Origin of the sequence: Variovorax boronicumulans (assembly GCF_019352895.1) — a bacterium.
GTDB lineage: Bacteria > Pseudomonadota > Gammaproteobacteria > Burkholderiales > Burkholderiaceae_C > Variovorax > Variovorax boronicumulans_A.
This window is the reverse complement of record NZ_JAAAFX010000007.1, coordinates 402,660-458,681: the sequence shown is the minus strand read 5'-3', so window position 1 is coordinate 458,681 and position 56,022 is coordinate 402,660. Positions and strand designations below refer to the sequence as shown.

General features: G+C 69.0%; 51 protein-coding genes (1 of these 51 cut by a window edge). 27 read left to right on the top strand and 24 right to left on the bottom strand.

The window, feature by feature from the left end; translation table 11 throughout:
• Positions 1 to 262: 262 nt before the first annotated feature.
• Together K0H49_RS17115 and K0H49_RS17110 are read right to left on the bottom strand one after the other, a co-directional pair.
• Positions 263 to 748 (bottom strand): metallophosphoesterase family protein, encoded by a 486-nt coding sequence (locus K0H49_RS17115; RefSeq protein WP_219214926.1) that lies wholly within the window; start codon positions 746 to 748, stop codon positions 263 to 265.
• Positions 749 to 836: 88 nt separating this feature from the next.
• The gene (locus K0H49_RS17110) at positions 837 to 1,460 is read right to left on the bottom strand and encodes a hypothetical protein (RefSeq protein WP_219214923.1); all 624 of its coding nucleotides are present in this window, start codon (positions 1,458 to 1,460) and stop codon (positions 837 to 839) included.
• A gap of 59 nt (positions 1,461 to 1,519) precedes the next feature.
• Here K0H49_RS17110 and K0H49_RS17105 point away from each other — a divergent pair, with 59 nt between their 5' ends.
• From K0H49_RS17105 to K0H49_RS17080, 6 genes are all read left to right on the top strand, one after another.
• Positions 1,520 to 2,455, top strand: coding sequence for a hypothetical protein (locus tag K0H49_RS17105; RefSeq protein ID WP_219214920.1), 936 nt, complete (start codon positions 1,520 to 1,522; stop codon positions 2,453 to 2,455).
• Positions 2,456 to 2,571: 116 nt separating this feature from the next.
• On the top strand, positions 2,572 to 3,048 hold the full coding sequence (locus K0H49_RS17100) for an FKBP-type peptidyl-prolyl cis-trans isomerase (protein ID WP_219214918.1): 477 nt from the start codon (positions 2,572 to 2,574) through the stop codon (positions 3,046 to 3,048).
• A gap of 40 nt (positions 3,049 to 3,088) precedes the next feature.
• Positions 3,089 to 3,343 (top strand): hypothetical protein, encoded by a 255-nt coding sequence (locus K0H49_RS17095; protein WP_183028609.1) that lies wholly within the window; start codon positions 3,089 to 3,091, stop codon positions 3,341 to 3,343.
• 11 nt (positions 3,344 to 3,354) lie between these two features.
• Positions 3,355 to 4,260, top strand: coding sequence for a hypothetical protein (locus tag K0H49_RS17090; protein ID WP_219214915.1), 906 nt, complete (start codon positions 3,355 to 3,357; stop codon positions 4,258 to 4,260).
• 11 nt (positions 4,261 to 4,271) lie between these two features.
• A complete protein-coding gene (locus K0H49_RS17085; RefSeq protein ID WP_219214913.1) occupies positions 4,272 to 4,814 on the top strand; it encodes a GNAT family N-acetyltransferase in 543 nt (180 codons plus the stop codon).
• A complete protein-coding gene (locus tag K0H49_RS17080; RefSeq protein ID WP_219214911.1) occupies positions 4,811 to 5,095 on the top strand; it encodes a cupin domain-containing protein in 285 nt (94 codons plus the stop codon). Before K0H49_RS17085 ends, K0H49_RS17080 begins: the two co-directional genes overlap by 4 nt.
• Before the next feature lie 30 nt (positions 5,096 to 5,125).
• On the opposite strand, the gene K0H49_RS17075 is transcribed toward K0H49_RS17080, so the two are convergent.
• Positions 5,126 to 6,520: an amidase family protein gene (locus tag K0H49_RS17075; protein WP_219214908.1), complete on the bottom strand. Its 1,395-nt coding sequence runs from the start codon at positions 6,518 to 6,520 to the stop codon at positions 5,126 to 5,128.
• A 334-nt stretch (positions 6,521 to 6,854) separates the two neighbouring features.
• On the opposite strand from K0H49_RS17075, the gene K0H49_RS17070 reads away from it, so the two are divergent.
• The 3 genes from K0H49_RS17070 to K0H49_RS17060 are packed head-to-tail and all read left to right on the top strand — an operon-like array spanning position 6,855 to position 12,795.
• A complete protein-coding gene (locus K0H49_RS17070) occupies positions 6,855 to 8,123 on the top strand; it encodes an efflux RND transporter periplasmic adaptor subunit (RefSeq protein WP_219214905.1) in 1,269 nt (422 codons plus the stop codon).
• 9 nt (positions 8,124 to 8,132) lie between these two features.
• Positions 8,133 to 11,309: an efflux RND transporter permease subunit gene (locus tag K0H49_RS17065; protein ID WP_219214903.1), complete on the top strand. Its 3,177-nt coding sequence runs from the start codon at positions 8,133 to 8,135 to the stop codon at positions 11,307 to 11,309.
• A gap of 1 nt (position 11,310) precedes the next feature.
• A complete protein-coding gene (locus tag K0H49_RS17060) occupies positions 11,311 to 12,795 on the top strand; it encodes an efflux transporter outer membrane subunit (protein WP_219214900.1) in 1,485 nt (494 codons plus the stop codon).
• Here K0H49_RS17060 and K0H49_RS17055 read toward each other — a convergent pair.
• Positions 12,792 to 13,388: a DNA-3-methyladenine glycosylase gene (locus tag K0H49_RS17055; RefSeq protein WP_219214897.1), complete on the bottom strand. Its 597-nt coding sequence runs from the start codon at positions 13,386 to 13,388 to the stop codon at positions 12,792 to 12,794. The genes K0H49_RS17060 and K0H49_RS17055 overlap by 4 nt on opposite strands.
• 53 nt (positions 13,389 to 13,441) lie before the next feature.
• On the opposite strand from K0H49_RS17055, the gene K0H49_RS17050 reads away from it, so the two are divergent.
• Together K0H49_RS17050 and K0H49_RS17045 are read left to right on the top strand one after the other, a co-directional pair.
• The gene (locus tag K0H49_RS17050; protein ID WP_219214894.1) at positions 13,442 to 13,690 is read left to right on the top strand and encodes a DUF3297 family protein; all 249 of its coding nucleotides are present in this window, start codon (positions 13,442 to 13,444) and stop codon (positions 13,688 to 13,690) included.
• Positions 13,691 to 13,819: 129 nt separating this feature from the next.
• Positions 13,820 to 14,875, top strand: coding sequence for a pirin family protein (locus K0H49_RS17045; protein ID WP_219214891.1), 1,056 nt, complete (start codon positions 13,820 to 13,822; stop codon positions 14,873 to 14,875).
• 13 nt (positions 14,876 to 14,888) lie between these two features.
• Here K0H49_RS17045 and K0H49_RS17040 read toward each other — a convergent pair whose 3' ends face one another.
• Together K0H49_RS17040 and K0H49_RS17035 are read right to left on the bottom strand one after the other, a co-directional pair.
• A complete protein-coding gene (locus tag K0H49_RS17040) occupies positions 14,889 to 15,278 on the bottom strand; it encodes a DUF1090 domain-containing protein (RefSeq protein WP_219214889.1) in 390 nt (129 codons plus the stop codon).
• A gap of 29 nt (positions 15,279 to 15,307) precedes the next feature.
• A complete protein-coding gene (locus K0H49_RS17035) occupies positions 15,308 to 16,213 on the bottom strand; it encodes a LysR family transcriptional regulator (RefSeq protein ID WP_219214885.1) in 906 nt (301 codons plus the stop codon).
• A gap of 111 nt (positions 16,214 to 16,324) precedes the next feature.
• On the opposite strand from K0H49_RS17035, the gene K0H49_RS17030 reads away from it, so the two are divergent.
• The 4 genes from K0H49_RS17030 (at position 16,325) to K0H49_RS17015 (ending at position 20,373) form a co-directional block, all read left to right on the top strand.
• On the top strand, positions 16,325 to 17,680 hold the full coding sequence (locus K0H49_RS17030) for an acyclic terpene utilization AtuA family protein (RefSeq protein WP_219214881.1): 1,356 nt from the start codon (positions 16,325 to 16,327) through the stop codon (positions 17,678 to 17,680).
• Between the two features lie 9 nt (positions 17,681 to 17,689).
• Positions 17,690 to 18,043, top strand: coding sequence for an AtuA-related protein (locus tag K0H49_RS17025; protein WP_219214877.1), 354 nt, complete (start codon positions 17,690 to 17,692; stop codon positions 18,041 to 18,043).
• 25 nt (positions 18,044 to 18,068) lie between these two features.
• Positions 18,069 to 19,040: a Bug family tripartite tricarboxylate transporter substrate binding protein gene (locus tag K0H49_RS17020; RefSeq protein WP_219214874.1), complete on the top strand. Its 972-nt coding sequence runs from the start codon at positions 18,069 to 18,071 to the stop codon at positions 19,038 to 19,040.
• A gap of 97 nt (positions 19,041 to 19,137) precedes the next feature.
• Positions 19,138 to 20,373 (top strand): MFS transporter, encoded by a 1,236-nt coding sequence (locus tag K0H49_RS17015; RefSeq protein ID WP_257624930.1) that lies wholly within the window; start codon positions 19,138 to 19,140, stop codon positions 20,371 to 20,373.
• Between the two features lie 3 nt (positions 20,374 to 20,376).
• Here the strand turns inward: K0H49_RS17015 and K0H49_RS17010 are convergent, their stop codons facing one another.
• On the bottom strand, positions 20,377 to 21,021 hold the full coding sequence (locus tag K0H49_RS17010; RefSeq protein WP_219214872.1) for a TetR/AcrR family transcriptional regulator: 645 nt from the start codon (positions 21,019 to 21,021) through the stop codon (positions 20,377 to 20,379).
• A gap of 100 nt (positions 21,022 to 21,121) precedes the next feature.
• On the opposite strand from K0H49_RS17010, the gene K0H49_RS17005 reads away from it, so the two are divergent.
• Together K0H49_RS17005 and K0H49_RS17000 are read left to right on the top strand one after the other, a co-directional pair.
• Complete coding sequence (locus K0H49_RS17005) at positions 21,122 to 21,529, top strand: VOC family protein (RefSeq protein ID WP_219214871.1); 408 nt, start codon at positions 21,122 to 21,124, stop codon at positions 21,527 to 21,529.
• 72 nt (positions 21,530 to 21,601) lie between these two features.
• Positions 21,602 to 21,910: a putative quinol monooxygenase gene (locus K0H49_RS17000; protein WP_183028578.1), complete on the top strand. Its 309-nt coding sequence runs from the start codon at positions 21,602 to 21,604 to the stop codon at positions 21,908 to 21,910.
• Between the two features lie 54 nt (positions 21,911 to 21,964).
• On the opposite strand, the gene gap is transcribed toward K0H49_RS17000, so the two are convergent.
• Positions 21,965 to 22,966: a type I glyceraldehyde-3-phosphate dehydrogenase gene (gap, locus tag K0H49_RS16995; RefSeq protein WP_219214868.1), complete on the bottom strand. Its 1,002-nt coding sequence runs from the start codon at positions 22,964 to 22,966 to the stop codon at positions 21,965 to 21,967.
• Between the two features lie 39 nt (positions 22,967 to 23,005).
• Entirely contained in the window at positions 23,006 to 25,057 is a 2,052-nt protein-coding gene (tkt, locus tag K0H49_RS16990; protein WP_219214865.1) for a transketolase, read from the bottom strand.
• A gap of 115 nt (positions 25,058 to 25,172) precedes the next feature.
• Between tkt and speD the strand changes: the two genes are divergently transcribed.
• Both speD and murU read left to right on the top strand, forming a co-directional pair.
• Complete coding sequence (speD, locus tag K0H49_RS16985) at positions 25,173 to 25,565, top strand: adenosylmethionine decarboxylase (RefSeq protein ID WP_219214863.1); 393 nt, start codon at positions 25,173 to 25,175, stop codon at positions 25,563 to 25,565.
• 23 nt (positions 25,566 to 25,588) lie between these two features.
• Positions 25,589 to 26,284, top strand: coding sequence for an N-acetylmuramate alpha-1-phosphate uridylyltransferase MurU (murU, locus tag K0H49_RS16980; protein WP_219215502.1), 696 nt, complete (start codon positions 25,589 to 25,591; stop codon positions 26,282 to 26,284).
• Here murU and K0H49_RS16975 read toward each other — a convergent pair.
• A complete protein-coding gene (locus tag K0H49_RS16975) occupies positions 26,281 to 28,167 on the bottom strand; it encodes a hypothetical protein (protein ID WP_219214861.1) in 1,887 nt (628 codons plus the stop codon). The two genes, murU and K0H49_RS16975, sit on opposite strands and share 4 nt — an antisense overlap.
• 278 nt (positions 28,168 to 28,445) lie before the next feature.
• Between K0H49_RS16975 and K0H49_RS16970 the strand changes: the two genes are divergently transcribed.
• The gene (locus K0H49_RS16970; RefSeq protein WP_219214859.1) at positions 28,446 to 29,840 is read left to right on the top strand and encodes an aminopeptidase P N-terminal domain-containing protein; all 1,395 of its coding nucleotides are present in this window, start codon (positions 28,446 to 28,448) and stop codon (positions 29,838 to 29,840) included.
• 72 nt (positions 29,841 to 29,912) lie between these two features.
• Here K0H49_RS16970 and K0H49_RS16965 read toward each other — a convergent pair whose 3' ends face one another.
• The 3 genes from K0H49_RS16965 to K0H49_RS16955 form a co-directional block, all read right to left on the bottom strand.
• Positions 29,913 to 30,962, bottom strand: a complete 1,050-nt coding sequence (locus K0H49_RS16965) for an AraC family transcriptional regulator (protein WP_219214857.1) — start codon at positions 30,960 to 30,962, stop codon at positions 29,913 to 29,915.
• A 131-nt stretch (positions 30,963 to 31,093) separates the two neighbouring features.
• The gene (locus tag K0H49_RS30985; RefSeq protein WP_219214856.1) at positions 31,094 to 32,050 is read right to left on the bottom strand and encodes a PDR/VanB family oxidoreductase; all 957 of its coding nucleotides are present in this window, start codon (positions 32,048 to 32,050) and stop codon (positions 31,094 to 31,096) included.
• On the bottom strand, positions 32,047 to 33,249 hold the full coding sequence (locus tag K0H49_RS16955) for a Rieske 2Fe-2S domain-containing protein (RefSeq protein ID WP_219214854.1): 1,203 nt from the start codon (positions 33,247 to 33,249) through the stop codon (positions 32,047 to 32,049). Before K0H49_RS16955 ends, K0H49_RS30985 begins: the two co-directional genes overlap by 4 nt.
• A 245-nt stretch (positions 33,250 to 33,494) precedes the next feature.
• Between K0H49_RS16955 and K0H49_RS16950 the strand changes: the two genes are divergently transcribed.
• On the top strand, positions 33,495 to 34,508 hold the full coding sequence (locus K0H49_RS16950; protein WP_257624929.1) for an ABC transporter substrate-binding protein: 1,014 nt from the start codon (positions 33,495 to 33,497) through the stop codon (positions 34,506 to 34,508).
• Positions 34,505 to 36,079 (top strand): carboxylesterase family protein, encoded by a 1,575-nt coding sequence (locus K0H49_RS16945; protein WP_219214852.1) that lies wholly within the window; start codon positions 34,505 to 34,507, stop codon positions 36,077 to 36,079. Before K0H49_RS16950 ends, K0H49_RS16945 begins: the two co-directional genes overlap by 4 nt.
• 19 nt (positions 36,080 to 36,098) lie before the next feature.
• Here K0H49_RS16945 and K0H49_RS16940 read toward each other — a convergent pair whose 3' ends face one another.
• The 8 genes from K0H49_RS16940 to K0H49_RS16905 form a co-directional block, all read right to left on the bottom strand.
• A complete protein-coding gene (locus K0H49_RS16940) occupies positions 36,099 to 36,740 on the bottom strand; it encodes a TetR/AcrR family transcriptional regulator (protein ID WP_219214850.1) in 642 nt (213 codons plus the stop codon).
• Between the two features lie 82 nt (positions 36,741 to 36,822).
• Positions 36,823 to 38,100 (bottom strand): flavin-dependent oxidoreductase, encoded by a 1,278-nt coding sequence (locus K0H49_RS16935; RefSeq protein ID WP_219214848.1) that lies wholly within the window; start codon positions 38,098 to 38,100, stop codon positions 36,823 to 36,825.
• 467 nt (positions 38,101 to 38,567) lie between these two features.
• A complete protein-coding gene (locus K0H49_RS16930) occupies positions 38,568 to 39,920 on the bottom strand; it encodes an esterase-like activity of phytase family protein (protein WP_219214846.1) in 1,353 nt (450 codons plus the stop codon).
• Between the two features lie 161 nt (positions 39,921 to 40,081).
• A complete protein-coding gene (locus K0H49_RS16925; RefSeq protein ID WP_219214843.1) occupies positions 40,082 to 41,677 on the bottom strand; it encodes an FAD-dependent oxidoreductase in 1,596 nt (531 codons plus the stop codon).
• Positions 41,678 to 41,679: 2 nt separating this feature from the next.
• Positions 41,680 to 43,236, bottom strand: a complete 1,557-nt coding sequence (locus K0H49_RS16920; RefSeq protein WP_219215497.1) for a polyamine aminopropyltransferase — start codon at positions 43,234 to 43,236, stop codon at positions 41,680 to 41,682.
• A 13-nt stretch (positions 43,237 to 43,249) separates the two neighbouring features.
• Positions 43,250 to 43,477, bottom strand: coding sequence for a DUF350 domain-containing protein (locus K0H49_RS16915; RefSeq protein WP_183028562.1), 228 nt, complete (start codon positions 43,475 to 43,477; stop codon positions 43,250 to 43,252).
• A gap of 42 nt (positions 43,478 to 43,519) precedes the next feature.
• Positions 43,520 to 45,007 (bottom strand): DUF4178 domain-containing protein, encoded by a 1,488-nt coding sequence (locus tag K0H49_RS16910; protein ID WP_219214842.1) that lies wholly within the window; start codon positions 45,005 to 45,007, stop codon positions 43,520 to 43,522.
• Between the two features lie 9 nt (positions 45,008 to 45,016).
• Positions 45,017 to 46,066, bottom strand: a complete 1,050-nt coding sequence (locus tag K0H49_RS16905; RefSeq protein ID WP_219214840.1) for an SPFH domain-containing protein — start codon at positions 46,064 to 46,066, stop codon at positions 45,017 to 45,019.
• Positions 46,067 to 46,295: 229 nt separating this feature from the next.
• On the opposite strand from K0H49_RS16905, the gene K0H49_RS16900 reads away from it, so the two are divergent.
• The 3 genes from K0H49_RS16900 to K0H49_RS16890 all read left to right on the top strand — a co-directional run bounded on the left by K0H49_RS16900 (position 46,296) and on the right by K0H49_RS16890 (position 49,757).
• The gene (locus tag K0H49_RS16900) at positions 46,296 to 48,653 is read left to right on the top strand and encodes an NADP-dependent malic enzyme (RefSeq protein ID WP_257624928.1); all 2,358 of its coding nucleotides are present in this window, start codon (positions 46,296 to 46,298) and stop codon (positions 48,651 to 48,653) included.
• A gap of 202 nt (positions 48,654 to 48,855) precedes the next feature.
• Positions 48,856 to 49,263, top strand: coding sequence for a ribonuclease domain-containing protein (locus K0H49_RS16895; RefSeq protein WP_219214838.1), 408 nt, complete (start codon positions 48,856 to 48,858; stop codon positions 49,261 to 49,263).
• A gap of 53 nt (positions 49,264 to 49,316) precedes the next feature.
• Positions 49,317 to 49,757, top strand: a complete 441-nt coding sequence (locus K0H49_RS16890) for a barstar family protein (protein ID WP_219215493.1) — start codon at positions 49,317 to 49,319, stop codon at positions 49,755 to 49,757.
• 304 nt (positions 49,758 to 50,061) lie between these two features.
• Here the strand turns inward: K0H49_RS16890 and rsmA are convergent, their stop codons facing one another.
• From rsmA to K0H49_RS16875, 3 genes are read right to left on the bottom strand one after another with little or no spacing between them, the layout of a single operon-like run.
• Positions 50,062 to 50,838 (bottom strand): 16S rRNA (adenine(1518)-N(6)/adenine(1519)-N(6))-dimethyltransferase RsmA, encoded by a 777-nt coding sequence (gene rsmA, locus K0H49_RS16885; protein WP_219214836.1) that lies wholly within the window; start codon positions 50,836 to 50,838, stop codon positions 50,062 to 50,064.
• Complete coding sequence (locus K0H49_RS16880; RefSeq protein WP_219214833.1) at positions 50,838 to 52,262, bottom strand: peptidylprolyl isomerase; 1,425 nt, start codon at positions 52,260 to 52,262, stop codon at positions 50,838 to 50,840. Before K0H49_RS16880 ends, rsmA begins: the two co-directional genes overlap by 1 nt.
• 11 nt (positions 52,263 to 52,273) lie before the next feature.
• Complete coding sequence (locus K0H49_RS16875) at positions 52,274 to 54,667, bottom strand: LPS-assembly protein LptD (RefSeq protein WP_219214828.1); 2,394 nt, start codon at positions 54,665 to 54,667, stop codon at positions 52,274 to 52,276.
• A gap of 211 nt (positions 54,668 to 54,878) precedes the next feature.
• On the opposite strand from K0H49_RS16875, the gene K0H49_RS16870 reads away from it, so the two are divergent.
• Both K0H49_RS16870 and K0H49_RS16865 read left to right on the top strand, forming a co-directional pair.
• Positions 54,879 to 55,973 (top strand): aminoglycoside phosphotransferase family protein, encoded by a 1,095-nt coding sequence (locus K0H49_RS16870; RefSeq protein WP_219214825.1) that lies wholly within the window; start codon positions 54,879 to 54,881, stop codon positions 55,971 to 55,973.
• A 1-nt stretch (position 55,974) separates the two neighbouring features.
• Positions 55,975 to 56,022, top strand: the 5' portion of a protein-coding gene (locus tag K0H49_RS16865) for a 16S rRNA (uracil(1498)-N(3))-methyltransferase (protein ID WP_219214823.1). 672 nt of this gene lie beyond the right edge of the window; only the first 48 of its 720 coding nucleotides appear in the window; it begins with the start codon at positions 55,975 to 55,977; its stop codon lies off the right edge, out of view.

Genomic DNA, 56,022 nt, shown 5'->3' with positions numbered 1-56,022 from the left:
CATGCCCACAGCAAGGGGACCTCAGGCAGATTCGCAGCTCGTGCTGCGGCGCCGGTGACGGGATGCTCCTTTTTTGCGCAGCCTCAGCTGGTCATAGCGCTCGTTGGGTGCACGCAGGATCTGACCCGAGAAGCCGTCAATGTGCCGGTCCGACGATTTGGTGGCACGCCAGCATGAGCCCGCCGGCCGCGCGCGATGAGGTGGGCATGCGGCGATTGCCGCCTCAATCACCGCATATTTTGCGGCGATTGAGCTGGCCAGCTCAACGGCGTGAGGCCGTGAGCGGCACCGCCAACGTGACCAGGCGCGGCGTCACGCGCCCTCTCTCGTCGATCCGCCGTTCCCCCACCGAGATCGGCAGGCTGAAGCGCCGCGGCCCCGCGCTGCCGGGGTTGACGAACAGCACGCCGTCGCGCTCGACCATCGATGGCTTGTGCGAATGGCCGGACACCACCACCCGCACGTCCCCGTCGGCGGGGCCGAGGTGCAGGTCGGCGATGTCGTGCACCGCATGCACCGCGACGCCACCGAGCGTGACGGTCAACGAGGACGGGATGTCGTCGGCCCAGGGCTCACTGTCGTTGTTGCCTCGCACCACGCTCAAGGGCGCCATGGCCGCCAGCGCAGCCAGGATCTCCGGGCCGCCGATGTCGCCGGCGTGGACGATGTGGTCGCTGCCGGCAAGAAAGGCCAGGGCTTCCGGGCGGAGCAGGCCATGGGTGTCGGAGATGAGGGCGATGCGGGGCATGGGAATGGTGGACGCCGGCTGGAATCAGGACGCTCGGACAGACCAACGCGACGGATCTTGCAGCACGCGCCGGACCTCGCCGGGCCACTCACCGATAAATGCCCAGGCGTTCGAAGCGCTGCATCGTGGTCGTCAATGTCAGCGTCTCCGTCGCCGAAAGGCACATCACATCCGCAACCCGGGCTCCCCGGCTGTCGACGACATCGATATGGGTCGACCCTGCCAGCGGCTCATGGATGGCGTATTCGTAACCCGCATTCGAGAAATTCAACATGACGCCCTTTGCCTGCAGGACAAGGCGAAAGTTTCCCTTCGGATGTTCCAGTCGTTCGGGGAACACGAATTCCGTCTTCGAGGCTTTGCCCGCGCGGTACTGCATGTAGCCCGTCGTGGCGCCGAGGTCCTTGGAGGCGCACAGAGAATAGGTTTTTCTCTTCGCTGTGCAGGACCACTCCGTGACTTCACCCGGCGTGCACAAACCGGGTTGGGCCATGGCGCCCAGATGAAAGAAGGACGCGGCGGCAAACAGACAGGTGGATAGATTTCGCATGGCTTCAGCCCGATCATCAGTGCTTGATGGAAAACCGACGACCGGAGCCCGACGAGCGCTGCGCTGTCCGTTGAAAACAGCCTCGAGGTCGCTGGCAAGCCTCGCACGCGCTCGCTTGGACATCCAGCCGTCGCTCCGCTGCATGGAATTGTAGGTTTGCAACCCCTCGCGCTTCGCACCGCGCCGGCCGCGGGACGTCCCCAGTGCGCGATCATCCCCCCATGCGAATCGCCCTCTGCACCCTCTTCGAAGGCCACTACCACCACGGCGTGGCGACGCTGGTGAACTCGCTGGTGGCCGCCGGGTACCAGGGCACGGTGTGGGCCGGGCACCGCGGGCCGCTGCCCGCGTGGCTGGCGCGGCATGCGCGTTTCGACCGCCGTGCGGGCCGGCTCCAGGTCACGCCGCAGGTGGTGCTGCAGACCCTGGCGCTCGACCCGCCGCGCAGCCTCAACTACCAGAAGCCGGCCTTCATGCGCGAGCTGCTGCAGGTGCACGACCCAGCCGCCGAGGCGGTGGTGTACCTCGACCCGGACCTGGTCGTGAAGTGCGCATGGGCAGAGATCGAGGCCTGGTTCGCCGGTGGCGAGGTCGCGCTGGTCGAGGACCTCGATAGCGCGCTGCCGTCGGACCACCCCAGGCGCGAGGGCTGGCGGCACTTCTTCGCTGCGCATGGCGAGGTGCCGCAGCGCGCGCTGGCGCGCTACTACAACAGCGGCTTCGTCGGCGTGCCGCGCGCGCACGATGCACTGCTCGCCACGTGGCAGCGCCTGTGCGAACGGATCGCCGAAGACCACGGCGGGGCGCTGCGGCAGCGCAAGCTGGGCGCACCCGACCATCCCTTTCATTCGACCGACGAGGACGCGCTCAACTTCGCGCTGATGCTGGACGGCGCCCCGCTGTGCACGCAGGGCCCGGAGGCGATGGATTTCGTGCCGGGCGGGCGGCACCTGTCGCATGCGGTGGGGGCGGCCAAGCCCTGGCAGGGCCGGCATTTCCGCGGCGCGCTGCGCGGACGGCCGCCGTCGGTCGCGAGCCAGTCCTTCTACCGCTTCACGCGCGGGCCGCTGGCGTCGCTGTCGCCCCTGACGCTGGTGCGGCGGCGGCTGTCGATGGCGCTGGCGACCGCCCTCGGGCGGGTGTACCGGCAGCGCTGAGGCCGGGGCCGAGCACCGCGCGCGGCTGGCATCGCAGGCGGGAAAAGCAGCGCCAGCGCCTGCGGCAGCCGGCGCCCTGGGTGCAGCGCGGGCCGCTCTGCGGGACAATGCTCCCCATGAAAATCGAAAAAGACACCGTCGTCACCCTCCGCTACAAGGTCAGCGACCTGCAGGGCAAGCTCATCGAGGAAGCCAAGGAGCCCATGGGCTACCTGCATGGCGGCTACGACAACACGCTGCCGAAGATCGAGGAGGCGCTGGACGGCCAGGAAGCCGGCTACGCCGTCACGCTGCAGCTCAAGCCCGAAGACGCCTTCGGCGTGCGCGACCCCGCGCTGGAACGCACCATCCCCAAGAGCGAGTTCCCGCCGGGCGTGAAGGTCGGTGGCCAGCTCGAAGGCCGCGACGACCAGGGCACGCCGCATGTGTTCTACGTGAAGAAGATCAAGGGCGACAAGGTGCTGCTCGACGGCAACCACCCGCTGGCCGGCCTGGAGCTGCGCTTCGCGCTCAAGGTGCTGGAAGTGCGCGCCGCCGCCCCCGAGGAGCTGGAGCATCGCCACGTGCACGGCGCCGGCGGCCACCACCATTGATCGCCCCCTTCATCTTCGCCATCACGAAACGAGCCCCATCATGAGCATCGCAAGCGCCCGACAGGCCGATCAGAAGAAGATGGAGCTGTGCGAACCCTGCACCGGCATCCAGCGCAACTGGCGCCGCGCGCCAGGCCATGCCGAGCTGGTGCAAGGCAGCAACCGCAAGGAAGAACGCGAGGACGGCCGCTCGGTGACGGTCACCAGCTACCGCTGCGACCGCTGCGGCACGCGCTGGGAATACGAGAACGACAAGGCCAACCTGCATGCGGGGTGGTCGGTGGCGGGGCGGTAGACGACTCCGCCGTGAGCGGCCCGGACACCGCCTTGCGCGTGCTCGCGCCCGCTGCGGACATGCGCGCGGGCCACGACGACGCCAAGGATGCGTTGGCCAAGCGCGGCACCCACTGGCTGGGTGTCGTGCTGGCACTGGCGTCCACGGCCGGCATCGTGCTGGCCTTGCTGGGCTATGGCGTGGCGCTCGCGGTCCAGAGCACGCTGGGCGTTCCGCACGCCACGTTGTTCAGTTCGGCCATCGATCTGTTCAACCTGGGTGGATGGGCTGTTGCTCAGGTGTTTTCAGGCATTTCGCACCCTGACACGTGGGGCTTTGTTGCGGAGGTATGGCAACGCCTGAGCCCGACCATCTGGCGACTCTGGAAAACCTCTCTCGTCTTGTCCATCGTCTTCTTCGCGTTCCTCGCGCTGCGGTGGTATGGGAGGCGAGGGCTGAAATCTGCGGTGGCGCAACGCACACGCACGAAATTGCGCCAAAGCCTCCAAGACAAACGCTGGTTTGAAACGCTCCTGCTGGTGCTTTTCATTCCAGCGTTCGTCACGCTCGCGGCTCCTGCAATCGTGATCGGCGGCTTTCTCGCAATGATGGTGATGGGAACCGCCTTGGCGACTGTCCCCATCGCCGGCCTCTCCGCAGGCGAAGTCCACATCCGCAACTGGGTGGTCGAGCCCAAGGTCTGCATCTCGCGCCAGCAGCGCATCGACACCCTGATGCGGCCACCCGAAGCAAAGGTGGTGGGAAAGCGCGCCCGCGGCGCAGACTGCGTGGCAGTCATCCGTGGCGATGGCAAGATCGAGAAAGGCCGGCTCGTCTTCGCCACGACAGGCGCGGTGGTCCTGTACGACCCCACCGGCAACTCGGTGCGCCGCATCCCGACCGAAGGCGCCGTGGTCGAAGCGATCGACAGCCTCTGACGCGCACCGCCATGCCACTGCACATCCGGGCATTCACGCCCGCCGACGCCTCCGCCCTGCGCGCCGTCTTCGAATCCTCCGTCCACACCCTCGCCGCGCCGTACTACACGCCCGCCGAGCGCGCGGCCTGGGCGCCGAGCGAGCACGATGCGGCACAGTGGGCCGAGCGCATGCGCATGCTGCAGCCCTTCGTCGCCGAGCTCGATGGGCGCATCGCGGGCTTTGCGGACCTGCAGCCGTCCGGCCACATCGACATGTTCTTCGTGGCCGGTGACTGCGGTGGGCGCGGGGTGGCGAAGGCGCTGATGGCGCGCATCGAGGCTTCGGCACGCGATCGCGGCATCGCCGGCCTGTGGGCCCATGTGAGCCTCGCCGCCGAAGCCTTCTTCCGCCGCTCGGGTTTCGAAATCGCACACCGGCGAGAGGTGACGCTGCGCGGCGTGGTGCTGCGCAACGCGCGCATGACGCGACGGCTTTCCGAGCCGTGCACCCTGCGCGATGCATCGGCGGCCGAAGGCACGGAGCTTGCGGGCATGCGGGCATGCGGCCCATGACACGTCCGCGAGCCATTCCCACCGTCCAGATCGACAACGAGCGCACACGGGTCACGGAATGGCGCTTTGCGCCGGGTGCCGAGACAGGCCATCACCGCCACGGCAGGGACTGCGTCGTGGTGCCCATGACCACCGGCACGCTGCTGCGCGAGACGCCTCAGGGCACGCTGCGCAGCCCGCTCACGGCCGGGGTGTCGTACACGCGGCTCACCGGCGTCGAGCACAACGTGATCAATGCCAACGACTTCGAGTTCGTCTTCGTCGAGATCGAGCTCAAGTAGACGAACCGCCCCCCAACCCCTCCATCCGCCTCAGTCCACAGGCATCGGCGGCCCACCCCGCGCCTCGATGGCCTCGCCGGCCGCCAGGCACAGGTCTTCTCGGAAACGCCCGGCCACCAGCTGCACCCCGACCGGGCTGGTGCCGGCCATGCCGGTCGCGACCACCAGCGAGGGCAGGCCGGTGAGCGGCAGGCCGATCATCGGCGTCTGCGCGGCCCACACGCGGGCGTAGGCCTCGGGGCCCTGCAGGTCGAGGTCGGCCGCGAAGGGCAGCTCGGCGCTGGCGGGCATCAGCAGCACGGCATGGCGCCCGCCGAAGAACTGCTGCCAGGCGCGGGCCAGCGTGGCGCGCTGGACCAGCGCGGCCGACAGCTGCGCCGCGGTGAGCGCGGCCGCGGCGCCGGCCTGGCCTGCGAGCGCGGCGATGGCGCCGGCGTCGCCCTCCAGCCGCGCGGCCTCGACCATGGCTTCGTAGCCGTCGCCCATCCAGAGCACGGTCTGCACACGGCAGGCTTCCTCGAGCGGCGGGACGTCGTCGATCTCTTCCACGGTCCAGCCGGCGTCGCGCAGGCGCTCGGCCGCGTCCAGCAGCGCCGCGACGATCTCGGGCGCGGTGGCGAGCCCATCGGGGCGCAGGCACAGCGCGGCGACGCGAGGCCGGCCGGGGCCTTCGAGCGGAGCGGGCACCCACCACGGATCGCGATCGTCGGCCCCGGACATGGCGGCCAGCGCCAGCCGCAGGTCGGGCATGGTGCGCGCGAGCGGGCCCGACACGGCGGTGATTTGGCCGCCGATCGTTCGCTCGGGCCCCGAGGCGTTGAAGGCCGCCACCCGCCCCAGCGAGGGGCGCAGCCCGTGCACGCCGCAGGCATAGGCCGGGTAGCGGATCGAACCGGCGATGTCGGTGCCGTGCGCGATGTGGCCGATGCCCGCGGCCACGGCCGAGGCCGCGCCGCCGGACGAACCGCCCGGCGTGAGCGCTGCATTGCGCGGGTTGAGCGTGCGGCCGTGCAGCCGGTTGTCGGTGAACCAGCGGTAGCTGAAGGCAGGCGTGTTGGTGCGGCCGACGATCACCGCGCCGGCCCGCTCCAGGTTGTCGACCACCGGGCTGTTGGTGGCGGCGATGCGGTCTTGCTGCAGCCGCACGCCGTTGGTGGTGGCGAAGCCCGCCTGGTCGATGTTGACCTTGACGGTGACCGGCACGCCGGCCAGCGGGCCCAGGCGCTCGCCCCGCGCCAGGGCGGCATCGATGGCTTCGGCGCGGCGCAGCACCGCGTCGGGGCGGCAGTCGACCACGGCGTTGAGCCGCGGGTTGACCGCCTCGAGCCGGGCGAGCGCCGCGCGGGCGGCCTCGACGGCGGAGAGCTTGCGTTGGGCGACCAGGGTCGCGAGTGCGGAGGCCGAGAGGCGCCAGATGTCTGTCATGTACACGGTGTAACGTCTGCGCCACCGGGTGTCCACCGGGTCGGCCCCGAAGCGATGGTGCAGGGCCCGTCACATGGCGGCCCCACGATCGGCCGCCTTGCGGCAGAATCCCGGCGGGCCGAGCGGCGCGCAGAGGCAACGCTGCGTGCCGCCAACCCACCGTCGCTTCGCGTCACCGCGCCCGGGCATCCTGCTTGCATGGCATTTGCATAGCGTTTTTCCTGCTGCGGCTTTGTGAAGTTCCGTAAAGCTGGTCTCTCGTGATGCCCGGCGTTGAACTAGCCCCCTCTCGCTGTTTCACACTCTGCGTTCGCCCACCTATTCACTGCGCTCCATGCCCCACCTTGCCCGACCCGTGCCGCCCGCCACCGCTCAACGCAGGCTCCGAATCGGACTTGCCCTGGGTCTGGCCACCGCCCTGATCGCGGCCGGCTGCTCCCGTACCGACAGCGCCAAGGCCGCCAAGCCGCCGCAGACCCGTGAGGTCGGGGTGGTCACGCTCAAGACCGAGCGGCTGGCCTTCAGCACCGAGCTGTCGGGGCGCACGGTGGCACCGGTCATCGCCGAGATCCGGCCCCAGGTGGGCGGCATCATCCAGAAGCGGCTGTTCAACGAGGGCTCGCAGGTCAAGGAAGGCCAGGCGCTCTACCAGCTCGACCCGGCGCCGTTCCAGGCGGTCCATGCCAGCGCGCAGGCCAATGTGCGCAAGGCCGAATCCACGCTGGCCACGGCCCGCACGGTGGCCAAACGCAATGCCGAGCTGGTCAAGATCGACGCGATCAGCCAGCAGGTCAACGAGGCCACCCAGGCCGCCGCCCTGCAGGCCGAAGCCGACGTGGCGGTGGCGCGCGCGGCCGAACAGACGGCCCGCATCAACCTGGGCTACACGCGCATCAACTCGCCGATCACCGGCTGGGTCGAACTCTCGAGCGTCACGCCCGGCGCGCTGGTCACGGCCAACCAGGCGAGCGCGCTGACCACGGTGCAGCAGCTCGACCCGGTGCATGTGCACGTCACGCAATCGAGCAGCGAGCTGCTGCGCCTCAAGCGCGAGCTGGCCGAAGGGCGGCTGCAGCGCGGCAACGCCAACGAGGCACCGATCAAGGTGCTGCTCGAAGACGGCTCGACCTACCCGCACGCCGGCCGCCTGACCTTCTCCGGCGTGACGGTCGATGCCGGCACCGGCAGCGTCACGCTGCGCGCGGTGGTGCCCAACCCCGACCGCATGCTGATGCCCGGGATGTACGTGCGCGCGGTGCTGCAGGAGGGCGTGAACGAAGCCGCGCTGCTGGTGCCGCAGCAGGCCGTGACGCGCGCGCCCGACGGCAGCGCCTCGACGCTGGTGGTCGGCGCCGACGACAAGCTGGTCAAGCGCCCGATCGTGGTGGGTCGTGCGATGGGCAACCGCTGGCAGGTGCTCAGCGGCCTGGCCGCGGGTGACCGCGTGCTGGTCGAGGGCTCGCAGCGCGCCCGCGCGGGCGACACGGTGCGCGCCTCGGAAGTGGTGCCCACCAGCGCCAACCCGGCCTCGAAGACGCCCAACGGCCCCGCGCCCGGCGCGGCCGCCAGCGCCGCCAGCCCGGCCGTCGTGGCCGCGCGCTGAGGACCCCGCATGGCACAGTTCTTCATCGACCGCCCCATCTTCGCGTGGGTGCTGTCCATCGTGGTCATGCTCGCGGGCCTGATGTCGATCCGCACGCTGCCGCTGGAGCAGTACCCGGACATCGCCCCGCCGCGCGTGTCCATCGTCTCGACCTACACCGGCGCCTCGGCCAAGACGGTGGAGGATTCGGTCACCCAGGTGATCGAGCAGCAGATGACCGGCGTGGACAACCTGCTGTACATCCAGGGCACCAGCAACTCCTCGGGCGTCTCGCGCATCCAGCTGACCTTCGCGCCCGGCACCAACATCGACGTCGCGCAGATGCAGGTGCAGAACAAGCTGCAGCCCGCGATGGCGCGGCTGCCGCAGCAGGTGCAGACCCGCGGCGTGTTCGTGATCAAGGGCGGCAACGACTTCCTGATGATCGTCTCGATGTACTCGGACGACGGCAGCGCCTCGGCGGTCGACGTGGGCGACTACATCACCAGCAACCTGGTCGACGTGATCAGCCGCATCGACGGCGTGGGCGAAGTACAGACGCTGGGCACCGGCTACGCGATGCGCATCTGGCTCGACCCGGACAAGCTGCGCAAGTACTCGCTGATGCCCTCGGACGTGAACACCGCGCTGCAGGCCCAGAACGCGCAGGTCTCGGCCGGCCAGCTGGGTGCGCTGCCCGCCACCGGCGACCAGCAGCTCAACGCGACGATCACCGCCCGCAGCAAGCTCAAGACGGTCGAGCAGTTCGGTGCCGTGGTGCTGCGTGCCACGCCCGACGGCGCGGTGGTGCGGCTGCAGGACGTGGCCCGGATCGAGCTCGGCGCCGAGAACCTGACGGTGCGCTCGGTGCTCAGCGGCCGGCCCGGCGCCGGCCTGGGCGTGGTGCTGGCCGACGGCGCCAACGCGGTGCAGGTGGCCGCGGCGGTCAACGCCAAGATCGCCGAGCTCAAGCCCTTCTTCCCGAACCAGCTCGAGACCTTCGTGAGCTACGACACCACGCCCTTCGTGAGCGCGTCGATCGAGGAAGTGGTCAAGGCGCTGGCCGAGGCCATGCTGCTGGTGGTGCTGGTGATGTACATCTTCCTGCAGAACTTCCGCGCCACGCTGATCCCCGCGATTGCGGTGCCGGTGGTGCTGCTGGGCACCTTCGGCGTGCTCTCGGTGTTCGGCTATTCCATCAACACGCTGACCATGTTCGGCATGGTGCTGGCCATCGGCCTGCTGGTGGACGACGCCATCGTGGTGGTCGAGAACGTCGAGCGCGTGATGAGCGAGGAGGGGCTGTCGCCCAAGGAGGCCACGAAGAAATCGATGGCCGAGATCACGCCCGCGCTGGTGGGCATCGCGCTGGTGCTGTCGGCGGTGTTCATCCCGATGGCCTTCTTCGGCGGCTCGACCGGCGTGATCTACCGCCAGTTTTCGATCACCATCGTCTCGGCGATGGTGCTGTCGGTGCTGGTCGCGCTCACGCTCACGCCGGCGCTGTGCGCCACGCTGCTCAAGCCGGTGCCCAAGGGCGCGCACTCGCCGCACGGCGCGCCGCGCAAGGGTCCCCTGGGCTACGTCGACCGCTTCTTCGCCGGCTTCAACCGCCGCTTCGACAGCGGCGCCGACCGCTACCAGGGCATCGTGGGCGGCATCCTGCGGCGCGGCAAGCGCAGCCTGCTGGTCTACGTCGGCATCTGCGCGGTGATGGCCTTCATGTTCCTGCGCCTGCCCACCTCCTTCCTGCCCGACGAGGACCAGGGCTTCGTGCAAGTGCAGATCACGCTGCCGCCGGGTTCGTCGAACGCCCGGCTGCAACCGGTGATCCAGCAGGTGCAGGACTACTTCGACAAGCAGCCCGAGGTGGTGGCGATCAACCTGCTGACCGGCCAGAACGGCGACCAGAGCTCGGCCCGCGCCTTCGTCAAGCTCAAGGACTGGAGCGAGCGCACCGGCAAGGACAGTTCCGCCGCGGCCATCACGCGCCGCGCGAGCCGTGACCTGTCCGGCATCCGCGACGCGCGCATCTTCGTGCTGCTGCCGCCGGCGGTGCGCGGGCTGGGCGCCAACGCGGGCTTCAACTTCTTCCTGAAGGACCTCAACGCGCTGGGCCACGACGCGCTGCTCAAGGCGCGTGACCAGGCGCTGCAACTGCTCAACGCACGGTCTGAGATGGCCAACGTGCGCAGCAATAACCTCGAAGACACGCCCGAGTTCGCGGTCGACATCGACGATGCGCGCGCCGGTGCGCTGAGCCTGAACACCAGCGCCATCGACAGCACGCTGTCGACCGCGATGGGCGGCACCTACGTCAACGACTTCCTGAACAACGGCCGCGTGAAGCGCGTCTACATGCAGGGCGACACCGCCTTCCGCATGCTGCCCACCGACATCGGCCGCTGGAGCGTGCGCAACACGCTGGGCCAGATGGTGCCCTTCGGCGCCTTCTCGAGCACGCGCTGGACCTACGGCTCGCCGCAGCTGATCCGCTACAACGGCAGCCCCAGCTACGAGTTCGTGGGCGACGCGGCCGCGGGCGTGAGCTCGGGCGCGGCGATGCTGGCGGTCGAAGAGGTGATGAAGCAGATGCCTCCGGGCATCGGCTACGAATGGACCGGTGCGTCGTACCAGGAGCGCCTGTCGGGCGCGCAGGCACCGGCGCTCTATGCGATCTCGATCCTGTTCGTGTTTCTGTGCCTGGCCGCGCTGTACGAAAGCTGGTCGGTGCCCTTCTCGGTGATCCTGGTGGTGCCGCTGGGCATCGTGGGCGCGCTGCTGTTCACCTGGTCCCGCGGCCTGAGCAACGACGTGTACTTCCAGGTGGGGCTGCTGACCACGGTGGGGCTGTCGTCGAAGAACGCGATCCTGATCGTGGAGTTCGCCAAGCAGCTGCACGAGCAGGGCAAGAGCGTGATCGAGGCCACGCTGCAGGCGGTGCGCCTGCGGCTGCGGCCCATCCTGATGACCTCGCTGGCCTTCGGCTTCGGCGTGCTGCCGCTGGCCATCGGCACCGGCGCGGGCGCGGGCGGCCGCCAGTCGATCGGCACCGCGGTGCTGGGCGGCATGGTGGTGGGCACGGCGCTGGGCATCTTCTTCGTGCCGCTGTTCTTCGTGCTGATCAGCAGCTTCATGGAACGCCGCCGCGCGCGCAAGAATACGGCCTCGGCCTCGACGCCGGCCATCGAGCAAGGGAGCCATTGAGATGACGCGCCACACCGCTTCCTTGCGATGCGCAACCTTCGGCCTGGTGCTGCCCGCCGCGCTGCTGGCGGGCTGCGTCAACCTCGCGCCGCAGTACACCCAACCCGCCGCGCCGGTGCCGCAGGCCTGGACCTCGGCCGCCGGTGCCGACACCGCCGCCACCGCCGCGCGCGACATCGGCTGGCGCGACTTCTTCGTCGACGCGCGGCTGCGCGGCGTGGTCGAGCTGGCCCTGGCGAACAACCGCGACGCCCGTGTCGCCGCGCTCAACATCGAGCGCGCGCTGGCGCAGTACGGCATCTCGCGCGCCGCGGCCTTCCCCGCGCTCGGCCTGGGCGCGGGCGGCAACCGCACGCGCACGCCGGGCAGCGTGTCGGCCAGCGGCGTGTCGCGCACCGCGACGCAGTACAACGTGAACCTCGGGCTCACGGCCTACGAGCTCGACCTGTTCGGCCGGGTGCGCAACCTCAACGAGGCCGCGCTGGAGAGCTACTTCGGCACCGAGGATGCGCGCCGCGGCACGCAGATCAGCCTGGTGGCCGAGGTGGCCACGGCCTGGCTGGTGCTCGCCACCGACCAGCAGCGCCTGCAGCTCGCGCGCGACACGCTGGCCAGCCGGCAGAAGTCCTTCGACCTGATCAAGCGCAGCTACGAGCTCGGTGCCCAGTCGGGCCTGGCGCTGGCACAGGCGCAGACCACGGTCGACACCGCGCGCGCCGATGCCGCGGCCTTCGACAGCCAGGTCGAGCAGAGCCGCAATGCGCTGACCCTGCTGGTGGGCACCGCCGTGCCGCCCGCGCTGCTGCCGCCGCCGATCACCGAGATCGCGCAGGCGCCCGCGGCCCAACTGCTGCCGCCGCCGGCCGAGCTGCCGTCGTCGGTGCTGCAGCAGCGGCCCGACGTGCAGGCGGCCGAGCATGCGCTGCGCGCGAGCAACGCCAACATCGGCGCCGCGCGCGCGGCCTTCTATCCGCGCATCACGCTGACCGGCTCGGCGGGCACGGCCAGCAGCAGCCTGTCGGGCCTGTTCAAGGACGGCAGCGCGGCCTGGAGCTTCGCGCCTTCGATCAACCTGCCGATCTTCGATGCCGGCCTCAACCGCGCGAACCTGGGCGTGGCCCAGGCGCAGCAGCAGATCCAGCTGGCCAGCTACGAGAAGACGCTGCAGGTCGCGTTCCGCGAGGTGGCCGACGCGCTCGCCACGCGCCGCACACTGGGCGAGCGCATCGCCGCGCAGCAATCGCTGGTGGCCGCGACCACGCGCGCCTTCGAGCTGTCCGACGCGCTGTTCAAGAGCGGCGGCGCGGCCTACCTCGACGTGCTCGATGCGCAGCGCTCGCTCTACGTCGTGCAGCAGTCGCTGATCAGCCTGCAGCTGATCGAGCAGGCCAACCGGCTCACGCTCTACAAGGTGCTGGGCGGCGGCTGGCGCGAGACCACCGAGCAGGCGGCCGGCAATGCCGCGCCCGCGGCCACCGGCGGCTAAGGGCCTGCGGTGCGGAAGGGCTTGCTCAAAAAGCGCGAGCCCTTCTCGCCGAAGCGCCAAGGCACCTCGGCCGCCTTCGTGATGCCGATGCGCGGGCCGACCTCGACCTGCACCGGCGGCTGTTCGCCCGGCGCGGCGATCAGCACGAAGGGCGGCGCATCGAGCGCCTTGCCGTTGAAGCCCGCGTCCACGCCCAGCGCCTGCCCGACCCGGCCCGGGCCAGCGCACAGCAGCCGCAGGTCCTCGAGCCCGCGCCGCCGGCGCATCTGCGCCAGCCCGGCCGTGGGCTCGAGCGCGCGGATCAGAACCCCGGCGCCGTGGCCGGCCTCGCGGCAGACGAAGTTCAGGCACCAGTGGATGCCGTAGGAGCGGTAGACGTAGACCCGGCCCGAGGGGCCGAACATGGCGGCGTTGCGCAGCGTCGGGCCGCCGAAGGTGTGCGAGGCCGGGTCGTCGCGGTCGTAGGCCTCGGTCTCGACGATGCGCCCGCCCACGCCGTCGACCAGCACCGTGACGCCGATCAGCGCGCGCGCCACGACCTCGGACGGGGCGTCGAAATCGATGGCGGCGAGGTGTTGCAGCGGGCGGGGCATGGACCTGCGCAGTTTCCCAGAGAAAATGGCGGCTTCGAAGAAATCACATGCCCATGACCGACACCACCGACCGCCCCGCCCTGCCCGACCATCTCTCCATCGATCCGCGCAGCCCGCACCATGTGGCCGCCGTGTTCGAACACGACATCGGCATCCGCTTCAACGACAAGGACCGCGCCGACGTCGAGGAGTACTGCATCAGCGAAGGCTGGATCAAGGTGCCGGCCGGCAAGACGGTGGACCGCAAGGGCAAGCCGCTGCTGCTCAAGCTCAAGGGACGGGTCGAGGTCTTCTACCGTTGAGGGATCGGCGCAGCGTTCCACCTGCGCAACACCCTGTCTTCCGCGCGGCCCTTTGACCGCGCGCATCCGGCCCCATCTGGGAGCTTGCAGTGCGTCGCATCGAAGCGCTGCACACACAAGGAAGACCCCATGACCGACCCCATCGTCCAGATCAAGCCCCTCGGCTTTCCGTGGGAGACCATCGACCCGTTCCTGTTCTGCGCGTACCACGACGACGCCTACCCCGCGGCCAATGGCGCGATGGGGCCGGCCGCCTCGCTGGCCGGCCGCGCCATCGGCCAGGACTTCAGCCGCAAGGACGGCTGGAGCATGTACCACGGGGAGGAAATCCCCGGCTTCCCGGGCCATCCGCACCGCGGCTTCGAGACCGTGACCATCGTGCGCAAGGGCCTGATCGACCATTCCGACTCGCTGGGCGCGGCCGCGCGCTTCGGCGGTGGCGACGTGCAGTGGCTGACCGCCGGCAAGGGCATCGTGCATTCGGAGATGTTCCCGCTGCTGGACGCGGCCGCGCCCAATCCGCTGGAGCTGTTCCAGATCTGGCTCAACCTGCCGGCCAGCCACAAGATGGTGGCGCCGCACTTCACCATGTTCTGGGCCGAGGATGTGCCGCGCTTCACCGCCACCGACGGCGAAGGCCGCAGCACCGACGTGGCCTGCGTGGCCGGCCGCATCGGGCCGGTGGACGGCGCACCGGGCAGCACCGGCGGCCCGCTCGCACCGCCGCCCGATTCATGGGCCGCGCAGGAGGGTTCGGACGTGGCCATCTGGACGATCCGCATGGCACCCGGCGCCCGCTGGACGCTGCCCGCCGCGCTGGGCACCGGCACGCGCCGCAGCCTCTACTTCTTCAAGGGCGCGTCGGTGCAGGTCGGCGGCCGCGAGGTGACGGGCCATGCGGCCATCGAGCTGCGCGCCGACCAGGCGGTGGAGCTGCTCAACGGCGAGGTCGAGGGCGAGTTCCTGGTGCTCCAGGGCAAGCCCATCGCCGAGCCGGTGGCGCAGTACGGCCCCTTCGTGATGAACACGCAGGCCGAGATCGCGCAGACGATGCAGGACTACCGCCGCACCCAGTTCGGCGGCTGGCCCTGGAAGGACGAGGCGCCGGTGCACGGCAGCGACCCGGCCCGCTTCGCGCGCCATCCGGACGGGCACGAGGAACGGCCGGTGACGGCCAAGGCCTGAGGCGCGCGGCTTTCTAGCGCGCGCCGGTGCGCAGCTTCTGGAGCTGCGCCTGTTCCTCGGCCAGCTTGGCCTCGCGGCTGGCGATCTTGTCGGCCTTGCCCTGCGCGCGTGCCTGATCCAGGTCGCGCTGGCGCTCGGCCACCTTCTTCTCCTGCCGCTGGATGCTCGCGTGGTGCGCCTTCTGCAGCTTGGCGTCGCTGCAGTTGGCCTGCGTCTCGCGCAGCGCCTTCTCCAGGCCGCGCACGCGGCTCGTCTGCTGCTTCGCCTTGGCCTCGTCGATGTCGCGTGCGATGTCGGCCTTCTTGAACTCGCAGGTGCCGGGCGCGGGCTGGGCCAGCGCGGCGTGCGGGACGAAGACCAGGGCCGCGGCGGCCATGGCGATCAGGGAGAGGGACTTTCGCATGGCATTCCTTTCGGTGGAAGAAGAGGCGCTCATCTTGCCGCAGCGCCGGCCGGAAAACTCTCCTCGAGAAAATTCAGGAAGGCGCGCACCCGCGGCGCCAGCACGCGGCCGCGCGGGTACAGCACGTAGAGCATGTCGTCGGTCTTCTCGCGGTAGTCGGCCAAGAGCGGCACCAGCGCACCGCTGGCCAGGTCGGCCGCGATGTTGAATTCGGCCAGCCGCACCACGCCCAGGCCCTCGATGGCCAGCGTGCGCAGCAGCTCGCCCTGGTTGGCGCCGATGTGGCGCGGGATGTCGATGGTCTTGAGCGCGCCGTCGCTCTCGCGGAAGGTCCAGGCGTTCCACTGCGTGCGGATGGTGAAGTTGAGGCAGCGGTGGCGCAGCAGCTCGTCGGGCGTCTGCGGCGTGCCGTGCGCGCGCAGGTAGGCCGGCGAGGCCGCGATCACCCAGGGCCGCGGCATCAGCGGCCGGCCGATCAGCGACAGCTCGGTGGGCCGGCCGCTGTGGATGGCGACGTCGATGCCCTGCTTGACGAAGTCGCCGCGCTCGGTGCCGATGATGAACTCGAGCCGAAGCGCCGGGTGGCGTGCCATCAGCGCGGGCAGCAGGGGCGCGAGCAGGTACTTGGCGGTGGTCAGCGGCGTGTGGATGTGCAGCGTGCCCGACACCTCGGTCTCGGCCGCGCCCGCGATGTTCTCGGCCTCGGCCATCGCGTCGACCACGCGCTGGCTCGCGCGCTGGAACTGCGCGCCTTCCTCGGTCAGCCGGATCGCGCCCGCGATGCGCTCGAACAGCCGCACGTTGAGCCGCGCCTCGAGCCGCGCGATGAGCTTGCTCACGGCCGAGGGCGACAGCGCCAGCCGCCGGCCCGCGCCTGAAAAGCTGCCTTCTTCCACCACGCGGAGGAAGACCGTCATCTCGCCGAATTTGTCCATGCGGGTTTCTTTGTACTGTGCCGCGGCTTCACAGGCGCTGTGCTGCGGCGTGCGTTGTCGGGCCCCGGGGCACTGTACAGAATCGTCCGCACACACAGGAGACAAGACCACATGAGCAAGACCCTCCGGATCGGTTCGGGCGCAGCCTGGTGGGGCGACCGCGTCGAGCCCGCCGCACTGAACGCCGAGCGCGGCGAACTCGACTACCTCTGCTTCGAGACCATGGCCGAGGCCACGGTCTCGGCGGCCCAGGTCCGCGCCCGGCGCGACCCGAGCTTCCCCGGCTACGACACCTACCTCGACGACCGCATGCGCGCGGTGCTGCCGGCCTGCATGCGCAACGGCACGCGCATCGTCTCCAACCAGGGCTGGATCAACCCGGTGGCGGCAGCGAAGCGCATCGTCGAGCTGCTGCAGGAGATCGGCGTGACCGGCGTGAAGGTGGCGGCCGTGAGCGGCAGCCTGATCACCGACCGCGTGCTCGAACTCACCGACACCATCCTCGAGAACGGCCAGCCCACGCACACGCTCAAGCCCACGCTGATCTCGGCCGAGGCCTACCTCGGCGCCGAACCGATCGTCGAGGCACTGCGGGCTGGCGCGCGCATCGTGGTCACGGGCCGCGTGGCCGACCCGTCGATCTTCATGGCGCCGATGATGTACGAGTTCGGCTGGGATCCGCTCGACCATGCGCGCGTGGGTGCGGGCAACGGCATCGGCCACCTGCTGGAATGCGGCGCGCAGGTGACCGGCGGTTATTTCTCCGACCCCGGCTTCAAGGACGTGCCCGAGCCCTGGAACTTCGCCTTCCCGATCGCCGAGGTCGAGGCCAACGGCGACGTGGTGATCACCAAGGTGGCCGGCAGCGGCGGCGCGGTGACGCTGCAGACGGTCAAGGAGCAGATGCTCTACGAGGTGCACGACCCGGCCCACTACATCACGCCCGATGCGGTGGTCGACTTCACCAGCGCGAAGCTCGAACAGGTCGGCCCCGACCGCGTGCGCGTGACCGGCCTGGGCGGCAAGCCGCGCACGCCCACGCTCAAGGTCTCGATCGGCTGCACCGAGGGCTTCATCGGCGAGGACATGTTCTTCTACGCCGGCCCCGGCGCGCTGCGCCGTGCGCAACTCGCGAAGAAGGTGCTCGAGGAGCGCTTCAAGATCGTCAAGCTCGAGGCCGAGGACATGCGCGTCGACTTCCTGGGCATCAACGCGATCCACGGCGACGCGACGCCCGCCGATGCGCCCGAGCCCTACGAGATCGCGGTGCGCGTGGCGGCCCGCACCAAGACCCGCGAGGAGGCCGCGAAGGTCGGCCGCGAGGTCGACGGCATGGCCGTCTCGGGCATCGCCCACACCGGCAAGCGCGTGCCGCACCAGGAGCGCACGCGCGAGGTGATCGGCGTGTGGTCGTCGCTGGTGCCGCGCGAGCAGGTGCCGGCCTCCATCCAGTACTTCGAAAGCTGAGGCAGCCCCATGAAAGTTCTTCTGCAACACGTGGCCCATGCGCGCTCGGGCGACAAGGGCAACACCTCGAACATCGCCGTCTTTGCCTACGAGCCCGAGTTCTACGCGCTGCTGCGCGACCAGCTCACGGCCGAGCGCTTCAAGGCCTTCTACCGCGGCGCGATCACCGGCGAGGTGCTGCGCTACGAGGCGCGCAACATCGACGCGATGAACTTCGTCTGCCACGGCGCGCTGGGCGGCGGCGTCTCGCGCAGCCTGTGCCTGGACAACTACGGCAAGGCGCTGTCGGCCGCGGTGCTGGGCTTCGAGATCGAGGTGCCCGACGCGCTCGCGCCCAAGCTGCACGGGCAGCACCTGCTCTAGCTTCATAAAAAAGGAGACAAGCCAGATGAAGACGACGATTCGATGGTTCAGCGCAGCCCTGCTGTCGGTGGCGGCCATGGCTGCAGCCCAGGCCCAGGGCTACCCCAGCAAGCCGGTGCGGCTCATCGTGCCCTATCCGGCCGGCGGCACCACGGACATCATCGCGCGCGTCGCCGCGCAGCAGCTCAGCGAACGGCTCAAGCAGCCCTTCGTGGTCGAGAACAAGGGCGGCGCCAACGGCGCCATCGGCTCGGCCGAGGTGGCACGCGCGCCGGCCGACGGCTACACGCTGCTGATGGGCACGGCCAGCACGCACGGCATCAACTCGGCGGTCTACAAGAGCCTGCCCTACGACGCAGTGAAGGACTTCGCGCCGGTGACCATCGTCGCGAGCACGCCCAACATCATCGCGGTGCACCCGAGCGTGCCGGCCAAGAACCTGCAGGAGCTGCTGGCGCTCGCCAGGGCGCAGCCGGGCAAGCTCAACTACGGCTCGACCAGCCTGGGCGGCTCGCCGCACATGAGCGCCGAGCTGCTCAAGATGATGGCCCACGTCGACATGCTGCACGTGCCGTACAAGGGGGCCGCGCCGATGCTCACCGACCTGATGGGCGGCCAGGTGCAGGTGGGCTTCGACAACCTGCCCTCGACCATCAACTTCGTGCGCAGCGGCAAGGTGCGGGCCATCGCCGTGACCACCGCGCAGCGCTGGCCCGGCGCACCCGAGATCCCGACCGTGGCCGAGAGCGGTGTGCCCGGCTACGAGGTGTCGGGCTGGTTCGGCCTGCTGGCACCGGCGGGCACGCCGCCGGCCGTGCTCAAGACGATCCAGCAGGCCATCGCCGAAGCCGTGAAGCAGCCCGAGGTGAACAAGCAGATGCTCGACCTGGGCGCGCAGCCCGTGGCCAACACGCCCGAGGCCTTCGCGGCGCTGGTGCAGGCCGACGTCGCGAAGTGGCGCGAGGTGGTCAAGACCACGGGCGTCAAGCTCGACTGATCGGCCCGGGCTCGGCACCGCGCGCGACAGCCGCGCGCGGCGCGAGCGGTTAGGCTCGCTGTCGCCATCGGCTTTGCGCCTCGTGCGCGCGACAAGAATGACAACGAGCCCAACGAGACAAGTTCCCGCCCACCCGCCCTGGCTGATGCTGCTGGCGCTGATCGGCGCCTTCGCGCTGAGCCAGGCCTTCCGCACCATCGCCGCGATCCTTGCCACGCCGCTGCAGGCGGAGTTCGGCCTGTCGGCGCAGGCGCTGGGCGTGTTCGCGGGCGCCTTCCACTTCGCCTTCGGCGCGCTGCAGCTGCTGATGGGCATCGGCATCGACCTGCAGGGCGTGCGGCGCACGGTGCTGATCGCCTTCCCGCTGGCCATCGTGGGCGCGCTGCTGTCGGCGCTGGCGCCCAGCTTCGGCGTGCTGGTGGTGGGCCAGGTGCTGATCGGCGTGGGCTGCGCGCCGGCCTTCCTGGTGTGCACCGTGTTCATCGCGCGCCAGTTCCCGCCCGAGCGCTTCGCCGCGGTGTCGGGCCTGACGCTGGGCGTGGGCTCGCTGGGCATGCTGCTGACCGGCACGCCGCTGGCGTGGCTGGTGCAGGCCACCTCCTGGCGCACCGGCTTCTTCGCGCTGGCCGTGGGCTCGGCGCTGGCCTGGGGGCTGATCCTCTGGCTGGTGCAGGAGCCGCCGGCGCCGGTCGCGGCCTCGGAACGGCCCTCGGTGCTCGGTGCGCTGCGCAGCTACGGCGCGCTGTTCGCGCTGCCGCACACGCTGGGCATCCTGGCGCTGGCGGCCGTGACCTATGCCTCCTTCATCTCGCTGCGCGGCCTGTGGCTGGGCCCGCTGCTCATCGAGCGCCACGGCTTCTCGCTGGTGCAGAGCGGCAACGTGGCGATCGCGGTGTCGGTGGTCGGCATGTTCGGCCCGATCCTGTTCGGCCGCTTCGACCCCGGCGCGGCGCGGCGGCGCTGGATCGTCGGCTTCACCTTCGTGGTGGCCGCCATCTTCGCGGTGATGGCCTTCAACCCCGGAGCCGCCCTCGACGTGGCGGGTGCGATCGCGGGCGGCCTGCTGTCGGGCTACATCGTGCTGCAGTACGCCGACGTGAAGGCCGCCTACCCACCCGCCATGACCGGCCGCGCGATGGCCGTGTTCACCATGGCGATGTTCCTGGGCGTGGCGGTGATGCAGTGGCTCACGGGCGCGGTGGCCTCGGCCGCCTCGGCCCATGGCGCCGATCCCTTCGTGAGCGTGCTGCTCACCATCGCAGGGCTGCTGGTGGCGGGCGCCCTGGCCTTCGTGCTGCTGCCGAAACCGGCAAGCGCCGCGAAGGCCGGCTGAGCTTCAGGCGGCCAGGCCGTGCTCGACCATGTCGAGCAGGCGCTGCCCCACCTGCTGCATCTGCGGCCCGATCACAGGGCCCAGCGGCCCGTCCAGCACCAGCATCGCCAGGCCGTGCACAGCCGACCAGGCCAGGAACTCGGCGCCGGGGCGGCGCGCGGCCGGCATCACGCCGGCGGCCACCATGCGGTCGAGCGCCTCGCCCAGCAGCTGGAACGGGTTCTTGCCGCTGGGCCCCGCACGGGCCGGATCGGTCGGGCCCTTGAGGTCGTCCGACGCCGCATAGGCCGTGAGGAACAGCCCGTGCTCGGCCTGGGCGAAGCGCAGGTAGCCGGTGCCGATGGCGCGCAGCGCCGCGCGCGCGGCCTCGGCCGGCGGCAGGCCCGCGGGCACGGCGGCCAGTTCGGCCTCCATCGCGGCGGCCGAGGCCGACAGCGCCGCGGCGCGCACGGCCTTCAACAGGTCGTCGCGGCTGCCGAAATGGCGGTAGGCCGCGTTGGGCACCACGCCGGCCTGGCGCGTGACCTCGCGCAGCACCACGGCCTCGGGCCCGCCGGCGCGCGCCAAGGCGATGCCGGCCTCGAGCAAGGCACGCCGCAGGTCGCCGTGGCGATAGGTGCTGCGGACGGACTGCGGGGCGGCGCTCATGGGTCGGGGTTCTCCTTTGTGGACAAGGTCCATTCTCTGGGCTAAGGTTTGTGTACGCCGTCCACAAACCGTATTTCACCCGATTTCCAGAGGAGAAACCATGGCCACCCAGATCTTCGTCAACCTGCCCGTCAAGGACCTGAAGAAGTCCGTCGACTTCTTCACTGCGCTCGGCTACACCTTCAACCCGCAGTTCACCGACGAGAACGCCACCTGCATGATCGTGAGCGACGATCACATCTACGTGATGCTGCTGGTGGAGACGTTCTTCAAGACCTTCACGCCCAAGCCGATCGCCGACGCCAAGGCCGCCACCGAGGTGCTGGTCGCGCTGTCGTGCGAGAGCCGCGCGCAGGTCGACGAGATGGTGAAGAAGGCCGTGGCCGCGGGCGGCCGCACGCCCACCCAGCCGCAGGACCTCGGCTTCATGTACCAGCACGGCTACGAGGACCTCGACGGCCACATGTGGGAGCTGGTGTACATGGAACCCGGCGCGATCCCGGGCTGACACCTGGGCGCCAGCACGGCCGCGGCACACGGGTTAGATTCGATCTCCCCCCATCCGGAGACGCTCTTCACCATGATCCATGTCCTCGCCATCATCACCGCCAAACCCGGCCTGCGCGCCCAGGTCCTCGAGGCCTTCCAGGCCAACGTGCCGGCCGTGCTCGCCGAAGAAGGCTGCATCGAATACGCCGCGACCGTGGACGCGGCCGGCATGCCGCCTTCGCGCGGCACCTTCGGCGAGGACACCTTCGTGGTGATCGAGCGCTGGGAGAGCGTGGCCGCGCTGCAGGCGCACGCCGCGTCGGCGCACATGGCGGCCTATGGCGCCAAGGTCAAGGACTGGACCGCAAGCCGCGCAATCCACGTGCTCGAAGCGGTCTGACCCGCCAACGAAAAAACGCGCCCGAGGGCGCGTTTTTCGTTCAGTCCGCGAAGCTTACTTCGACACGACCTTGACCATCTCCAGGCACTTGTTCGAGTAGCCCCATTCGTTGTCGTACCAGCTCACGAGCTTGACGAAGGTGCTGTCGAGCGCGATGCCGGCTTCGGCGTCGAAGATCGAGGTGCGCGGGTCGCCGCGGAAGTCGGTGGCCACCACCTTGTCTTCCGTGTAGCCCAGGATGCCCTTGAGCGGACCTTCGCTCTGGGCCTTCATCTCGGCGCAGATTTCCTTGTAGGTGGCCGGCTTCTCCAGTTCGACCGTCAGGTCGACCACCGACACGTCGGAGGTCGGCACGCGGAAGCTCATGCCCGTGAGCTTCTTGTTGAGCTCGGGGATCACCACGCCCACGGCCTTGGCCGCGCCCGTCGACGACGGGATGATGTTTTCCAGGATGCCGCGGCCGCCGCGCCAGTCCTTGTTGCTCGGGCCGTCGACGGTCTTCTGCGTCGCGGTGGCCGCGTGCACGGTGGTCATCAGGCCGCGCTTGATGCCCCACTTGTCGTTGAGCACCTTGGCCAGCGGGGCCAGGCAGTTGGTGGTGCAGCTGGCGTTGCTCACGATGGCTTCGCCGGCGTACTTCTTGTCGTTCACGCCGTAGACGAACATCGGGGTGTCGTCCTTCGAGGGGGCCGACAGGATCACCTTCTTGGCGCCCGCGTCGATGTGCTTCTGCGCGGTTTCCTTGGTCAGGAACAGGCCGGTCGACTCGAGCACGACGTCGGCGCCGACTTCGTTCCACTTGAGGTTCGCGGGGTCGCGTTCCTGCGTCAGGCGGATCTTCTTGCCGTTGACGATCAGCGTGTTGCCGTCGACCGAGACCTCGCCCTGGAAGCGGCCGTGCACCGAGTCGTACTGCAGCATGTAGGCCAGGTAATCAGGCTCGAGCAGGTCGTTGATGGCAACGATCTCGATCTCGTTCCTGAAGTTCTGGACGGCGGCGCGCAGCACGTTGCGACCGATGCGGCCGAAGCCGTTGATACCGAGTTTGATAGCCATCTGACTTGCTCCTAAGGTTGAAAAACTGATGCGGAAAACTCAGCGCGCGAGCGCGGCTTCGACCGTGGCGGCCACGTTTTCCGGCGTGAACCCGAAATGCTTGAACAGCACGCCCGCGGGGGCCGACTCGCCGTAGGTGTCGATGCCGACCACGGCCGCGACGCCGTACTTCCACCAGCCGTCGGTGGAACCCATCTCGACGGCGATGCGCGGCAGGCCCTTGGGCAGCACGCTCTTCTTGTAGGCCACGTCCTGGCGGTCGAAGGTGGTGGTCGAGGGCATCGACACCACGCGCACGGCGATCTTCTTCGCGGCCAGCAGCTCCTGCGCCTTGAGCGCCAGCTGCACTTCGGAGCCGGTGGCGATGATCACGGCCTTGACCTTCTTGCTCTTGAGGCCGACGCGCTCGGGCTCGGACAGGACGTAGGCGCCCTTGCTGATGTCGCTGAGGTCGGCCTTGGGCGAGTAGGGCAGGTTCTGGCGCGACAGCAGCAGGGCGGTCGGCCGCGTGGCGTTCTGCAGCGCGACGGCCCAGGCCACGGTGGTCTCGGCGGTGTCGCCCGGACGCCAGACGTCGAGGTTGGGGATCAGGCGCAGCGAGGCGGCGTGCTCGATCGACTGGTGCGTCGGGCCGTCTTCGCCCAGGCCGATGGAGTCGTGCGTGAACACGTGGATCACGCGCTGCTTCATCAGCGCGGCCATGCGGATCGCGTTGCGGCTGTAGTCGCTGAAGGTCAGGAAGGTGCCGCCGTAGGGGATGAAGCCGCCATGCAGCGCCACGCCGTTCATGATGGCCGCCATGCCGAATTCGCGCACGCCGTAGTTGATGTGGCGGCCCAGCAGGCCGTCGGGGAACTGCTCGTTGCCCTCGCTGCGCACCACATTGCCCTGCTCGTCGAAGCGCAGGTTGGGCGTGCTCTTGGTGTTGGTCAGGTTCGAGCCGGTCAGGTCGGCGCTGCCGCCCAGCAGTTCGGGCAGCGCGGCGGTGAAGGCTTCCAGCGCGAGCTGCGAGGCCTTGCGGCTGGCGACGGTCTCGCCCTTGGTGTGGGCGGCCACCACCGCGTCGAAGGCGGTCTGGTGGAAGCTCTTGGGCAGCTCGCCCTTCATGCGGCGCGTGAATTCGGCGGCCAGGTCGGGGAAGGCCGCGGTGTAGGCGGCGAAGCGTTCGTTCCAGGCGGCTTCGGTCTTGGCGCCGGCGGCCTTGGCGTCCCACTCGGCGTAGACGGCCTCGGGCAGTTCGAAAGGCGCGTGCGCCCACTGCAGCGCGCTGCGCGTGAGGCCGATTTCCTCGGCGCCCAGCGGCTCGCCGTGTGCCTTAGCGGTGTTGGCGCGGTTCGGGCTGCCCTTGCCGATGTGGGTCTTGCAGATCACCAGCGTGGGCTTGTCGCCAGCCTGCTTGGCTTCGGCGATGGCCTTGGACACGGCGGCGGCGTCATGGCCGTCGACCGGGCCGAGCACGTTCCAGCCGTAGGCCTTGAAACGCTCGGCGGTGTTGTCGATGAACCAGGGCTTGACCGGGCCGTCGATGCTGATGCCGTTGTCGTCGTACAGCGCGATCAGCTTGCCCAGCTTCCAGGCGCCGGCCAGGGCCGCGGCTTCGTGGCTGATGCCTTCCATCAGGCAGCCGTCGCCCAGGAAGGCGTAGGTGTGGTGGTCGACGATGGCGTGGCTGGGGCGGTTGAATTCCGCGGCCAGCAGCTTCTCGGCCAGCGCGAAGCCCACGGCATTGGTGATGCCCTGGCCCAGCGGGCCGGTGGTGGTTTCGACGCCCGGCGTGACGCCGACTTCGGGGTGGCCGGCGGTCTTGCTGTGCAGCTGGCGGAATTTCTTCAGTTCGTCGACCGGCAGGTCGTAGCCCGTGAGGTGCAGCACGGCGTAGATCAGCATCGACGCGTGGCCGTTGGACAGCACGAAGCGATCGCGGTCGGGCCAGTGCGGGTTGACCGGGTTGTGGCGCAGGTGGTCGCCCCAGAGTGCGACCGCCATGTCGGCCATGCCCATCGGGGCGCCAGGATGGCCCGAGTTCGCGAGTTGAACTGCATCCATTGCCAGCGCGCGGATCGCGTTGGCCATCAAGGCTTGGTTGGCCATCGGTGAGGCTTTCGGGGGAGTGGTGTTGGGGGGAACCCGCAATTTTAGCGGGCGGGGAGGAGGGGGTCGTGTCACGGGCCTGCATGCCCCGGCCCGCTGCTAGAGTCGCAGGCCTATGCAAGGGCTGCACCTCACCGCCGATCTCCACGACTGCCGCTGCGCCGAGTCGTGGCTCACCGATGCGCCGCTGCTGGGCGAACGCTGCGCGCGCGCGGTGCGCGACGCGGGCCTGCAGGCCGTGGGCCAGCTGGTCCACGCCTTTCCGGCCACGGCCGAGGGCCCCGGCGGCGTCACGGCCACGGTGCTGCTGGCCGAATCGCACCTGTGCATCCACACCTGGCCTGAGCGGCGCGGCGCGACGCTCGACGTCTACGTGTGCAACTTCGGTGCCGACCACTCGGCCAAGGCCCAGGCGCTGATGGACACGCTGCTGGCGCTGTTCGAGCCGCAACGCGTGGAGCGCCATGCGCTGGTGCGCGGTGCGGGGCCAGAGGTGGCGCGCGCATGAGCACCACGCCCCCGACCCGCGCCATGGTGCTGGCCGCCGGCCGCGGCGAACGCATGCGGCCGCTGACCGACCACACGCCCAAGCCGCTGCTGACGGTGCATGGCAAGCCGCTGATGCAGTGGCCGATGGACGCGCTGGCGGCGGGCGGCTTCACCTCGCTGGTGGTCAACACGGCCTGGCTGGGCGAACAGATCGAGGCCCGCTTCGGCGACGGCCATGCCGCGGGGCGCTCCATCGTCTATTCGCACGAGGGCCGCGACTTCGGCGAGGCGCTGGAGACGGCCGGCGGCATCGTGCGCGCACTGCCGCTGCTGGGCGATGTGTTCTGGGTGGTGGCCGGCGACATCCACGCACCGGACTTCGCCTTCACGCAGGCCGCGGTCGAGCGCTTCGTCGCCAGCGGCAAGCTGGCCCATCTGTGGCTGGTGCCGAACCCGGCCCACAACCCCCAGGGCGACTTCGGCATTTCGGTCGAGGGCCTGGCGCTCGACGATGCGCCCGAGCGCCTGACGTTCTCCACCTTCGCGCTCTACCGCGCAGCCTTCTTCGCGCCGCCGCTGTGCGCCATCGCGCCCGGCAATCCGCAGGGGGAGCGTGCGGCGCTCGCGCCGCTGCTGCGCGGCGCCATGAAAAAAGCCCAGGTGAGCGCGGAACGCTACCTGGGCTCTTGGACGGACGTGGGCACGCCGGAGCGCCTTGCGGCGCTGAACGCCGGTTAAGGGATGTTCGACCCTACGACCTGGAATGGGCGGCCAGGCACGGCGTAACTGCCACCGTACTCGAAGGTACCGTTCGTGGCACACCCGGCAGGGGGCTGGCAGGTCCAGCCGCTGCCCACGTTGGTCCAGAACACGACGGGGCCATAGCGATAGTTCGAAACCTTCCGGCCGCCGTAGTCGGCGACGGACAGCACATACGACTCGGTCCCATGGTTCTCGACGTCATCAGCCGAGATGGGATCCACGAGCTGGCTGTCCGCCAGGCTGAAGTTGGGCCGCACCGCGCCGCTGTTGAAGTCGGCGCTGAACTGTACCCAATCGATCTTGCGGTCGCCGCGTGAGGTGACGATCACTTCGCGATCGTAGCCCTGCGTATAGACCTTGCGCTGGTCGGAACCGTAGCCGTGTGGCTTGACATAGGCGATGTGCGTCGGATTCCGACCGACCGCGACCGCACCCTTTCGCACGATCTGTTCGGGCGCCGCACCAGCCGCCGCATTCAGATAGTTGCCCAGGTCGTAGATCTGCATCTGACCCTTCTGCGTGGCGATGAAGGCACGCGCAGCGCCGTTCTGCCGCACATTGACCGCCGTCGGCTTATCGTCGCCGAAGTCCTCGACCTTGCGGATGACAGGCTTCTGGGACGCATCGGCGTCGAAGGTGTAGGGCCACTGGTTGGCACCCTCACCACGGCCCGCCATCAGGCTGTTGAACGCGGCCTGGGTTCCGCCGAAGTACTTTTCCTTGTAGTAACCCAACAGCGGGCGCAGATCGATGAAGGCGGCGCGGCGTTCGGACTTCGAAATGACCACGGCCATGCCGGCCCTGGCGAACGAATTCCGGTTGCTGCCGTTGTAGAAGCTCTTGCGGTTGGCATCCTCGGTCAGCGGCAGCTGCGAGGGGCTCAGACGCGTGCCGCCTTCGGCACCCGCGGGATCGAACGTGCGATAGCCCTCGAAATCCATGCCGGTCGACACCGAGATTTCGGTGGGCGCGGTCATCGTGTCCGGAAGATCGATGTAGCCGAGCACCTTCATGTAGGCCGTGTCGCCCATGTTCATCAAACCGGGATAGACAGCGTTCCACTCGCCCCAGTCCAGCCCGCCCTGCCGTGCCGGCTGACTTGGTGTGCACGACTCGCACAGCCCTGCGAGTGCGACAACAGCGACCTGGCCGCGAAGGTTGACGGTATCCCACACGGTGATCAGTGCGAACTCGTTGCTGCCCGTGATGGCGATCGCGGTCGGCACCTTGCCCGGCGCGAGTTGGGCCGTGGCCTTGTTGCTCGAGGTGTTGCTGCCCGTGGTACCGATCAGGCCGCTCTGGAAAACCATCAGCGAGTTCGTGCACCAGCCGGTGCGATAGCACCTGCCGACAGCAACGGGGTTCTTGGCGGACTGCCCGGCTTTCTGGTAGTCCAGCGCGCTCAGATCGTTGACGCCGCCGTTGAGCGTTGCGCTTGCGTAGGTCGTCCAGCTCGGCTCGGGCTTGAGCGCGAACGTGTTGTGCGCCATGTTGATGGACTGCAGCGTTGTCACCCCCACATTCTTGCTGGCATCGTCGGCGACGAAAGACGAATGAAGAATGCTGGAAGAGTAGTCACCGCCATCCTGGACCAATGGCCCACCGATTTGCCAGGTACCGCAGAACTTGGCGACCGGATCGCAACCACGGCTGCCACCATTGCGGTTCGCAACCGGGTCGTATGACTGATCGGTTCGCACTGTCAACGTTGGCCGGCCTGCAGTGCCCGTGTTGCCATAAGCGGCTGCGTTGGGGCCGTAGCGGTACTCGATGCCCTCGGCAGTGCTCATCTGCGCGGCCATGGCGCGGTATGCGCTCGCAACGACCTTGTTGCCGCTGTCGACGATGTCGCTTTGCACAGCAGGGCCGGTGGGACTCGGTGACGACCCGCTATTGACCGTCGACGATGGCTCGGCAGCCGACGAGCCACCTCCTCCTCCACCGCCACAGCCGGCAAGTGCGCCAACTAAAACGGCAGAAACGAGAAATTTGTATTCAATGACTTTCAACAATGTAGGAATCCTCTGATTGACAATGGACGCGTTTTTACATTGATGCCCTCTGGACGGGAACCATTCTTTCATTTCTTTGCTCTGGTCGGCAGAGATGCCACACTGTGTCGTTACAAACCCGCGGCATGGTTACAGCAATGGATACTTCCTTCTACATAGATCGACGCAATCGGTTGGCGGCAACGATCGGTCCTGGTTCGATCGCGATCATCCCGACCGCGCCGGAACGGCCCCGCAACCGCGACAGTGACTATCTCTACCGTCACGACAGCTACTTCTATTACCTGACGGGTTTCACCGAACCCAACGCCTGGCTGGTGCTCGACGGCAGCGGCCACAGCACGCTGCTCTGCGCACCCAAGGACCTGGAGCGCGAGATCTGGGACGGCCACCGGCTCGGCCCCGAAGCCGCGCCAGAAGCCTTGGGCGTCGACGAAGCCTTCTCCGTGGCCGAGCTCGATGCGAAGCTGCCACGGCTGTTGGAGAACCGGTCCGCGGTCTGGTACCCCTTCGCCACGCACAAGGGCCTGGAGTCGCGCATCGACGGTTGGCTCTCTTCGGTACGTGCGCGCGTGCGCTTCGGTGCGCTGTGCCCCGAGACCCAGCGCGACCTCTGCGGCCCGCTCGACGAGATGCGGCTGGTCAAGGATGCGCACGAGATCGACATCCTGCGGCGTGCCGGCAAGATCAGCGCGCAGGCCCATGTGCGGGCGATGCAGACCTCGGCCCGCATGCTCCGCGAAGGCCGCGACCTGCGCGAGTACCACCTCGACGCCGAGCTGATGCACGAGTTCCGCATGGGCGGCTCGCAGTACCCGGCCTACGCCTCGATCGTGGCCGCCGGCGCCAACGCCTGCGTGCTGCACTACCACGCCGATGCCGCACCGGTGCGCGCCGGCGAGCTGGTGCTGATCGATGCGGGCTGCGAGCTCGACGGCTATGCCAGCGACATCACGCGCACCTTCCCTGCCAACGGCAAGTTCACCGGCCCGCAACGCGTGCTCTACGACATCGTGCTGCAGAGCCAGTACGCCGCCGTGGCCGCGACCCAGGCCGGCAACCGCTTCACCGACCCGCACGACGCCGCCGTCAAGGTGCTCGCGCAAGGCATGCTCGACGTGGGCCTGCTCGACGCCAACAAGGTCGGCAGCCTGGAGGACGTGATCGAGCAGCGTGCCTACTTCCCGTTCTACATGCACCGCACCGGCCACTGGATGGGCATGGACGTGCACGACTGCGGCAGCTATGTCGAGCCGACGCAGGTCGGCGAGGTCCACGAGCGCAAGGACCCGTTGTCGGGCGAGACCGTGAAGAACCGCCCGAGCCGCATCCTGCGGCCCGGCATGGTGCTGACCATCGAGCCCGGCATCTACGTGCGGCCGGGCGAGGGCGTGCCCGAGCAGTTCCACAACATCGGCATCCGCATCGAGGACGACGCGATCGTCACGGCCGACGGTTGCGAGCTGATCACGCGCGACGTGCCGGTGGACGGTGACGAGATCGAAGCGCTGATGCGCTGAGGCAGCAAGGGATCGCGGCCTGCCAGGCCCGATCCGTTCGGACATCCTGCGCGCTCGGGCACGCCAGAGCGCTCACTCGCGCTCCGGTACGAGCGCCGCAAGGTGAGTGCCGCGCGGCTTGCCGCGAACCCTCGCTTCGGCCAGCGTGAACTCATGGGGCGAACAACCGTAGCGCGCGCGAAAGACCCGGCCGAAGTGGGCGGGATCGGAGAACCCGCAGCGGTAGCCGATCTGTGCGACATACAGCCCGGTGACATCGGCAGTGCGCAACAGGCGTTTGGCCTCGTCGAGGCGCCGATGCTGCACCGTGGCCAGAAAAGTCGTTCCTCCGCCGGCGACGGCGAACACCTTGTGCACGTGGCGCAGCGAGACCCCGAAGTGATCGGCCATCTTCTGCGCACCGAGCGCCGGATCGGCGAGGTTCTCGCGGATCCACTCGCACATGCGTGCATGCAGGGTCCGGTCACGCGCAGCGACCGACTGGAGATCCGGCATGGCCCCGGCCTCGGGAAGCGCGAAGGACAGCATGGACATGATGTGCTGGGCCACGAGCTCCTGCTCGAAGGGACTGTGGAGCTCCTTCACCTGATCGACCTGCAGCGCATGAAGATAGCCCGAGAGCGCGCCCGCCCATCCCTTGCTTGCCTGAAGCGGGAGCGCGCCCAGGTCGCCCGTCGAACGCAACCAGCGCGTGATCAGCGGGCGTGACAGACCGATGATCCACGAATCGGTGCGTTCGACCGAACGCAGGCGCAGCGGCTGGTCCGAGTCGATCAGCACGCACCCGTCGGGCTGGACGATGGTCGAACGCCGCTGTTGTTCGCAGAGCGTGGCGCCGCCACCGATCTTCAGCAGCAGGTGCAGCGGATAGATGTCGGCTTCCTTCAGGCCGCTGGGCACGCTGCGATGGATGTCGACCGCGCTGCCGCTGGCGCGCATCAAGGACAGGCCACCGACCTCGACGATCGTCAGCTGCTGGGAGAAGCTCTTGCGCTCCGGGGTGTCGTAGTCGGCGTAGCCGACCTTGGCGCCGAGTTCTTCGGCCCAGAACGCGAAGCGGTCTCGCTGCGGCAGCGCGGCGGTGTCGAAGTGCAGGGTGCGGGCAACGGCGCGTTCGGACATCGGTCTCCTTCTCCGGTCGGGCCAGCGGATGGCTTCGAGCGGCGGCCCTGGCGGGCACTCGTGGCGCCGATGTTGGCGGAAAAATTCCGGCCGTCAATAGGGCCCGCCACGGGCCCCGTCGGCCTGTCGCGCTAGAGGTCCAGCACCAGGCGTTCGCCCTTGCCCAGCGAGCAGCAGACCATCATCACCTGCCCGGCCGCCCGCTCCGAAGGGCCCAGGATGCTGTCGCGGTGCTCGATCTCGCCTTCCAGCACGGCCGTCTCGCAGGCGCCGCAGATGCCTTGCTCGCAGGAGGACGCCACGTCCACGCCGGCCGCGCGCAGCGTCTCGAGGATCGACGCGCCGGCTTCCATCTTCAGTTCCAGGCCGGTACGCGCCAGGCGCAGCACGCAGGCCGTGCCGGTGGCCGGCGCCGCCGGCAGCACGGCGCTGAAGCGCTCCAGGTGCACCTGCGAGGGCTCGCGCTCACTGCAGGCCGCCTCGAAGGCATCGAGCATCGCTGCCGGGCCGCAGCAGTAGAGGTGCGCCTGCGGCGCTGCCTGCTGCACGAGGCGCGCAATGGCCATCGGCCGGCCCTCGCAGGCGTCGTCGAAATGCAGGTGGACCTGCGGGTCGCCGGCCAGCCGCTCGAGCAGCAGCGCATCGGCGCGCGAGCGTGCGGCGTAGTGCAGCGTCCAGGGCGTGGCGCGCTGGCGCAGCGCCTGCACCATCGACCAGATCGGCGTGATGCCGATGCCGCCCGCGAACAGCACGGCCGGCGCATCGTCCGCATGCAGCGCGAAGTGGTTGCGCGGTGCGCCGATGGCCAGGCGGGCGCCGGGCGCGACCGCGTCGCACAGCTGGCGCGAACCGCCGCGCCCCAGGTCGTCGCGCTTGACCGCGATCACCAGCCGCCGCGGCTGCTCGGCCAGGTGCGTCAGCAGCGAGTACTGGCGCACCAGGCCGCCCGGCAGTTCGACGTCGATGTGCGCACCGGGCGCCACCTGCTCGAAGGGATAGGCCGACTCCGGCTCGAGCTCGAACAGCCAGGCCTGCGCGGCCAGCTGCAGCCGCCGGCCGACGCGCGCGGTGTGGGCCGGGCCCGTCACTTGGCCACGTCGCGAAAGAAGTTGCCGGCCTCGACCCGCACCAGCTCCTGCGCCGGATCGAAGATCACGCCGGCCGGGTCGCGCCCCTGCTGCACCGCCTTGATCTGCTGCAGCAGGCTGCGGCGCAGCATGCCCACGCCCTTATCGCTGGTGGCCAGGTGCTCCTCGCTGTGCAGCGTGATCGGGCCCTGGCCGACCTGGGCCTCCCAGTCGCCGGGGAAGCGCTGGCGCTCGGCCGGCGTCATCTTCGACCAGGGGCGCAGGTTGGGGCTGCGGGGCAGGGCGTTCTCCGATTCGGGGATCTTCATCGCGAAGCACAGGCGCAGGGTGGTGTCGTCCACCGGCACCACCCAGCCCACGCCCGAGGCCGCGCCGTGCCGCAGCTGCACGTTGGGCACCATGCGCACGTAAGGGAACATCGCGGCCGTCACGCGGTCGACCTCGCGGCCGTCCTCGAGCTTGCGGTAGGCGCTGTAGCGCACGCCGGTGTCGGTGTACTCCCATTGCACGTCAGGCATCACGCCCATCTCGGGCACGAACTGCACGCCGCTGAAGGAGGTGTGCAGCACCGGGATGTGGAAGGGGTCCATCACGTTCTCCCACTCCTGCAGCCAGTTGCAGGGCACCAGCTCGACGTCGTCGTCGCCGCCCGCGTAGAGGCTGGAATGCGTGACGTGCAGCTTCATGCCCGGCGCCACGTCCTCGAGGATGTCCCAGCGCGGCAGCAGCGGCATCTTCTCGGGCGGGCCCATGTAGGCCCAGACGATGCCGTAGCGCTCCTGCACCGCGTACCAGGGCTGGCGGATCTTGCCGCGGTGCTCGCCGCCGTTCTTCTCGCAGGGCTGGTCCAGGCACAGGCCGTCCACGCTGAACAGCCAGCCGTGGTAACAGCAGCGGATGCCCTCGTCCTCGATGCGACCGAAGAACAGGTCGGTGCCGCGGTGGGCGCAGCGCGGGTACAGCAGACCGGGGCGGCCCTTGCGGTCGCGGAACAGGATCAGGTCCTCGCCCAGGAGGCGCACGCGCTCCGGGCGCTCCATGGTCACGCGCTCGGACAATCCGACGGGATGCCAGTAGCGGCGCATGAACTCGCCGCAGGGCGTTCCCGGGCCGACCTCGGTCAGCGTCGCATCGTGGGTGGCAGGCTTGCGTCCGTAGGCGGTTCCGAACAGGCGGATGGGTTGCGCGACGGCGTTCATCAGGGGCTTCCTTCGTGGCGACCCTGCGGGCCCGCCGCGCACGGCGGTGGGCCTTCTCGAGGCATGGGCCAATTGTTTTACCGATCGGTCAAACCAAATGATATGCCGCAACGCTGGCCGCGTACAAGCCGGTCTTCGCCGTCCCACATCAGGGTAATCTCCAATTTGACCGTTCGGTTAAACCGTTTGTACAGTCGGCCGGAGGATCGGCAACCGACCGGCCCAGCCGCCCCAAGGAAAACACGATGAAACGGTTTCGTTCGATGTCCGGCGCCAGACTGCTGGCGACCGCCGCCCTGCTGGCCGCGAGCGGCTGGGCCCTGGCGCAGGACAAGGTCAGCCTGGCCACCAACTGGAAGGCGCAGGCCAGCCAGGGCGGCTTCTTCCAGGCGGTGGCCGACGGCACCTACGCCAAGCACGGCCTCGAGGTCACCATCCAGCAAGGCGGGCCGCAGGTCAACAACCGGCCTATGCTGGCCGCGGGCCGCGTCGACTTCCTCATGACCGGGGGCCTGCTGACCGCGTTGGAGAACACGCGCAGCAAGGTGCCCACCACGGTGGTGGCGGCCTTCTTCCAGAAGGACCCGACCGCGCTCATCACGCACAAGGGCCAGTACCGCAGCTTCGCCGAGCTCAAGTCGGCCAAGACGGTCTTCATCGCCAAGAGCAACCAGTTCGGCTTCTGGCAGTGGCTCAAGGCCGAGCACGGCTTCAGCGACGAACAGTTCCGCCCCTACACCTTCAACCTCGGTCCCTTCATGGCCGACAAGCGTTCGGTGCAGCAGGCCTTTGCCACCGCCGAGGTGCTGTACGCGGCCGAGCTGGGTGCGGAGACCGACGTGTTCCTGCTGGCCGACCACGGCTACAACACCTACGGCAACCTGATCGAGACGCGCAACGAGCTGATCAAGAGCAACCCGGCGCTGGTGCAGCGCTTCGTCGATGCCTCGATCATCGGCTGGCAGAACTTCCTGCACGGCGACCCCAAGCCCGGCCTGGAGCTGATCAAGAAGTTCAACCCCGACCTCAACGACGCCAAGCTCGCGGCCGAGCGCGCCCAGGTCCTCCAGCTGGGCCTGGTCGATTCGGGCGATGCCGCCACGCAGGGCATCGGCGCCATCGACAAGGCCCGCGTGCGCGACTTCGCCGAGCGCATGGTCAAGGCCGGCATCTACAAGCCGGGCGAGGTCAGCGCGGACCTCGCGGTCACCGACCAGTTCGTGAACAAGAAAGTCGGCCTGAAGTCGGCCGCCAGGTGAACCCGGGCCTGCGTGCGATCGCGGGGGCGGCGCTCCTCGCGTGGAGCCTGGGCACCGCTGCGGACGACCGGCCCCTGGTGCAGACCGCGCAGGGCGCGGTGCAGGGCACCTACCTCGACGCCCACCGCACCGCCGCCTTCCTGGGCATTCCCTTCGCGCAGCCGCCGCTCGGCGCACGCCGCTTCCAGTCCCCCGCGCCCGCCGCAGCCTGGGCGCCCGCCGTGCTCGACGCGGGCCGCTTCAAGCCCGCCTGCATGCAGGACGGCCCCGTGCCGGCCGAGATCGGCATGTCGGAAGACTGCCTCTACCTCAACGTCTACCGCCCCGATGCGGCACGCACGAGCGATGCGCCGCTGCCGGTGATGGTCTTCCTGCACGGCGGCCGCTACTGGACCGGCCGCAGCTCGGAGAACCGGGTGGAACAGCTCGCGCGCGAGGGCCGGGTGATCGTGGTCACGCCGGCCTACCGGCTCAACGCCTTCGGCTTCCTCGCCACGCCGGCGCAGGCCGCTCGGGGCCATGCCAACGCGGGCCTGCAGGACCAGCGCATGGCGCTGCGCTGGGTGGCCGAGCACATCGCGCGCTTCGGCGGCGACCCCGCGCGCGTCACGCTGTTCGGCGAGAGCGCGGGCGCCGGAAGCGTGCTGCAGCAGCTGCTGGCCGAGGACGCGGCCGGCCTGTTCCAGCGCGCCATCCTGCAGTCGACCTGGCAATGGCGGCTGCCCACGCTGGCCGAGGCCGCGCGCGGCACGCAGGCCCTGGCACAGGCGCAGGGCTGCCCGGCCGACGGCGAGGCGCTGCTCGACTGCCTGCGCCAGCGGCCCGCGGACCAGCTGCTGCCCGGCCTGGCGCAGAGCCACGCCTTCCAGCCCACGGTCGACGGCCGGCAGTTGAAGGCGCAGCCGCTGCAGCTGCTGCGCGAGGGCCGCTTCCAGCGCGAGGTCGCGGTGACCCTGGGGCTGAACGCCAACGAAGGCCATTTCATGGCCATGTCGCGCACCGGCTGGAAGAAACCCGGCGAGCCGGTGTCCGATGCGGTCTACGAACAGGCGGCGCGCGGCGCGCTGCAACCCTTCTACGCCCCGCAGCAGGTCGAGGACATGCTCTCCTGGTACGCGCCGCTGCGCGCGGCCGAGGGCAACTGGCAGGCGCTGAGCCGATTGCTGGGCGACTTCTACATCGACTGCGGCAGCCAGGACGCGGCGCAGGCTTTGGTGCGCCACAGCCGGCGCCCGGTGCACGGCTACCGCTTCGCGCATGTGAGCGCGAACCATCCCAAGCCCTACCTGGGCGCGACGCACGGCGACGAGCTGGACCTGCTCTTCGGCGCGCCGGTCTACCCGCCCGGCTACCCCTTCACGCCGCAGGACCGGGCCCTGTCGCTGCGCATGATGCGCAGCTGGGCCGCGATCGCCCACGGCGGCGATCCGGCCACGCCCGGATGGCGGCCGATGACCGCATCTGCGCTGTCGGCCTACGTGTGGGCCGAACCGCCCGCCGCCACGCCGCATCCCTTCGCCGACGCGCACGGGGCCTGCGCGAAGTGGCGGCCCTTCCTCGACGCGCGCTGAACCGGCGCCACGCGGCGCCTCAGGCCAGGTCGTCCTCGCTGGGCGTCAGGCCGCAGCCGTGCAACACGAAGGCCACCACCTCGCGCACGATGCGCGCCCGGTCCAGGGGCTGGCCGGCGCGCACGCGCATCATGAAACGCACCTGCACGTCGAAGTCGGCGTAGTGCTGCGTGACGGCCCAGATGTGCATCAGGAACAGCCAGGGATCGAGCGCGCGGATCCGCCCTTCGTCGATCCACTGCGTGAGCGTCTGGATGGCCTGGCCGGCGCGCGTGCGCGGCTGCGTGAGGATGTTGCGCAGCACTTCGGCGCCGCTGATCAGTTCGTTGGCGAACATCTTCGACAGCAGCGGCTGGTCGAAGGAGAAGGCCAGCTTGCGCTTCACGTACGAAGCCAGCACATGGGCCGGATCACCGTCGCGCTGGCCGAAGGATTCGCGGCTCCATTCGTCCACCACCCCTTGCAGCAGCTCGACGTAGAGCGCTTCCTTGCTCTCGATGTAGTAGTGCAGCTGGGCCTTGGACAGCTGGGCCCGCTCGGCGATGGATTGGGTGGTCGCGCCGCGCAGCCCGTGCAGCGCGAACTCCTGGATCGCCGCCTGCCGTATGTCTTCCTGGATCTCCGGTCGCGACCGCTTGGCTAGTTTCCGCTCGTTGACCATGGCGCTCCGTCGCAGTGTCTCACTCGCCCGATGGTAACGGCGGAAGCGAGGCCGCGGCCGGGCGCCGATGGCGCCTCGCGCTTCAGGCCGCGGGCCGCGCCACCACGCTCTTGGGGTCGAAGCCCGCCAGCTGCTTGTAGCGCAGCGCGACGGCCGCGAGTTCGGCGTGCGGCACCACCTTGTCGATCTCGGTGAAGCCTTCGGGCGCGCGCTCGTGCGCCATCTGCATCACTTGCTCGGGACCGTTCATGCGGTTGCGCAGCACGATGCCCGCGGTGCGCGGCAGGCGGTCGGCCTCGTACTCGCGCAGCGCCATCGACGGGTCCTTGAACTGCGTGAGCGCCACGGTGAGCGCGCGCGTGTCCATGATGGCCTGCGCGCTGCCGTTGGAACCGATGGGATACATCGGGTGCGCCGCATCGCCCAGCAGCGTGACGCGGCCGCGCGTCCAGCCCGGCAGCGGGTCCTTGTCGACCATCGGGAATTCGTAGATCGCCTCGGCGCCGTCGATCACCGAGGGGATGTCGATCCAGTCCCAGCGCCAGTCCTGGAAGGCATCGGCGAACACCGACTTGTCGACCAACTTGTTCCAGTCGCTCTTGGGCGGCGTGTCGTCGTCGGTGCCGGGCACGCGCAGCTCGGCGATCCAGTTGATCAGCGAACGGCCTTCGCGCCGCAGCGGCTCGGAGATCGGGTAGCAGACGAACTTCTGGTCCTGGTGGCCGGCCATGAACATGGTGCGGCCGTCGAGGTAGGGCGCGGCCTCGGTCACGCCGCGCCACAGCAGGCGGCGCGAGAAGCGCGGCAGGTCGCCGCTCGGATAGAAGGACCGCCGCACCGCCGAATGGATGCCGTCGGCGCCCACCAGCACGTCGGCGCTGTGCTCGGCGAGCGTGCCGTCGGCGCGGCTGCGCAGCGTGAAGACCGCGGGCTGGCCGGGCGCGTCCATCAGGCCCGAGCCCGTGCGCACGACCGATTCGAGCACCTGGCCGGTGTGGATGCGGCCGGCGCCCAGGCGCTGCACCGCGGTCTCGTAGAGCAGCATCTGGAAGGCGCCGCGGTGGATGGAGTACTGCGGCACCGGGTAGCCCGCGGCACGGCCGCGCGGCTCGTGCCAGATGCGCTGGCCGAAGCGGTTGTAGTAGGCCAGCGCGGCGGTCTCGATGCCGATCCCGGCCAGCGCGTCGCCCAGGCCCAGGGCCGTGAGCTCGGCCACCGCGTGCGGCAGCAGGTTGATGCCCACGCCCAGCGGGCGGATGGTCTCGGAGGCCTCGAAGACCTCGGCCTCGATGCCTTCGCGCTGCAGCGCGAGCGCCAGCGTGAGTCCGCCGATGCCGGCGCCGATGATGGCCACTTTCATGATGCTGTCTCCTGGGTTGCGCTTGTACTTTTGATCGATGGCGGCGAACGATCTCGTCATCGGCACGACCATGGCGAATTCTGCCGCAGCGGCGTCCGGCGCAGGCAACAGCGGGGGTGACAGAACGCCGATCCACGAACCGGTGCGCTCAACCGAAAGCAGCTGAAGGCGATGGCTGTCGGCTTTCTTCAAGCCGCCCGGTGCGCTGTGATGGACGTCGACCGCGCTGCCGCTGGCGCGCAGCAGGGACGGCCCTGCGACCTCGATGATCGTGCGCTACTGCGAGAAGGTCTTCGCTCCGGACTGCCGTCGTCGGCATCTCCGATCTTGGCGCCGAGCGCTTCCTTCCCCCGGACGCCGGCACTGCGCAGCGTCGTGGAGGATCGATGGGCTTGGGCACGCCTGCCATTCCAGGCCGGCAGCACGCCGGCAACCCCCCGGACCCAGCGCCTCGTTTGCCGGAGCTCCTACTTCGCCTGCAGCAAGGCGCCGGCCTCGAGCAGCACCAGCTCGTTGTCATCCGCCGTGTTCGGCGCGCGGCTGCTCGAGAAGGGCAGGTTGTTGTCGTTACCGACCACGATGTGCGTGGCATCGACCACATCGACGTTCTCGATCGTGAAGAACGGGAAGGTCAGCACGCCGTCGTTCAGCGGCTTGCGCGCAAGCTTGTTCGGATCGGCAATGTTCAGCAGGTCGATGTAGCCGATCTTGCGCACCGGGCCACCCACGTTCTCATCGTTCAGCTCGACCTTGTAGACGCGCTTGAACTTGGCGATGTCGTGGAAGCAGTCGGTGCGCTTCTGGCCCTCGGGGCAGGCCTTGTCGCTGGTGCCTTCGCCGTTGTCGCGCTCGATGATCAGGCCGGTGATGCCGTCGATCATGTTGAAGTCGCCGATGGCGTTGCCGTTGGCTTCGAGCACGTATTTCCAGTGGCGTCCCGTCCACTTTTCGGTGGCCACGTCGAACTCCAGAACGCGCAGCGCTTCCTTGCCTTCGACCTTTTCGAAGTCCTTCGCTTCGGCATTCCACACCGGGCCTTCGAGCAGCGCATAGAGCTTGCTGCCGTCCTTCGACGAGGCCATGCCTTCGAAACCCTTGGAGCGCTTGATCTGGAAGTCGACCGCGCCGCCGGGCGCGCCCGGCGTGGTCACGGCGGGATGGTCGGGCGAGCGCACGGCCTTGCCGTCGACCAGCGTGTCGAACACGGCGAGCACCTTGCCCTTCAAGTCGGCCTTGATCAGGAAGGGGCCGAACTCGTCGCCGATCCACAGCGCGCCGCCGGCGAACTGGAAGCTCTCGGGGTCGAAGTCGGAGCCCGTCAGGTAGCGCTGCTGGGTGCCTTCGTGGACGATGCGGAAAGGCACCTTCTTGTCGGGGTCGTGCAGGAAGACGGTGTTCAGGCGATTGAACTTGCCACTCTTGAAGTCCACCTTGTAGTGGCTCAGGTAGAGCATGAAGTCGGGCGAGTTGGCCTTGGTGCCCGCGCCGTTGTCGGTGAGGATCCAGAAGCTGCCGTCGTCCATCTTCTTGATGCCCGAGTGGCCTTGCAGCGGCTGGCCCTTGAAGGGCAACGACACGCCGGTCGCGCGGCCGGCCGAAAGGCCTTCGACCGAACCCCGTGCCTCCACGCGCTTGCCCGAAGTGAACTTGCCGCTGACCTGCAGGTCGGGCGGCGCGTCTTTCGGTGCCGCAACGAAACTCTGCGCGGGCAGCACGGCGTGGCCGGCGAGCGTAGCGGGGAAGGCGATCTGGGCGACCGCGCCACCGCAGGCGAGAACAGCGGCAAGCGCAACGAGGGACAGGGAGGCAATGCGCGTCATGGGAGAGAGAGGTTGCGAGTCGGAAACGCGTGACCTTGCCGGGCCGGCATGACGTCGGCATGACACGCCTTCAGGGCGCAGCGTCGCCCCTCATCGCTCCCGGCTCGACGCGGTCCTGGCCTTCGACCTTGCGCAGCGCGCGGCCGGCAGTACCGGCGTCTTCAGCGGCTTGCGGCGGCCGCGTTTGTTCCCGCGAGATGGCCGCGCGTGAAGGCCTCTTCGAAGATCGAGTAGCCCGACCAGTCGGCATGCGCGAAGGACAGCCGGCCCGCGGCCACCACACCGTCGGTGCCCAGCTGCGCCAGCAGCCCGGGTGTGGGGATCGCCATCGCATGGCCGTAGCGCGTGATGTCGATGCGCGTGGCGCGTTCGGCCAGGTCCGGATGCGGTACCGAGAGTTCGGCGATGAGTTCGTCGCGCCAGGCGCTCCAGGGCTTGTCCAGCAGTTGCCGGCGTCCGTCGGCGCCGTCGAAGGCGCTGGGGCCCAGCGGGCGGTACCAGCTCAGCACGGTGGCGCGCGGCGTCGGGTCGAGCGCCTGGTGACGCGCATCGACGTAGCCCAGCCCGCGGCTGCCGTAGACCACGTTGTCCCAGCTGGGCGCGGCACCGGGGTGGTCGGCCAGCGGGCCGTCGATGTGCACGTTGGCCACCAGCCAGGGCGCGTGGCGCAGGTGCGCGGCCGCGTTGCGCAGCACGGCGGGCGGGTCCTGGACCACGCGCGCCGCAATGAACACCGGCAGCGCGACGATGCAGCGCTCGGCCTGCCAGCGCACGCGCGACATCGTGCTCGCATCGAACACGTCGACCTCGACGCCGCCGCGTGTCTGTGCGATGCGCGTGACCACATGGCCGGTGCACAGGCGCTCGCCCAGCGGCGCGGCCAGGCGCTGTGTCAGCCAGCCGTTGCCCTCGGGCCAGGTCAGCACCGCGTCGCGTTCGGCGTTGTCGTCGCCGGGTGCATGAAAGCCGTGCCGGCTCGCGAAGTAGTGCAGGCCGGCCCAGGCCGACACGTGTGCGAGGCCCGCGCCGTAGTCGTCGCGGCAGCAGTACTCGAGGTACCAGCGCAGGTGCGGATCGTCCAGGCCCTCGGCATCGAGCCAGGGGCCGAAGGCGACGGCATCGAGCGCCAGCCGCTGCGGCGCGGCCGCGGCGCGCCAGGCCGGGATCGAGAAGCGCATCGCCTGGCGCACGTCGTCGACCCGGCGCGAGAAGCGCTGGTACTGCGCCAGCGTGCCCGCGCCCACGCCCTGCACCGGCAGCAGGCCGTCGTGCCATTCGCCCTGGAAGAAGAGCCGCTCCTGCGGGCTGTGGCACAGGTGGCGCTCGTCGTATTCCCAGCGGCCCGCGACCCGGCGCCGCAAGCCCAGTTCCTCGAGCAGGTCCTGCACCTCGTGCGCCTCGTCGCCGGGCACCGGCAGGTAGTGGGCGCCCAGCGGACAGGCGATGCCCTGGACCCGGCCGCCGCGGCTGTTGCCGCCGGCCTGGTCCTCGAGTTCGAGCAGCACGAAGTCCTCGATGCCGCGCGCCCGCAGCGCACGCGCCGCGGCCAGGCCGGCCACGCCGCCGCCTGCGATCACCACCTGGGTGCGGCGCAGCACCGGCGGCGCGCCGCCCGGCGCCGCGCCATCGCGCAGCGCATGCCCGCGCGCCACGTCGATGCCGGTGAAGCCGCCCGCGATGGCGTGCGGCGGCTCGCAGCCCGCCAGCGCGAGCGCGCCCGCGCCGAGGGCGCTGCCGATGAATGTGCGCCGCTGCATCGTCAATGCGCCGCGACCTTGCCCCACTCGCGCTCGTAGGTCGTGACCAGCGTCTGGTTCGACAGCCGGTTCACCTCCGCGGGGATGCGGGCCATGTCGAGCGGGAAGTCGAACATCAGCGGCAAGGTGGGCAGCGACAGATAGCGCAGCCCGGCCGGCAGCGCCTCGGGCCGGCGGTAGGGCCGATGGCTCGCGATCACGAAACCCCATTCGCCGAAGCTGGGCACGTGCACGTGGTACGGCGTGGCCGTGAGGCCCACCGATTCGATGGTGGTCGCCACGGTCCAGAAGCTCTGGCGCGCGACCAGCGGCGAGGTGGTCTGCACCACCGCATAGCCGCTGGCGGCCAGGCGCTTGTCGAGCAGCGCGTAGAAGGAGTTGGTGTAGAGCTTGCCGATGGCGAAGTTGGTGGGATCGGGGAAATCCACCACGATCACGTCGAAAACGTCGTCGCCTTCCTGCAGCCACTTGAACGCATCGGTGTTGACGATGTGGAGCTTGGGCGATTTGAGCGAACCGCCGTTGAGCGCCGCCAGCGTCTCGTGCTCGGCGAACAGCTTCGTCATGTTCGGGTCGAGCTCGACCAGCGTGACCGACTCGACCGAGGGGTACTTGAGGATCTCGCGCACCGCCATGCCGTCGCCGCCGCCCAGCACCGCCACCTTCTTCGGCGCGCCGTGCGCGGCCATCACCGGGTGCACCAGCGCCTCGTGGTAGCGGTACTCGTCGCGCTCGGCGAACTGCAGGTTGCCGTTGAGGAACAGCCGATGGCCCGCGCTGCCGCGCGTGACCACGATGCGCTGGTAGGGCGAGGTGGCGCTGAAGACGATGTGGTCCTGGTAGAACTTGTCCTCGGCCAGCGTGGTGATGCGGTCGGCGAAGACGAAGCCCGCGGCCAGCACCGCGAGGGTAAGCACGCAGGCCACCACATGCGCGCCGAGTCGGCGCAGCTCGTGCCGGAACAGCCACAGCGCCCACAGCGCGACGGCCGCGTTCATGAAGCCGAACAGCAGGCCGGTGCGGATCATGCCGAGCTGCGGTACGAAGATCAGCGGGAAGGCCACCGACACGGCGAGCGCGCCCAGGTAGTCGAAGGTCAGCACCTGCGAGACCAGGTCCTTGAGCACCGCGTTGCGCTTGAGGATGCGCATCACCAGCGGGATCTCCAGCCCCACCAGCGTGCCGACCACGATCACCAGCCCGTAGAGCAGCAGCCGGAAGGCGCCGGGGATGTAGGCGTTGGCGATGAACAGCAGCGCCGGCAGCGCGCCGCCGATCAGCGCGACCATGAGTTCGATGCGCAGGAAGTGCGCGGGCAGCTGCCGCTCGAAGTAGCGCGAGAGCCAGGAGCCCACGCCCATGGCAAACAGGTAGGTGCCGATGATGGTGCTGAACTGCAGCACCGAATCACCGAGCAGGTAGGAACTGAGCGCGGCCGCGCTGAGTTCGTAGACCAGGCCGCAGGCCGCGACCACGAACACGCTGGCGAGCAGCGCGATCTCGACCGGCCGGGGGCCCGCGGCCGCATCGAGCTCAGGGCCCCGGGCCGGGCCCTGCATCACGGACACCGGCTCAGCCGCCGTGGATCGCCGCGGCGACGATCAGCGAGACGCCCAGGCTCATGGCCGCGACCACCAGGCCGAGCGCGACGTTCTGCTTCTCGACGATCTCGGCCCACAGGTCGACCGGCGTGATCTTGTCGATGATGAGGAAGCAGAGCCAGAACACGATCACGCCGATGAAGGCGAACAGGATCGAGCCCAGAAATGCGGCAGGCCGCAGCCATTCAATTCCCAGCATGAGAACCTCCGGAAGAAAACAGGTTTGAAAAGGGAGCGTGCGTCACTTGTGACCGCCGCCGCTCGAATAGCCGCCGTAGGAACCGCCCGAACTGCGCGACGACGAGCCGCCCGTCGAGCGGCCGCTGCAGGTGCTCAGGATGATCAGCAGGATGAAGATCACCACGATGATCAGGATGATGGTGCCGCAGCCCATGCTCGATGCCGAACTCAGCGGCGCCGCATCGTCGCGCTTGAACATGTCCTTGCGCGCATCGAGCTTGAAGGCCGAGGCCACAGCGGCGCTGTCCATCTTGCTGCCCGACGACCAGGTCAGCTCGTTGGCCGAGCGCTCCATCGACAGCAGCGCGCTGCCGTCGGCGAAGTCGCGGTTGAAGCTCTTCTGCCCGCGCTCCACCTGCCAGTAGAACTCGCCCGCCACGTAAGTGGTCTCGGCGTTGTAGGCGTACTGCTGCTGGTAGCTCTTGCCCAGGTACTTCGCGCTCTTCCCGCTCTCGGCCATGCTGGGCGCGCCGGTGGTCGGGGCCACCATGCTCCAGCCGTCTTCCGCGTCGACCAGGAAGCTGAAGCCGCGCTTCTTGTTGTAGAGCAGGTACTCGTTCCAGCCGAAGTGCTCGTCGTCGCCGGGCTCGACGCCCATGCGGTGCTGGAAGCCCACCACCTGCCAGGCCACACCCTGCAGCTGGCCGATGCTGCCCAGCGCGATCAGCGGACGCACCGAGTCGTTCTGCTCGGCATGCTTGAGCTCGCCGCCGATGCCCTGCGACAGGTCGATGATGCTGTGGCAGTTGCCGCAGGTGATGCTCTTGCTGTCGGCCAGGTTGACCGTCACCGGCGAGCCGCAGTTGGGGCAGTTGAAGCTGCGACCCTTCTCGTCCTTGGCCGATTCCTCGCGCAGGCCGGTGAGCTGCAGGTCCTCGAGGCGCACCGCGCGACCGAGGTAGGCGCCGGGCGGCTGCGTGTCGTAGTCGAGGCTGAGCACCTCGCCGGTGTCGTTGCGCAGTTCGACCACCGCGAAGGTCTTGCCCAGTTCGGGCAGGCGCGGCAGTTCGCCCTGTGCGGACACCAGCGCCACCTGCTCGTTGGAGCTGACGGTGTAGTTCCGGCCGTTGAAGGCCGTGGTCGCGCCGACGCGCAGGTCGGTCGGCGCGGGCGCCGCGCGGTCCAGCGTGTGCGGCAGCGCGAAGACGAAGGCGCCGTTGTCCTCGCTCAGGACGCCGGTGCGTTCGCCATCGAGCGCGGCGATCCATTCGGTCCAGCGGCCGCCCGGGTAGCTGTACTGCAGCCGCCCGACCAGCGTGAAGGGCTTGTTCTGGAGACGGCCCGCGGCAAACAGCTGCAGCGGGCTGAAATCGTCGAACAGCTCCGCCATCTTGCCGATGCGCGCGAGCGTGTCGCCCTGGCGCACGACGGTGCTCTGGCAGTAGGGGCAGACGGCGAACGTGGATTGCGCCGACTTGAATTCGACCGGTGCGCCGCAGCCAGGGCAGGGCGCACGGTAGGCGCGCTGGGCGCCTGTTTCCTCAGCCATCGGTGCGGGTTAGACCAGCTTCTTCAAGAGCTCGGCCTTCTTCGCGTCGAACTCTTCTTGGGTCAGGATGCCCTTGGTCTTGAGGTCGCCCAGCTTCTCGAGCGTGGCCATCACGTCGTTGGCGCTGATCTCGCTCACCGGCGCGGCGGCGGCCACGGCGGCCGTGGCCGCCGCGTTGGGGTTCAGCCCCTGCGCCAGGTTCTGCGCCAGCACCTGGCCGAGCGCCACGCCCGCGCCCAGGCCCATCGCGTCGCCCGCGATGCCGCCACCGCCGCTGGCCGAGCCCTCGGCGAACTTGGGGATCGCCTGCGCCGTCTGGTACTGCATGAACTTGCCCATGTCGTTGCCGACCATGCCCATGCCGATCTTCTGGTCGAGCACCTTCTGCAGCTCTTCGGGCAGCGAGACGTTCTGGACCGTGATGTTCTCGAGCTGGATGCCGATCTTGGCGAACTCGGGCTTGAGCTGGGTCGCGAGCGCGTTGGCGAACTCGATCTGGTTGGCCGCGAGGTCGAGGAAGGGCACGCCGCTCGAAGCGATCGCGTTGCTGATGTTCTGCAGCACCAGGCCGCGCAGCTGGCCGTCGAGGTCGGCCACGGTGTAGAGGTCGCGCGTGCCGGAGATCTCGGTGTGGAACAGCTTGGCGTCGCCGACGCGGAAGCTGTAGTTGCCGAAGGCGCGCAGGCGCACTGCGCCGAAGTCCTTGTCGCGGATCGTGATCGGCTGGGGCGTGCCCCACTTCTGGTCGACCTGCTGGCGCGTGCTGAAGAAGTAGACGTCGCTCTTGAACGGGGACTCGAACAGCTTGTCCCAGTTCTTCAGGTACGTGAGCACGGGCAGCGTCTGCGTCGTGAGCTTGTACATGCCAGGGCCGAACACGTCGGCCACCTTGCCCTCGTTGACGAAGACGGCCACCTGCGATTCGCGCACGGTGAGCGAGGCGCCGTTCTGGATTTCCATCTCCGCCATCGGGAAGCGCCAGGCCAGCGTGCCATCGCCAGTCTCGGTCCACTGGATGATGTCTATGAACTGCTTCTTGATGAAATCCATCAGTGCCATGGCGCCCCTCTCAGTCGTTGGAGTTGAATCGTCCGGATCATATAGCGCAGGGGCCCGCGCACGTGTGACGCGGGCGAGCGGGTTTTCGCACCGCCGTCAACGAGACCCTGGCCGGTCCAGGCGCTTTGCGAGCCGCCTCGGCCGGGGCCCGAGGTCTACAATCGCGCCCCCTACAACAGTGTCGCGGACGCGTCATTTCACGCGCCAGCGACAGCCGGAGCACGCAGTCATGTCCGATCTCTCCCCCCTGAGCCCCCCCTCGACGGCTGTGCCGAGCGTCGAAGACAAGCGCGCGGAGCTGCGCCGCGCCGCGCTGGAGTACCACGAGTTTCCGGTCCCCGGCAAGGTCGCGATCGCGGCCACCAAGCAGATGGTCAACCAGCGCGACCTGGCCCTGGCCTATTCGCCCGGCGTCGCCGCGCCCTGCGAGGAAATCGTCAAGGACCCGGCCAACGCCTTCAAGTACACGGCCCGCGGCAACCTGGTGGCGGTGATCACCAACGGCACCGCCGTGCTGGGCCTGGGTGACATCGGCCCGCTGGCCTCCAAGCCGGTGATGGAAGGCAAGGGCGTGCTGTTCAAGAAGTTCGCCGGCGTCGACGTGTTCGACATCGAGATCGACGAGAAGGACCCCGTCAAGCTGGTCGACATCATCGCGTCGCTGGAGCCGACCTTCGGCGCCATCAACCTCGAGGACATCAAGGCCCCGGACTGCTTCTACATCGAGCGCGAACTGCGCAAGCGCATGAAGATCCCGGTGTTCCACGACGACCAGCACGGCACCGCCATCACGGTGGCCGCGGCGCTGCTCAACGGGCTGAAGGTCGCGGGCAAGAACATCGCCGACGTCAAGCTGGTCACTTCGGGCGCGGGCGCCGCGGCGCTGGCCTGCCTGAACCTGCTGCTCAAGGTGGGCCTGCGGCGCGAGAACGTGTTCGTGACCGATCTGGCCGGCGTGGTCTACGAAGGCCGCACCGAGCTGATGGACGAGGACAAGCGCCAGTACATGCAGCAGACCACCGCGCGCACGCTCAGCGAAGTGATCGAAGGCGCCGACGTGTTCCTGGGCCTGTCGGCCGGCGGCGTGCTCAAGCCCGCGATGGTGGCCAAGATGGCGGCCCATCCGGTGATCTTCGCGCTGGCCAACCCCAACCCCGAGATCGCGCCCGAAGACGCCCATGCGGTGCGCGGCGACGTGATCATGGCCACCGGCCGCACCGACTACCCGAACCAGGTCAACAACGTCCTGTGCTTCCCGTACATCTTCCGCGGCGCGCTCGACTCGGGCGCGACCACGATCACCGACGAGATGGAGATCGCCGCGGTGCACGCCATCGCCGAGCTGGCGCAGGCCGAGCAGAGCGAGCGCGTGGCGGCCGCCTATGTGGGCGAGAAGCTGACCTTCGGCCCCGAGTACCTGATCCCCAAGCCCTTCGACCCGCGCCTGATGATGAAGATCGCGCCGGCCGTGGCCAAGGCGGCGGCCGAGAGCGGCGTGGCGATGCGCCCGATCACCGATCTCGACGCCTACCGCGACAAGCTGCAGAGCTTCGTCTACGCCTCGGGCACCGCGATGAAGCCGATCTTCGACGCCGCCAAGCGCGCGAGCAAGAAGCGCGTGGCCTACGCCGAGGGCGAGGAAGAACGCGTGCTGCGCGCGGCCCAGATCGTGGTCGACGAAGGCCTGGCCCGGCCCACGCTGATCGGCCGGCCGGCGATCATCGCCCAGCGCATCGAGAAGTTCGGCCTGCGGCTCAAGGAAGAACTCGACTACGACATCGTCAACGTCGAGCAGGACCACCGCTACCGCGATTTCTGGCAGACCTACCATCGCATGACCGAGCGCATGGGCACCACGGTGCAGACCGCCAAGATCGAGATGCGCCGCCGCCTGACGCTGATCGGCGCGATGCTGCTGCACAAGGGCGAGGTCGACGGCCTGATCTGCGGCACCTGGGGCACCACCGCGATCCACCTGCACCACATCGACCAGGTGATCGGCAAGCGCCCCGGCGGCTGCGCCAGCACGCCGCAGGACGTGCCGATCTACGCGTGCATGAACGGCCTGCTGCTGCCCGACCGCCAGGTGTTCCTGGTCGACACCCACGTCAACTACGACCCGACGCCCGAGGAACTGACCGAGATCACGACCATGGCGGCCGAGGAAATGATGCGTTTCGGCATCAAGCCCAAGGCCGCGCTGCTGTCGCATTCGAACTTCGGAAGCAGCAACCAGGCCAGCGCGATCAAGATGCGCCGCACGCTGGACCTGCTGCGCGTGCAGGCCCCCTGGCTCGAAGTCGACGGCGAAATGCACGGCGACGTGGCACTCGACGGCAAGCAGCGCGCGGCCGTGATGCCGCACAGCGCGCTGTCGGGCAACGCCAACCTGCTGGTTTTCCCGAACCTCGACGCGGCCAACATTTCCTACAACCTGCTCAAGACCGCGGCCGGCGGCAACATCGCGATCGGCCCGGTGCTGCTGGGTGCGGCCAAACCTGTGCACATTCTCACGGCCAGCGCCACCGTGCGCCGCATCGTGAACATGACGGCCTTGACAGTCGCCGACGCCAACGCCGACCGTTAAGCGCCACCGCGATAGCGGTCGCTAACTTCACCGCCCCGGATCGGGGCCCGGCGCCTGCTCAAATTTTGAGCAGGCGCTTGCTATTTGTGCATCCCTGGTGCACACTGACAAGCTTGAATTCGCGGGTTAACCCCAAGGTTGACCCCGTTTCGACCCCCGCCCTTTTTGCTTGTGGCGCCCCATGGCGGCCGCTGTTCCATCCATGGCCTCGATCACGTTGTCTGCGTCCCGTTTTGCCCTGGCCGGCTTGCTGCTGGCGCTGTTGGCGACCGGCGCCGACGCCCGTGACACCCGAGGCACGACGGAACGGCAGTCGCTCCAGGATTCGATTGCGCTCGGCGAGCTGCCGGCACAAGGCCAGCGGACCTACCAGGCCATCCTGAACGGTGGCCCCTTCCGGCATGACAAGGACGGCACGGTGTTCGGCAACCGCGAGCGCCTCCTGCCGTCCGAGCGGCGTGGGCATTACCGCGAATACACGGTCGATACGCCAGGCGCACGCAACCGCGGCGCGCGGCGCATCGTCTGCGGCGGCCAACCCGTGACGGCACCGACAACGTGCTGGTACACCGCGGATCATTACGCGAGCTTTCGGCGGATTGCGCCGTGAGCAGCAGCAGCAAAGAACCGAATTGGAGCGGCGCATCCCTGCGCCCCGATGACATGACGACGACGACGACAACCATGGAAAGACCTGCGGAGATGACCTTATCCCTTCGTGCCGTGCGGCCCAACATCGTGCAGTCGATTCGCGCTTTCCGCGTGAACGACCTGCAGGAGGCTGCGAACGCGGCGGGACAGCACTTCCTCTATGCCAATCTGGCCAACGCCCAGACCAAGCAGGACGTGCTCGACCTCATCGCACAGCAATTCACCTTCCCCTCGCATTTCGGGAAGAACTTCGACGCGCTGTACGACTGCATGACCGATCCCTTGCATAAATCGGGCCCGCAGCCTGGTTTTGTCATCGTGCTCGAGCAGATCCCGGCCAACGCCAAGTTCGACAAGGAAGCACGCGAGCAATTGCTCGACATCTTCCGCGACGCCTCGGACTACTGGGGTGACCGCAAGATCCCGTTCCGCTGCTTCTATTCTTTTCTGTAGCCCGTTCTGCACACACCAGCCAAGCAGAACGGGCTGTCGAGGCTCCTGAAGGAAGCACGCCGATCGCCGACATCGAAGTCGCACCGGTCGATCCCACCGCCGAGAAGATGCCGACCGACAAGTTGGTCGACGTCTCGCCACTGGCATTGCGCATGAGCAGTCCCTTCAACGCAGGGTATTGGCTGGCCGCAGCCTGAGTCGCCGCAGCGCGCTGCCCGCCGTCCGGCCACACCGGATCGCCGGCGTTCCGCGAACATGAAAAAAGCCCGTCGACGACGGGCTTTTTTCATGGCGCCGCGATGGCTCAGGGCGGCACGGCCTGGGCCAGCGCGACGTACTCCGCCACCGGCACTTCCTCGGCCCGACGCTGCACATCGAAGCTGCCGCCAAAACCGTGTTCCTCGAGCCAGCGGCCCAGCGTGTTGCGCAGGATCTTGCGGCGCTGGCTGAAGGCCACCTGCACGATCTCGCCCAGACGGGTGGCATCGACCGCCGGCGGCTGCGCCAGCGGCACCATGCGCACCACGGCGCTGTCCACGCGCGGCGGTGGCTCGAAGCTCTCAGGCGGCACGAACAGGAAGTTCTCCATCGCGTAGCGCCACTGCAGCATCACGCTCAGCCGGCTGTAGTCGGAGGTGGCGGGCCGGGCCACCATGCGGTCGATGACTTCCTTCTGCAGCATGAAGTGCTGGTCGGCGATCAGGTGCGCGAAATCCAGCAGATGGAACAGGATCGGCGTGGAGATGTTGTAGGGCAGGTTGCCCACCACGCGCAGCGGCTTGTGCGCGGGGCCGGCCAGCCGCGCGGCCAGCGCGGCGAAGTCGACCTTGAGCACGTCGGACTCGATCACCTCGAGCTGGCCGTGCGCGCGCAGACGCGCCGCCAGGTCGCGATCGAGCTCGATCACGGTCAGGTGCCCGAGCCGCTCGACCAGCGGCTGCGTGAGCGCCGCCAGACCCGGCCCGATCTCGACCATCGCATCGCCGGGCTGCGGCGCGATGCCGTCCACGATCGCGTCGATGATGCCGCCGTCGGACAGGAAGTGCTGGCCGAAGCGCTTGCGCGCGATGTGCTGCGCCATCAGACCGGCGGCTCGCGAAATTCGACGTAGGCCCGGCCGCGCACTTCCTGCACCCAGGTCTCGTAGGCCTCGTCCATCTTCTTCTCGCGCAGCACGGCACGCGCGGCTTCGCGCTGCTCGGTCTGGCTGAGCTTGGCCTCGCGCCGGGCGACGGCCTGGATCAGGTGGACGCCGAAGCGCGTGACCACCGGGTCGCTGATCTGCCCCGGCGCGAGCCGGTCCAGCGCTTCCTCGAACTCGGGCACGAACTGGCCGGGCCGCGCCCAGCCCAGGTCGCCACCGTCCTTGGCGCTGCCGTCCTGCGAGTTGTCGCGCGCCAGCGAGGCGAAGTCGGCGGTGCCGGCCAGCACGCGGCGCTTGAACTCGGCGAGCTGCTCGATGGCTTGCGCGGTGCTGCGCTGCGGATCATTGCGCAGCAGGATGTGGCGCGTCTGGGTCTGGGTGACCACGCCTTCTGCCGCACCGGCCTGGCCCTTGGCCAGCACCTTGATCACATGGAAGCCGGCGCCCGAACGCACCGGTCCGACGATGCCGTTGACCGGCGTGGTCTGCGTGGCTTCGACGAACAGCGGCGGATAGCGGTCGGCGCCGCGCAGGCCCAGCGAGCCACCGTTGGCGCGATCGGGCGAGTCGGAGTTCTCGCGCGCCAGCTTGGCGAAGTCCTCGCCGGCACGCGCCCGGTCGGCCACGCCCTGGGCCTTCTTCTGCAGCGCCGCGATCTGGGCTTCGCTCGAATCCTCGGGCACGGTGACGAGCACGTGCGCCAGGTTGATTTCCGGCGCGGCCACGGCATTGCCGCTGCGCTGGTCCTGGATGAACTGGTCGACCTCGGAGTCGCTGATCTTGACCCGGGCGTTGACCTCGCGCTCGCGCAGGCGGGTCAGCAGCAGCTGGTCGCGCAGGTCGCTTCGGAATTCCGCGCGGGTGATGCCTTCGGAATCGAGGCGACGGTACAACTCTTCCTGAGGGACCTGGTTCTGGCGCGCCACCAGCTGTTCGGCCTGGTCCACCGCCTGGTCGTCGACCTTGATGCCGCTTTCCTTGGCCAGCTGCAGCTGCGCGCGCTCGACCACGATGCGTTCGAGCACCATGCGATTGAGGTCGGCGCGTGGCACGCGCTGGGCCTCGGGGTTCTCGCGCAGGATCCGGGTCGCGCGCTTCTGGACTTCGGTGTTGGTCACGGGCTCGGAATTGACCAGCGCCACGATGTACTCGGCCGCGCGTTGCCCGGTCGGCGCGGGCTGCACCGCGGCGCTGCGGGGCACCTGCGCCGGCGCCGTGACGCGGGCGCCGCCGCGCATGATGTCGGTGATGCCCGTGCCGCCGCCAGGACGCATGCCCAGGCCCTGCGCTTGCACGCCCGACGCGGCGGCCGCCAGCATGGCAAGGCACGCCAGGGTGAGGGTGGAGCGAGAAGATTTCATGGTGACAGGGTTCAGTCGTAATTGGTGAAGCGGCTCGGCGAATCGCCGGGCACGCGCAGGGGCTGGTAGCGCTGGATGTTCTTGGCCAATGCGGTCATCGGGTTGGAGCCCACACCCACGCTGGCGAAGCCCACGAACTCGATCTGGAACATGATCCGCGTGTTGGCTGTGACCTGTCCCGTGGTCAGACGTTCCAGCACCACGCGCCCGATCCAGCAACATCCGTCATATTCCACGCCCACGACGCCGTCGGTGAGCTGGCGGTCCTTGAGGCTGTAGTTGAGCCGGCCGACCGCATACCAGCGGCCGCCGCCCTCGCCACGGCCCTTGCCCAGGTCCTTGCCCTTGTCGCCCCAGAGGTCGTTGAGCGGCCATTGCCAGCCGACGTCGATCGACTTGTTGCCGTCCTGCGTCAAGGGCGTGCTGTCGGCCTGGTAGCGCAGCGCCGCATTGATGGTGCGATAGGCGCCCGGGCTGTAGCGCGCACTCAGCGTGCTGCGCACCGAGCGGCCCTCGTCGGGGTTGTATTGGATCGTGGTGTCCACGCTCCACTTCGGGGTCCAGTTGATCTGCGCACCGAGCAGCACGTCGCTCAGCCGGTCGGTCGCCGGCAGCACGCCCGGCAGCGTGACGCGCTGATCGGCGAAGCGGAAGCGCTGCGCAATACCGAAGCGCGCGGCCTCGGCCCCGGTGTCGGGGTCGATCAATCGCGTGCTCACGCCGGCCGTCAGCAGGTTGCTGTCGGAGATGCGGTCGTTGCCGGAGAACGCGTTTTCGGAATAGATGGTCGCGAAGTTGAAGTCGTTGGCCGCGGTGTCGTAGATCGGCAGCTGGCTCTGGTCGCGGTAGGGCGTGTTCACGTAGAACAGCCGCGGCTCCAGCGTCTGGCGGAAGGCCCGGCCGAAAAAGCTGGCATCGCGCTCGAACACCAGGCCGCTGTCGAGACTGAAGGTGGGCACGGTGCGGCTCGCCGAGCTGGCGCCGTTGGCCAGCGGCGTGTCGAACTGGTAGGAGGTCGCATGCAGCTGCAGCTTCGGGATCACGAAACTCGAGGGCGTGATCCACGGCCGGCTGATCTGCACCGAGCCGAACACGCGTTCGCCATTGGGCTGCAGCAGTCCGTTGAGCAGCGGCGCGTACTGCGAATCGGCGCGAAAGCGCGTGTAGTCGAGCGAGGTCGTGACGTCGAAGCCACCCCAGTCGTACTGCGTGTTGTTGGCCGTGATCTGCGGCATGCGATCGTAGGGCGGCGTGATCGGCGACAGCGAGTACTGCAAGGTCTGGTAGGACAAGGCACGCACCTGGCCGCTCCAGTCGCCCTTGCTCCAGTTGACCGCGGCTTCGCTGTCGAGCAGCCGCGAGGTCAGCGTGGGGGTGCGCGAGAAATCGCGCCAGTAGTCGTTGTCGCTGACCCGGTTCAGGCGCAGCGTCGCCGAGAGCGAATCGAGCCCGAAAGGCTTGGGATCGAAGGTCTGGCGGTGCGTGGTCCAGACGCCCCAGCGGTCGCGGTCGCGCAGCGAATCGGTGGGCATGTAGTCCACGCGCGCGGTGCCGCTGTAGGTGCTCTCGAGGTAGCGGAACTCGCTGCCGATGTTGATGCCCCGCTTGCCCATGAGCGTCGGGTAGAGAGTGGCGTCGCGGTTGGGCGCGATGTTCCAGTAGTAGGGCAGCAGCACTTCCGCGCCGTTGACGCTGCCCACGCCGAACACCGGCGGCAGCACGCCGCTCTGGCGCTGGTTGTTGAGCGGGAAGGTCATCGAGGGCAGCGCCGGCGTGGTGATGCCCATGAAGGTCATGCGCGCGTCGGTGGCGGTGCCGATGTTCTCCTCGGTGTCGGTCGTGAGCGTGGCCGCGCTCAGGATCCAGGCCGGCATCCAGCCGGGGTAGTCCTCGCGCCGGCAGGTGGTGTAGGTGGCCTGCCGGGCGATCGACACGCTGGAGTCGACGAAGTCGATGCGCTGCGCATCGCCATGGCCGCCGGTCGCGAGGAACTGGTAGCGCACGTTGTTGAAGAAGCCCTCGAAGGTCTCCAGCTTGAGCTGGAGCTCGGGTCCGTCATAGGTGTTCCCGGCCTGGTTCACGTGCACGTTGCCGCGTGCCTTGGCCAGGTCGTCGGGCTGGTAGTACTCGAGGCGGTCGGCACGGATCACCGTGTCGCCGCGACGGATCGAGGCATGGCCTTCGATCACCGTCTCCAGGTCGGGGCGGCCGGAAACCTGGTCGCCTTCGATCAGGTTCGGGCGCAGGCCGCGCTCGGTGTTGGGAATGGTCTCGACCAGTTGCGGCGTGCGCTGCAGCACCAGCGGGGCATCGAGCCAGTTGTCCTGCGCCCAGGCCCCCTGCGCCTGCCACAGGGCCAGGGTCAGCAGGGCCAATGGCAGCGGCGGGCGGCGCAGTCGACTCATGCGCGGCCTCCCCCGAGCGCCCGGGCGTGGCCCGGGACCCGTGCGGCGGACGGCATGGGCACGACGTGCCGGGCACGGTGGCGTTTCGTTTCGGACATGGGCAGGGAAGTCAGCAATCGTCGAAAGAGCGTCGGCCAGAAGAAGAGCGGGACCCCGAGGGGAGCGGCTGCCGTGGGGTCCGCAAGACGCGGATTTGTAGAATCGATTATCCATGACCGCATCCCCGCCCACGTCCCTCGCTCCCGCCCCCCCCATCCTCTGGGACGACCCGGACCGCGCCGCGGCCTTCGCCGCCTGGCTTGCACGCATCGCACCCGCCCATGGCCTGAAGCCGGACACGGTCCGGCTGGCCTCGGCCGACGCCAGTTTCCGGCGCTACTTCCGCATCGACTGCCACGACGGCACCGCACGGTCGCGCATCGTGATGGACGCGCCGCCCGAGAAGGAAGACAGCGCGCCCTTCGTGCACGTGGCCGGCCTGCTGCATGCGGCCGGCGTGAAGGCGCCCGAGGTGCTCGAATGGGACCCGGCCGTGGGCTTCATGCTGCTGGACGACCTGGGCCGCCAGACCATGCTCGACGTGCTCGACCCGGCCAACGCCGATGCCAGCCGGCCGCTCTACGCCCAGGCCATCGACGCGCTGATCGCCTGGCAACTGGCCTCGAAGCCGGGCGTGCTGCCGCCCTACGACCGGGCGCTGCTGGAGCGGGAACTCGCGCTGTTCCCCGAGTGGTACGTGCGGCGGTACCGCGGCGTGACGATCGAGGGCAAGCTGCAGGAGCGGCTCGAGCGCAGCTTCAGGGCCATCCTCGAGAACAACCTCGCATCGCCCAGCGTGTATGTGCACCGCGACTTCATGCCGCGCAATCTGATGCTGTCCGGTGAAGCCCATGCGCCGCTGGGCGTGCTGGACTTCCAGGACGCCGTCTACGGCCCCATCACCTACGACATCGCCAGCCTGATGCGCGATGCCTTCCTGAGCTGGGACGAGGACTTCGTGCTCGACATCACCGTGCGCTACTGGCAGCAGGCGCGCAAGGCCGGGCTGCCGGTCGACGAGGACTTCGGCGCCTTCTACCAGGCGGTCGAATGGATGGGCCTTCAGCGCCACCTCAAGGTGGCAGGCATCTTCGCGCGGCTCACGCTGCGCGACGGCAAGCCGCGCTACCTGGAAGACACGCCTCGTTTCATCGCTTACATCCGCGCCACCGCGAGCCGCTACACCCAGCTCACACCGCTGCTGCGCGCCATCGACGAGATCGAAGGCACGCAGGCGGCGGTCGGTTTCGCCTACGGCCGGGTCTGAGGTGGCGCGCTTCCACTGTGCCGTGGCGCTGGGCGCCGGCACCACGCTC

Coding starts and splice junctions, on each gene's coding strand:
- K0H49_RS17115 (WP_219214926.1), bottom strand. CDS start 748: ATGCCCCGCATCGCCCTCATCTCCGACACCCATGGCCTGCTCCGCCCG.
- K0H49_RS17105 (WP_219214920.1), top strand. CDS start 1,520: ATGCGAATCGCCCTCTGCACCCTCTTCGAAGGCCACTACCACCACGGC.
- K0H49_RS17100 (WP_219214918.1), top strand. CDS start 2,572: ATGAAAATCGAAAAAGACACCGTCGTCACCCTCCGCTACAAGGTCAGC.
- K0H49_RS17095 (WP_183028609.1), top strand. CDS start 3,089: ATGAGCATCGCAAGCGCCCGACAGGCCGATCAGAAGAAGATGGAGCTG.
- K0H49_RS17085 (WP_219214913.1), top strand. CDS start 4,272: ATGCCACTGCACATCCGGGCATTCACGCCCGCCGACGCCTCCGCCCTG.
- K0H49_RS17080 (WP_219214911.1), top strand. CDS start 4,811: ATGACACGTCCGCGAGCCATTCCCACCGTCCAGATCGACAACGAGCGC.
- K0H49_RS17075 (WP_219214908.1), bottom strand. CDS start 6,520: ATGACAGACATCTGGCGCCTCTCGGCCTCCGCACTCGCGACCCTGGTC.
- K0H49_RS17070 (WP_219214905.1), top strand. CDS start 6,855: ATGCCCCACCTTGCCCGACCCGTGCCGCCCGCCACCGCTCAACGCAGG.
- K0H49_RS17065 (WP_219214903.1), top strand. CDS start 8,133: ATGGCACAGTTCTTCATCGACCGCCCCATCTTCGCGTGGGTGCTGTCC.
- K0H49_RS17060 (WP_219214900.1), top strand. CDS start 11,311: ATGACGCGCCACACCGCTTCCTTGCGATGCGCAACCTTCGGCCTGGTG.
- K0H49_RS17055 (WP_219214897.1), bottom strand. CDS start 13,388: ATGCCCCGCCCGCTGCAACACCTCGCCGCCATCGATTTCGACGCCCCG.
- K0H49_RS17050 (WP_219214894.1), top strand. CDS start 13,442: ATGACCGACACCACCGACCGCCCCGCCCTGCCCGACCATCTCTCCATC.
- K0H49_RS17045 (WP_219214891.1), top strand. CDS start 13,820: ATGACCGACCCCATCGTCCAGATCAAGCCCCTCGGCTTTCCGTGGGAG.
- K0H49_RS17040 (WP_219214889.1), bottom strand. CDS start 15,278: ATGCGAAAGTCCCTCTCCCTGATCGCCATGGCCGCCGCGGCCCTGGTC.
- K0H49_RS17035 (WP_219214885.1), bottom strand. CDS start 16,213: ATGGACAAATTCGGCGAGATGACGGTCTTCCTCCGCGTGGTGGAAGAA.
- K0H49_RS17030 (WP_219214881.1), top strand. CDS start 16,325: ATGAGCAAGACCCTCCGGATCGGTTCGGGCGCAGCCTGGTGGGGCGAC.
- K0H49_RS17025 (WP_219214877.1), top strand. CDS start 17,690: ATGAAAGTTCTTCTGCAACACGTGGCCCATGCGCGCTCGGGCGACAAG.
- K0H49_RS17020 (WP_219214874.1), top strand. CDS start 18,069: ATGAAGACGACGATTCGATGGTTCAGCGCAGCCCTGCTGTCGGTGGCG.
- K0H49_RS17015 (WP_257624930.1), top strand. CDS start 19,138: ATGACAACGAGCCCAACGAGACAAGTTCCCGCCCACCCGCCCTGGCTG.
- K0H49_RS17010 (WP_219214872.1), bottom strand. CDS start 21,021: ATGAGCGCCGCCCCGCAGTCCGTCCGCAGCACCTATCGCCACGGCGAC.
- K0H49_RS17005 (WP_219214871.1), top strand. CDS start 21,122: ATGGCCACCCAGATCTTCGTCAACCTGCCCGTCAAGGACCTGAAGAAG.
- K0H49_RS17000 (WP_183028578.1), top strand. CDS start 21,602: ATGATCCATGTCCTCGCCATCATCACCGCCAAACCCGGCCTGCGCGCC.
- gap (WP_219214868.1), bottom strand. CDS start 22,966: ATGGCTATCAAACTCGGTATCAACGGCTTCGGCCGCATCGGTCGCAAC.
- tkt (WP_219214865.1), bottom strand. CDS start 25,057: ATGGCCAACCAAGCCTTGATGGCCAACGCGATCCGCGCGCTGGCAATG.
- speD (WP_219214863.1), top strand. CDS start 25,173: ATGCAAGGGCTGCACCTCACCGCCGATCTCCACGACTGCCGCTGCGCC.
- murU (WP_219215502.1), top strand. CDS start 25,589: ATGGTGCTGGCCGCCGGCCGCGGCGAACGCATGCGGCCGCTGACCGAC.
- K0H49_RS16970 (WP_219214859.1), top strand. CDS start 28,446: ATGGTTACAGCAATGGATACTTCCTTCTACATAGATCGACGCAATCGG.
- K0H49_RS16965 (WP_219214857.1), bottom strand. CDS start 30,962: ATGTCCGAACGCGCCGTTGCCCGCACCCTGCACTTCGACACCGCCGCG.
- K0H49_RS16955 (WP_219214854.1), bottom strand. CDS start 33,249: ATGAACGCCGTCGCGCAACCCATCCGCCTGTTCGGAACCGCCTACGGA.
- K0H49_RS16950 (WP_257624929.1), top strand. CDS start 33,495: ATGAAACGGTTTCGTTCGATGTCCGGCGCCAGACTGCTGGCGACCGCC.
- K0H49_RS16940 (WP_219214850.1), bottom strand. CDS start 36,740: ATGGTCAACGAGCGGAAACTAGCCAAGCGGTCGCGACCGGAGATCCAG.
- K0H49_RS16935 (WP_219214848.1), bottom strand. CDS start 38,100: ATGAAAGTGGCCATCATCGGCGCCGGCATCGGCGGACTCACGCTGGCG.
- K0H49_RS16930 (WP_219214846.1), bottom strand. CDS start 39,920: ATGACGCGCATTGCCTCCCTGTCCCTCGTTGCGCTTGCCGCTGTTCTC.
- K0H49_RS16925 (WP_219214843.1), bottom strand. CDS start 41,677: ATGCAGCGGCGCACATTCATCGGCAGCGCCCTCGGCGCGGGCGCGCTC.
- K0H49_RS16920 (WP_219215497.1), bottom strand. CDS start 43,236: ATGCAGGGCCCGGCCCGGGGCCCTGAGCTCGATGCGGCCGCGGGCCCC.
- K0H49_RS16915 (WP_183028562.1), bottom strand. CDS start 43,477: ATGCTGGGAATTGAATGGCTGCGGCCTGCCGCATTTCTGGGCTCGATC.
- K0H49_RS16910 (WP_219214842.1), bottom strand. CDS start 45,007: ATGGCTGAGGAAACAGGCGCCCAGCGCGCCTACCGTGCGCCCTGCCCT.
- K0H49_RS16905 (WP_219214840.1), bottom strand. CDS start 46,066: ATGGCACTGATGGATTTCATCAAGAAGCAGTTCATAGACATCATCCAG.
- K0H49_RS16900 (WP_257624928.1), top strand. CDS start 46,296: ATGTCCGATCTCTCCCCCCTGAGCCCCCCCTCGACGGCTGTGCCGAGC.
- K0H49_RS16895 (WP_219214838.1), top strand. CDS start 48,856: ATGGCCTCGATCACGTTGTCTGCGTCCCGTTTTGCCCTGGCCGGCTTG.
- K0H49_RS16890 (WP_219215493.1), top strand. CDS start 49,317: ATGACGACGACGACGACAACCATGGAAAGACCTGCGGAGATGACCTTA.
- rsmA (WP_219214836.1), bottom strand. CDS start 50,838: ATGGCGCAGCACATCGCGCGCAAGCGCTTCGGCCAGCACTTCCTGTCC.
- K0H49_RS16880 (WP_219214833.1), bottom strand. CDS start 52,262: ATGAAATCTTCTCGCTCCACCCTCACCCTGGCGTGCCTTGCCATGCTG.
- K0H49_RS16875 (WP_219214828.1), bottom strand. CDS start 54,667: ATGAGTCGACTGCGCCGCCCGCCGCTGCCATTGGCCCTGCTGACCCTG.
- K0H49_RS16870 (WP_219214825.1), top strand. CDS start 54,879: ATGACCGCATCCCCGCCCACGTCCCTCGCTCCCGCCCCCCCCATCCTC.